The organism is Mongoliitalea sp. (assembly GCF_054166905.1).
This window is the reverse complement of record NZ_JBSZCK010000012.1, coordinates 1-54,606: the sequence shown is the minus strand read 5'-3', so window position 1 is coordinate 54,606 and position 54,606 is coordinate 1. Positions and strand designations below refer to the sequence as shown.

Annotated in this window: 52 protein-coding genes and 1 pseudogene; 27 read left to right on the top strand and 26 right to left on the bottom strand. The window is 39.4% G+C overall.

Annotated features, from left to right (window positions below):
• Positions 1 to 232, top strand: a 232-nt coding sequence (locus tag ACXIUD_RS03575; RefSeq protein ID WP_457992918.1) for a DinB family protein, incomplete at its 5' end; no start/stop codon positions are given.
• A 151-nt stretch (positions 233 to 383) separates the two neighbouring features.
• On the opposite strand, the gene ACXIUD_RS03570 is transcribed toward ACXIUD_RS03575, so the two are convergent.
• On the bottom strand, positions 384 to 1,331 hold the full coding sequence (locus ACXIUD_RS03570; protein WP_458051245.1) for a CobW family GTP-binding protein: 948 nt from the start codon (positions 1,329 to 1,331) through the stop codon (positions 384 to 386).
• A 93-nt stretch (positions 1,332 to 1,424) separates the two neighbouring features.
• Between ACXIUD_RS03570 and ACXIUD_RS03565 the strand changes: the two genes are divergently transcribed.
• A complete protein-coding gene (locus ACXIUD_RS03565; protein WP_458051244.1) occupies positions 1,425 to 2,687 on the top strand; it encodes a hypothetical protein in 1,263 nt (420 codons plus the stop codon).
• Positions 2,688 to 2,763: 76 nt separating this feature from the next.
• Here the strand turns inward: ACXIUD_RS03565 and ACXIUD_RS03560 are convergent, their stop codons facing one another.
• From ACXIUD_RS03560 to ACXIUD_RS03550, 3 genes are all read right to left on the bottom strand, one after another.
• Positions 2,764 to 3,369: a hypothetical protein gene (locus ACXIUD_RS03560; RefSeq protein WP_458051243.1), complete on the bottom strand. Its 606-nt coding sequence runs from the start codon at positions 3,367 to 3,369 to the stop codon at positions 2,764 to 2,766.
• A 5-nt stretch (positions 3,370 to 3,374) separates the two neighbouring features.
• Positions 3,375 to 5,777 carry a TonB-dependent receptor gene (locus ACXIUD_RS03555; protein ID WP_458051242.1) on the bottom strand — a complete coding sequence of 801 codons (2,403 nt, stop codon included), beginning with the start codon at positions 5,775 to 5,777 and terminating at the stop codon, positions 3,375 to 3,377.
• Between the two features lie 184 nt (positions 5,778 to 5,961).
• A complete protein-coding gene (locus ACXIUD_RS03550) occupies positions 5,962 to 6,300 on the bottom strand; it encodes a hypothetical protein (protein ID WP_458051241.1) in 339 nt (112 codons plus the stop codon).
• A gap of 219 nt (positions 6,301 to 6,519) precedes the next feature.
• On the opposite strand from ACXIUD_RS03550, the gene ACXIUD_RS03545 reads away from it, so the two are divergent.
• The 3 genes from ACXIUD_RS03545 to ACXIUD_RS03535 all read left to right on the top strand — a co-directional run bounded on the left by ACXIUD_RS03545 (position 6,520) and on the right by ACXIUD_RS03535 (position 10,291).
• Complete coding sequence (locus ACXIUD_RS03545; RefSeq protein ID WP_458051240.1) at positions 6,520 to 6,888, top strand: hypothetical protein; 369 nt, start codon at positions 6,520 to 6,522, stop codon at positions 6,886 to 6,888.
• Positions 6,889 to 6,962: 74 nt separating this feature from the next.
• Positions 6,963 to 9,446, top strand: a complete 2,484-nt coding sequence (locus tag ACXIUD_RS03540) for a cation-translocating P-type ATPase (RefSeq protein ID WP_458051239.1) — start codon at positions 6,963 to 6,965, stop codon at positions 9,444 to 9,446.
• A gap of 128 nt (positions 9,447 to 9,574) precedes the next feature.
• The gene (locus tag ACXIUD_RS03535) at positions 9,575 to 10,291 is read left to right on the top strand and encodes a carbonic anhydrase (RefSeq protein ID WP_458051238.1); all 717 of its coding nucleotides are present in this window, start codon (positions 9,575 to 9,577) and stop codon (positions 10,289 to 10,291) included.
• Between the two features lie 82 nt (positions 10,292 to 10,373).
• On the opposite strand, the gene ACXIUD_RS03530 is transcribed toward ACXIUD_RS03535, so the two are convergent.
• Positions 10,374 to 12,050, bottom strand: coding sequence for an amidase (locus tag ACXIUD_RS03530; protein WP_458051237.1), 1,677 nt, complete (start codon positions 12,048 to 12,050; stop codon positions 10,374 to 10,376).
• On the opposite strand from ACXIUD_RS03530, the gene ACXIUD_RS03525 reads away from it, so the two are divergent.
• Together ACXIUD_RS03525 and ACXIUD_RS03520 are read left to right on the top strand one after the other, a co-directional pair.
• Positions 12,042 to 12,563, top strand: coding sequence for a hypothetical protein (locus tag ACXIUD_RS03525; RefSeq protein WP_458051236.1), 522 nt, complete (start codon positions 12,042 to 12,044; stop codon positions 12,561 to 12,563). The genes ACXIUD_RS03530 and ACXIUD_RS03525 overlap by 9 nt on opposite strands.
• 131 nt (positions 12,564 to 12,694) lie before the next feature.
• Positions 12,695 to 13,185, top strand: a pseudogene (locus ACXIUD_RS03520) (DUF1016 N-terminal domain-containing protein).
• A gap of 348 nt (positions 13,186 to 13,533) precedes the next feature.
• On the opposite strand, the gene ACXIUD_RS03515 reads toward ACXIUD_RS03520, so the two are convergent.
• The 3 genes from ACXIUD_RS03515 to ACXIUD_RS03505 form a co-directional block, all read right to left on the bottom strand.
• Positions 13,534 to 13,851: a hypothetical protein gene (locus ACXIUD_RS03515; RefSeq protein WP_458051235.1), complete on the bottom strand. Its 318-nt coding sequence runs from the start codon at positions 13,849 to 13,851 to the stop codon at positions 13,534 to 13,536.
• A gap of 11 nt (positions 13,852 to 13,862) precedes the next feature.
• Complete coding sequence (gene fumC / locus ACXIUD_RS03510) at positions 13,863 to 15,263, bottom strand: class II fumarate hydratase (protein WP_458051234.1); 1,401 nt, start codon at positions 15,261 to 15,263, stop codon at positions 13,863 to 13,865.
• Positions 15,264 to 15,365: 102 nt separating this feature from the next.
• Positions 15,366 to 15,857, bottom strand: coding sequence for a hypothetical protein (locus tag ACXIUD_RS03505; protein WP_458051233.1), 492 nt, complete (start codon positions 15,855 to 15,857; stop codon positions 15,366 to 15,368).
• Between the two features lie 201 nt (positions 15,858 to 16,058).
• Between ACXIUD_RS03505 and ACXIUD_RS03500 the strand changes: the two genes are divergently transcribed.
• Positions 16,059 to 17,219, top strand: coding sequence for a 6-bladed beta-propeller (locus ACXIUD_RS03500; protein WP_458051232.1), 1,161 nt, complete (start codon positions 16,059 to 16,061; stop codon positions 17,217 to 17,219).
• 198 nt (positions 17,220 to 17,417) lie between these two features.
• On the opposite strand, the gene ACXIUD_RS03495 is transcribed toward ACXIUD_RS03500, so the two are convergent.
• Positions 17,418 to 17,798 (bottom strand): RidA family protein, encoded by a 381-nt coding sequence (locus ACXIUD_RS03495; protein WP_458051231.1) that lies wholly within the window; start codon positions 17,796 to 17,798, stop codon positions 17,418 to 17,420.
• Between the two features lie 144 nt (positions 17,799 to 17,942).
• On the opposite strand from ACXIUD_RS03495, the gene kynU reads away from it, so the two are divergent.
• Together kynU and ACXIUD_RS03485 are read left to right on the top strand one after the other, a co-directional pair.
• Positions 17,943 to 19,229, top strand: coding sequence for a kynureninase (gene kynU / locus ACXIUD_RS03490; RefSeq protein WP_458051230.1), 1,287 nt, complete (start codon positions 17,943 to 17,945; stop codon positions 19,227 to 19,229).
• Positions 19,230 to 19,253: 24 nt separating this feature from the next.
• Complete coding sequence (locus tag ACXIUD_RS03485; protein ID WP_458051229.1) at positions 19,254 to 20,612, top strand: FAD-dependent oxidoreductase; 1,359 nt, start codon at positions 19,254 to 19,256, stop codon at positions 20,610 to 20,612.
• A gap of 366 nt (positions 20,613 to 20,978) precedes the next feature.
• Here the strand turns inward: ACXIUD_RS03485 and ACXIUD_RS03480 are convergent, their stop codons facing one another.
• The 3 genes from ACXIUD_RS03480 to ACXIUD_RS03470 all read right to left on the bottom strand — a co-directional run bounded on the left by ACXIUD_RS03480 (position 20,979) and on the right by ACXIUD_RS03470 (position 23,451).
• A complete protein-coding gene (locus ACXIUD_RS03480) occupies positions 20,979 to 21,599 on the bottom strand; it encodes a thioredoxin family protein (RefSeq protein ID WP_458051228.1) in 621 nt (206 codons plus the stop codon).
• 6 nt (positions 21,600 to 21,605) lie between these two features.
• Positions 21,606 to 22,097: a redoxin domain-containing protein gene (locus ACXIUD_RS03475; RefSeq protein ID WP_458051227.1), complete on the bottom strand. Its 492-nt coding sequence runs from the start codon at positions 22,095 to 22,097 to the stop codon at positions 21,606 to 21,608.
• A gap of 442 nt (positions 22,098 to 22,539) precedes the next feature.
• Positions 22,540 to 23,451 carry a M28 family peptidase gene (locus ACXIUD_RS03470; RefSeq protein WP_458051226.1) on the bottom strand — a complete coding sequence of 304 codons (912 nt, stop codon included), beginning with the start codon at positions 23,449 to 23,451 and terminating at the stop codon, positions 22,540 to 22,542.
• Between the two features lie 72 nt (positions 23,452 to 23,523).
• Between ACXIUD_RS03470 and ACXIUD_RS03465 the strand changes: the two genes are divergently transcribed.
• Entirely contained in the window at positions 23,524 to 24,513 is a 990-nt protein-coding gene (locus tag ACXIUD_RS03465; protein ID WP_458051225.1) for an NTPase, read from the top strand.
• Between the two features lie 67 nt (positions 24,514 to 24,580).
• Here the strand turns inward: ACXIUD_RS03465 and ACXIUD_RS03460 are convergent, their stop codons facing one another.
• The 4 genes from ACXIUD_RS03460 to ACXIUD_RS03445 form a co-directional block, all read right to left on the bottom strand.
• Positions 24,581 to 24,838 (bottom strand): DUF6952 family protein, encoded by a 258-nt coding sequence (locus ACXIUD_RS03460; RefSeq protein ID WP_458051224.1) that lies wholly within the window; start codon positions 24,836 to 24,838, stop codon positions 24,581 to 24,583.
• On the bottom strand, positions 24,819 to 25,133 hold the full coding sequence (locus ACXIUD_RS03455; RefSeq protein ID WP_458051223.1) for a thioredoxin family protein: 315 nt from the start codon (positions 25,131 to 25,133) through the stop codon (positions 24,819 to 24,821). Before ACXIUD_RS03455 ends, ACXIUD_RS03460 begins: the two co-directional genes overlap by 20 nt.
• A gap of 88 nt (positions 25,134 to 25,221) precedes the next feature.
• Entirely contained in the window at positions 25,222 to 25,791 is a 570-nt protein-coding gene (gene yjjX, locus ACXIUD_RS03450; RefSeq protein WP_458051222.1) for an inosine/xanthosine triphosphatase, read from the bottom strand.
• 69 nt (positions 25,792 to 25,860) lie between these two features.
• The gene (locus tag ACXIUD_RS03445; RefSeq protein ID WP_458051221.1) at positions 25,861 to 26,568 is read right to left on the bottom strand and encodes a YebC/PmpR family DNA-binding transcriptional regulator; all 708 of its coding nucleotides are present in this window, start codon (positions 26,566 to 26,568) and stop codon (positions 25,861 to 25,863) included.
• 89 nt (positions 26,569 to 26,657) lie between these two features.
• Between ACXIUD_RS03445 and ACXIUD_RS03440 the strand changes: the two genes are divergently transcribed.
• Positions 26,658 to 27,998 carry an NAD(P)/FAD-dependent oxidoreductase gene (locus ACXIUD_RS03440; protein ID WP_458051220.1) on the top strand — a complete coding sequence of 447 codons (1,341 nt, stop codon included), beginning with the start codon at positions 26,658 to 26,660 and terminating at the stop codon, positions 27,996 to 27,998.
• Here ACXIUD_RS03440 and ACXIUD_RS03435 read toward each other — a convergent pair.
• Positions 27,986 to 28,426 (bottom strand): gamma-glutamylcyclotransferase, encoded by a 441-nt coding sequence (locus ACXIUD_RS03435; RefSeq protein ID WP_458051219.1) that lies wholly within the window; start codon positions 28,424 to 28,426, stop codon positions 27,986 to 27,988. The two genes, ACXIUD_RS03440 and ACXIUD_RS03435, sit on opposite strands and share 13 nt — an antisense overlap.
• Before the next feature lie 338 nt (positions 28,427 to 28,764).
• Between ACXIUD_RS03435 and ACXIUD_RS03430 the strand changes: the two genes are divergently transcribed.
• Positions 28,765 to 29,280 carry a Spy/CpxP family protein refolding chaperone gene (locus ACXIUD_RS03430; RefSeq protein WP_458051218.1) on the top strand — a complete coding sequence of 172 codons (516 nt, stop codon included), beginning with the start codon at positions 28,765 to 28,767 and terminating at the stop codon, positions 29,278 to 29,280.
• 89 nt (positions 29,281 to 29,369) lie between these two features.
• Here the strand turns inward: ACXIUD_RS03430 and ACXIUD_RS03425 are convergent, their stop codons facing one another.
• The 5 genes from ACXIUD_RS03425 to mutY all read right to left on the bottom strand — a co-directional run bounded on the left by ACXIUD_RS03425 (position 29,370) and on the right by mutY (position 38,723).
• Positions 29,370 to 30,845, bottom strand: a complete 1,476-nt coding sequence (locus tag ACXIUD_RS03425) for a glutamate synthase subunit beta (protein WP_458051217.1) — start codon at positions 30,843 to 30,845, stop codon at positions 29,370 to 29,372.
• Position 30,846: 1 nt separating this feature from the next.
• Positions 30,847 to 35,334, bottom strand: coding sequence for a glutamate synthase large subunit (gene gltB, locus ACXIUD_RS03420; RefSeq protein ID WP_458051216.1), 4,488 nt, complete (start codon positions 35,332 to 35,334; stop codon positions 30,847 to 30,849).
• A 394-nt stretch (positions 35,335 to 35,728) separates the two neighbouring features.
• A complete protein-coding gene (gldE, locus tag ACXIUD_RS03415; protein WP_458051215.1) occupies positions 35,729 to 37,078 on the bottom strand; it encodes a gliding motility-associated protein GldE in 1,350 nt (449 codons plus the stop codon).
• A 64-nt stretch (positions 37,079 to 37,142) separates the two neighbouring features.
• The gene (locus tag ACXIUD_RS03410) at positions 37,143 to 37,598 is read right to left on the bottom strand and encodes a single-stranded DNA-binding protein (RefSeq protein WP_458051214.1); all 456 of its coding nucleotides are present in this window, start codon (positions 37,596 to 37,598) and stop codon (positions 37,143 to 37,145) included.
• A 51-nt stretch (positions 37,599 to 37,649) separates the two neighbouring features.
• On the bottom strand, positions 37,650 to 38,723 hold the full coding sequence (mutY, locus tag ACXIUD_RS03405; protein ID WP_458051213.1) for an A/G-specific adenine glycosylase: 1,074 nt from the start codon (positions 38,721 to 38,723) through the stop codon (positions 37,650 to 37,652).
• Positions 38,724 to 38,832: 109 nt separating this feature from the next.
• On the opposite strand from mutY, the gene ACXIUD_RS03400 reads away from it, so the two are divergent.
• From ACXIUD_RS03400 to ACXIUD_RS03380, 5 genes are all read left to right on the top strand, one after another.
• Positions 38,833 to 39,192 carry an HU family DNA-binding protein gene (locus ACXIUD_RS03400; protein ID WP_262893061.1) on the top strand — a complete coding sequence of 120 codons (360 nt, stop codon included), beginning with the start codon at positions 38,833 to 38,835 and terminating at the stop codon, positions 39,190 to 39,192.
• Positions 39,193 to 39,213: 21 nt separating this feature from the next.
• On the top strand, positions 39,214 to 40,032 hold the full coding sequence (locus tag ACXIUD_RS03395) for a tetratricopeptide repeat protein (protein WP_458051212.1): 819 nt from the start codon (positions 39,214 to 39,216) through the stop codon (positions 40,030 to 40,032).
• Positions 40,033 to 40,210: 178 nt separating this feature from the next.
• The gene (locus ACXIUD_RS03390; RefSeq protein ID WP_458051211.1) at positions 40,211 to 41,782 is read left to right on the top strand and encodes an Rne/Rng family ribonuclease; all 1,572 of its coding nucleotides are present in this window, start codon (positions 40,211 to 40,213) and stop codon (positions 41,780 to 41,782) included.
• Between the two features lie 112 nt (positions 41,783 to 41,894).
• On the top strand, positions 41,895 to 43,028 hold the full coding sequence (locus tag ACXIUD_RS03385) for a DUF4221 family protein (RefSeq protein WP_458051210.1): 1,134 nt from the start codon (positions 41,895 to 41,897) through the stop codon (positions 43,026 to 43,028).
• 294 nt (positions 43,029 to 43,322) lie between these two features.
• A complete protein-coding gene (locus ACXIUD_RS03380; RefSeq protein ID WP_458051209.1) occupies positions 43,323 to 44,489 on the top strand; it encodes a hypothetical protein in 1,167 nt (388 codons plus the stop codon).
• Positions 44,490 to 44,521: 32 nt separating this feature from the next.
• Here the strand turns inward: ACXIUD_RS03380 and ACXIUD_RS03375 are convergent, their stop codons facing one another.
• Entirely contained in the window at positions 44,522 to 44,983 is a 462-nt protein-coding gene (locus ACXIUD_RS03375) for a DUF1456 family protein (protein ID WP_458051208.1), read from the bottom strand.
• 242 nt (positions 44,984 to 45,225) lie between these two features.
• On the opposite strand from ACXIUD_RS03375, the gene ACXIUD_RS03370 reads away from it, so the two are divergent.
• The 5 genes from ACXIUD_RS03370 to galK all read left to right on the top strand — a co-directional run bounded on the left by ACXIUD_RS03370 (position 45,226) and on the right by galK (position 48,496).
• Positions 45,226 to 45,474: a type II toxin-antitoxin system Phd/YefM family antitoxin gene (locus ACXIUD_RS03370; RefSeq protein WP_458051207.1), complete on the top strand. Its 249-nt coding sequence runs from the start codon at positions 45,226 to 45,228 to the stop codon at positions 45,472 to 45,474.
• Positions 45,475 to 45,547: 73 nt separating this feature from the next.
• Entirely contained in the window at positions 45,548 to 45,739 is a 192-nt protein-coding gene (locus tag ACXIUD_RS03365) for a Txe/YoeB family addiction module toxin (RefSeq protein WP_458051206.1), read from the top strand.
• 14 nt (positions 45,740 to 45,753) lie between these two features.
• The gene (locus tag ACXIUD_RS03360; protein ID WP_458051205.1) at positions 45,754 to 46,176 is read left to right on the top strand and encodes a secondary thiamine-phosphate synthase enzyme YjbQ; all 423 of its coding nucleotides are present in this window, start codon (positions 45,754 to 45,756) and stop codon (positions 46,174 to 46,176) included.
• Between the two features lie 58 nt (positions 46,177 to 46,234).
• Entirely contained in the window at positions 46,235 to 47,056 is an 822-nt protein-coding gene (locus tag ACXIUD_RS03355) for a sterol desaturase family protein (RefSeq protein ID WP_458051204.1), read from the top strand.
• 288 nt (positions 47,057 to 47,344) lie between these two features.
• Positions 47,345 to 48,496, top strand: a complete 1,152-nt coding sequence (galK, locus tag ACXIUD_RS03350; protein ID WP_458051203.1) for a galactokinase — start codon at positions 47,345 to 47,347, stop codon at positions 48,494 to 48,496.
• Positions 48,497 to 48,519: 23 nt separating this feature from the next.
• Here the strand turns inward: galK and ACXIUD_RS03345 are convergent, their stop codons facing one another.
• Together ACXIUD_RS03345 and ACXIUD_RS03340 are read right to left on the bottom strand one after the other, a co-directional pair.
• Positions 48,520 to 49,977, bottom strand: coding sequence for a protein adenylyltransferase SelO (locus tag ACXIUD_RS03345; protein WP_458051202.1), 1,458 nt, complete (start codon positions 49,975 to 49,977; stop codon positions 48,520 to 48,522).
• Positions 49,978 to 50,190: 213 nt separating this feature from the next.
• A complete protein-coding gene (locus tag ACXIUD_RS03340) occupies positions 50,191 to 50,613 on the bottom strand; it encodes a nucleoside-diphosphate kinase (RefSeq protein ID WP_458051201.1) in 423 nt (140 codons plus the stop codon).
• Positions 50,614 to 50,803: 190 nt separating this feature from the next.
• On the opposite strand from ACXIUD_RS03340, the gene ACXIUD_RS03335 reads away from it, so the two are divergent.
• The 4 genes from ACXIUD_RS03335 to ACXIUD_RS03320 are packed head-to-tail and all read left to right on the top strand — an operon-like array spanning position 50,804 to position 53,922.
• The gene (locus tag ACXIUD_RS03335) at positions 50,804 to 51,844 is read left to right on the top strand and encodes a DHH family phosphoesterase (protein WP_458051200.1); all 1,041 of its coding nucleotides are present in this window, start codon (positions 50,804 to 50,806) and stop codon (positions 51,842 to 51,844) included.
• Positions 51,831 to 52,766: an FKBP-type peptidyl-prolyl cis-trans isomerase gene (locus ACXIUD_RS03330; RefSeq protein WP_458051199.1), complete on the top strand. Its 936-nt coding sequence runs from the start codon at positions 51,831 to 51,833 to the stop codon at positions 52,764 to 52,766. The genes ACXIUD_RS03335 and ACXIUD_RS03330 overlap by 14 nt, the downstream gene beginning before the upstream one ends.
• A 59-nt stretch (positions 52,767 to 52,825) precedes the next feature.
• On the top strand, positions 52,826 to 53,377 hold the full coding sequence (locus ACXIUD_RS03325; RefSeq protein WP_458051198.1) for an FKBP-type peptidyl-prolyl cis-trans isomerase: 552 nt from the start codon (positions 52,826 to 52,828) through the stop codon (positions 53,375 to 53,377).
• Positions 53,377 to 53,922: an FKBP-type peptidyl-prolyl cis-trans isomerase gene (locus tag ACXIUD_RS03320; RefSeq protein ID WP_458051197.1), complete on the top strand. Its 546-nt coding sequence runs from the start codon at positions 53,377 to 53,379 to the stop codon at positions 53,920 to 53,922. Before ACXIUD_RS03325 ends, ACXIUD_RS03320 begins: the two co-directional genes overlap by 1 nt.
• 21 nt (positions 53,923 to 53,943) lie before the next feature.
• On the opposite strand, the gene ACXIUD_RS03315 is transcribed toward ACXIUD_RS03320, so the two are convergent.
• A complete protein-coding gene (locus tag ACXIUD_RS03315) occupies positions 53,944 to 54,447 on the bottom strand; it encodes a methyltransferase (RefSeq protein WP_458051196.1) in 504 nt (167 codons plus the stop codon).
• Positions 54,448 to 54,606 lie beyond the last annotated feature (159 nt).

The following is a 54,606-nucleotide window of genomic DNA, read 5'->3' as shown; positions in this document are numbered from 1 at the left end:
GAACAAAGAGGAAACCAAAGTGCAAGTGGACCGCATGTATGCCTTTATGACCCAAACATTAGAAGCAATGAGTTCCGAAGACTTAGAAAAAGATATCGAGTTCGGAAAGGAAACCATCCCTATTTGGAGACTTTTCAATATCGTGGAGAATCACAACAATCATCACAGAGGATACTCATTGGTATATCTCCGGATGAATGGGATTGTTCCGAAAGGGTATTTTGGCTGGTAAGCCATTGGCCCCAAATACCAAGGCAAGTGAATTTATTATAGGAGCAAGTGTTGGATGCCATCAGTTTGCTAAAGCTTAATTTTGATTACACTATGGCTGTAAAAGGCCATGGTATGATTTTCATTTTAAACTCAATCTAGCTTTTTTAAGCTCAAGTTATTCCCTGAGCTTGTTGTACAATAGTTTTAGCAAGAATTCTCTCTAGCCCTTTTCGTTCAATCCCTTGCCCTATAAAGACCAGTACGTTTGGGCTTTCTTTTTGAGGGTCAGATTTGGAAAAACTCACCGTATTGCCAGTGGACTGCACAAGGATAGGATGATCTTCTCCGGCTACCCTTACAAATCCTTTGACTCTATATACCTGATGATAGGAAAGGTAAAGCGTCATGGATAAGGTTGCATATAATTTTTCTCGATCAAATACCTCCTTTGTTTCGATAGCAATACTTTTCATTTTGTGAGGCCCTTCTGATATAGCAGGAGCTATTCCATGGGTTGGAGTAAAGTCGGCATAATTGTTTACAAAAAAATCTAGAGAGTTTAGAGACTCATTTGTACAGATGGACGCTAAAGTGTTTATTTTTTGCAACAGGGTTATCATATGCTCCTCGTAGGCTCGTTGGATTAAATCTACTTTTGTAAGTACAACAGTAGATGAGGCTACTACCTGCCTAAATGGTTCAGAGACTTCTTCCAATCTGTCTTCGAAATTTTCAGCATCCACAGCGCAGATGATCTGTCTTAATTCAAAAAACTTTTTCACATCATCCCGCTGAAACACTGAAGCAAGCATGCCTGCATCAGCAATTCCAGAAGCTTCTATAAAGAGGTTGTCGGGTTGAATCTCCAAATGAACCAGTTGGGCTAAAACCTCTATCAATTCGCTATCTAAAGAACAGCAAATACACCCATTATTAAGTTCGAAAAGTTCATTGTAATTTTTAGTAACTAATGTGCTGTCGATCGAGTTTTTGCCAAACTCATTTTCAATCACATAATTTATATGTGTTGATTTACGGCTCAACAAATGATTTAGAAGCGTTGTTTTTCCAGCCCCTAAAAAACCAGTCAACAAATAAGTTTTAATTTTTTTCTGCATGATGATGGCAAGTTAACCAACTAAACTAATTAATGCAACATTGTTGCAATAACTAAAATTAGTTTTACCTTTGCGCAAAAATCTTTAAAGTCTATGAAAAAATTTAGTTTATTTTACCTAGGATTGCTTTTTGTTTTCCTGTTATCCTGCCAAGAAAAAGAAGAGCCAATCGTAGAAGCGCCTTCTTATGAAGAATTGGAAAGTGAATGGATCAGATTGGGAGTTTGGAATCAAGAGTTTAATTTTTCCTTGATGCATCCACTTACTGGGAATATTAAAGGTGCTTCTTTGGCCAGTTTCCATCAAACGAGTGCAAATTATTTATCTAGCTCAGGTAGATATATTGTATCTATTGAGAGAAATGATGGGATCGTACGGTTTTTTGACACAGGAATAGAAAATCACCGTGATCATGGCCATGAATATGCCATCCGATGGTTAAATGCAACAGCATTGGCGCCTCTTCCTACGCATTTTTCTGCGACGCAGGGCAATATTGTAATTTTTAATGATGGAGATGGAAGTATTACATATGCTCGAGAGGCAAGTATGGAAACACCTACCTTTAGTCCAGCCATTATTTCCAACATTGGTAATGGTGTGCATCATGGAGCTGCTACATGGTTAAGAGGTAATAAGTTTGCAGTTACCTTTAAAGATGAAGGTACACCAGGGGCTTTGCCACAGCGAGTGAAATTGCTCAATCTGACAGGTGAGGTGACAGCTGAGAATGCCGATGTTTTTGTCACGGGAATACATGGGGATGCTTCCAACGGAGATTTTGCGGTTTTTGGAGGAACGCAAGGAGTTATTGTAGCAGGGGCTGATAATAAAATAAAGTTGATTACTAATCCAAGCCCTCTACAGCCTACTTCTGGAAATTGGATGGGAACTATCAAAGGAAATGATGAAATCAAAAAATTCTACGGGTATGCAAGAAATCAAGGAGTTTTTGAAATTGACCCTCTAGCAGAATCGGTTAAACCAATCTTTTTATCCAATGAAATTAGTAGCTATTTCTTAAGTGCTGATGGTGGCCACTTGATTATTCAAACTTCTGACAATGCAGTAAGGGTGTTTGATACCAATACAGGAAGTCAATTGGCAAATAGAACAGTCACTGTTGCTGATGAAATCGCGGCAAATGCCAGAAAAGCAAGTGACGAACTAATGCACTATAGGATGATGAGTGAAAATAATCCAGTAATCACTGCATCTGAAAATTTCTTGTATGTTTTGGAGCCTAATCGAACTAAGATTCACGTAAGGGATCTTAAAACCTTAGCTACAGTGGCCGTCATGGATGCACCAGCTAATACGTCCAACATCATGAGAATTGGGTTTCAGGTGAAGTAAAAATTTAGTGTAGGTTTTTATATTGTCTTTTAAATAAAAAGAGCCACCCTGCAAATGTCAGAGTGGCTCTTTTTTTTTATTCCACAATCGTCAAAGGAAAAGTGATATCAAAATCTACATCACCATCCTGTGCAGTAGATGTTGCAGTTTTCACTCCTGGCTGATGGGCTAGCCATATTCTGAAAGTAGCATTTGCTCTAGGTTCGCCAGTAGTCCAACTAGTTCTGAGGCCAAGCGGTAAGCCATTCCTATCAAAGTCTAAGTAATTGATGGCTCCATCTCTGTTTTGGATGTTGCCGCTACCTGTTGGGCTGGAGAATGCATTGGTGGTAAACTCAAAGAACATCTGATGCTCATCATCTTCTTCTTTGATTTCAATCTGTACATCTTCTACTGGAGATACCAATCGATTCAACAACTCGAAAGTCAAGGTATATGTGGTATTGGCTTTTAAGGTGATTGGCTGTATAGTGAAGGAGGAATTAATCCCAAGCCCACCAGTTGGGTCCTCAGCAAGCGCTCTTACAACGGTACCATCTTCTGCAGTAAAGATGAGTTCAACATCCGTAAAGATTTCCACTTCATTTTCTTCTTCCGGAGCTTCAGCTTCTGTACAAGCTGCAAATACGAAGATGGATAGGATCAAGATCCATAGTTGGCGAAGTTTGTTTGTGTTGTTCATGTTAATTAGAATTTATAGTGAATAGATAATTGTATATTTCTTCCTAAATCATCTGCGAAGAATCGCATAGCATTCAGATAATCCCTGTATCGGGTATTCAACGCGTTGTGCACTTGTAGACTCAAGCCAAGATTTCCTTTTTCTGCCTTTGCAAAGCCATTCAAAAGGAAGTATCCAGGAGGTGGAGCCAAGAAATCAAATATCTCTGAATTGAGATCGATGGTTACATTTCCTTCGATGATATCCCGAATGGAAACCTCTCTCGGAGCTTGAAATTGCCTGAACGTGTACATGGGTTGCAAGGCTACCTGAACTCGGTCAAATGGTCCAAGATTGCGTTTGTCAAAAGCCAGCTCATAATTGATATTTATGGGAGGCTGATTAATCAAGGGCTCGTTTCTTTCTACATTTTGTGACCATATGTAGCTACCACCAATTTTACTCGACCAATTTGATGTATGCTGCCATTCATAGGTTAAGTCAACGCCTGTGAAGAAGGCATTTGCTTGATCAAAAATGTAGGTTGGCATAGGGCCTCTTAATGTACCGACAACTCCTATTGGTCTCCAGAAAATAAAATTTGCAATATAGTTGGCATAAATGGATGTACTAAACCGTCCCTTTTCGCCTCTTATTTCCAATTCATTGACCCACTTATAGCTTTGTTCTGCTTCCACACCACTCTCTGCCATGGGTACTACTCGGTCATTTTGTAAGTTTCCCTCCGCGTCTTCATAGTATCGGAGCAACCCAAAGAGTTGTCTTGCCTCATGCTGTCCAAAGCTATATAGTTCGGCCATATTGGGTGGCCTCCACCCTGTGCCAATATTGCTTCGGAATGTAGTGGATGGATTAATCTGACTCACATAGCCAAGAGCTGCTGTAAAATTGGAAAATGAGAAATTATCTGCAAATGGTGCCTGGGTTCGCTCTCTCCCTGCTACAGAATTGCGCTCATAATCATAACGCAGCCCAAGTTCCCATTCAGAATTACCTCTTTGTAAAGTTTCAACTACAAATAGGCTGGCCCTGAAACCTTCATAATTTGGGATAAAAGGAGTGATACCTGTTCCGGGATTATTAGAATTGGATTGCAGTAATAGTTGACCTCCTACAATTCCCTGAATCCGGTCACTAAGTTTATGATTATAATCAGCTTGGATATCTTGTGTAGTGAGATTTAAGTCAATTATTGGTAAATCCGCATTTCTTCGCACATCAAATTCCTGCCTGCCATTGGATTGAAAGGCGTAGCGGAAACTGACATGATTATCCTCATCGATATTCCAATCCAATTTAAGTGAAGCCAAATGATGGCTTACAAACTGATTTGGTTCATTGATATCATAAGAAAAATCTCGTATGATAACTGGCCTTTCTGCTTCAAAATTTCGGATCAAAGCAGCCCCACTACTACCAATGGAAGCTCGAAGAATCCCTAAATTCTGCCGCATATAACTGTAATTGGCTTTAGCGATCAGGTTTTCACGTATTTTGAATTTTGCTCCCCCAAACGCACTGTATTCTCTTGCGCCTGTATTGGTAAGCATGTAGTCAGGAGCATGTCTATCTCCTACGATATTGACATTACCGCCCACATGCCAGCTAAAGTTTTCATAGCCTTCGGAAAGGTTAACTCCGGTATTAAACCCTCTCCCGTTCGTTTGAAATCCAGCTACTGCTGAGCCATTCAATCGACTATTGAAAGGCATACTGTGAGACTCTGTGACTACTGCTCCTCCTAAGGCATCAGGCCCGAAGCGGACTGCTGCGGCTCCTTTGATTACAGAAATGGATTCAGCACTCTGAATATCGATTTCAGGGGCATGGTCGGATCCCCAATTTTGAAATCCATGTTTGAATCCATTGTTGAGGATTAAAATGCGGTTTCCATAAAGCCCATGGATAATAGGAAGTTGGATATTAGAGCCGAATGAGGCAAAGGTGACTCCTTGAATATTTCCCAAGAGTGCACCTAGTGAAGCTGTTTGGTTTCTGCTGATAGTCTCGCGGTCTATGTTTGCTATGCTCAGACTTTTGGTGCCCTCAGATCGGATGCGTTCACTGCGAACTTCCACAGCTCCCAAACTCTTTTCATCCAACTCAAGTTGGATGCTTGCTTGTCTTCCTGGGCTAATAGTGACCCGCTGTGTTTTATAACCTAGGTAGGCGATTTCTATTTCCTGCTGAGTATTTGTGGATATGCTCAACAAGAATCTTCCATCCTGGTCAGTGGCAGTTCGGGCATTGGGTTCAGCCAAGGCACTTACAATTGCCCCAATGAGGGGCTTTTTACTTTCGGCATCGTAGATGATTCCTTCAATGGTAGGATTGGCCGATTGGGCAAATACAATTTCTTGACAAAGGAATAATCCCAATGCCGTCAAGATTGAGACGTATTTGGACATATGAATAGATTGGTTGGTTGCAAAGTCAACACATGAGTAGCAGTGCTGACCTTTAAGCTAGGTTAGCACGCGTGGATTGGCATTTTCCCACTTGAAAAATCAATTAGATAAGAACCACAAAGTGAGAATAAGCAGATTGCTTAATCATCACATCATGGAATTTGATTAATACAATGGGATTGGATTAAGAAAAATTAAGGGGCGGACCTCTGAGGAACGAGGGACTTTTATCGAAGCTGTCAAATAAAAATTGCTGAGATAAACCCTGATATTCTGTAAAAAAGACAGGAAGATTCTCAGGGATTGCAATGTCTGCTGTAAAGGTATGGTAATGGGCATTGGAAATAATATCCCAAAAAATGTACTCTTCTTCTGTATGGTCATGGTCTTTGTCCCCTTTCTGAAAAGGGTGGGCATGCACAATAAGATGACCGTTTTCAGTCAGGTGAACGTGCTTATTGTTGAAATTATTCCAAAATACCAAGCCCCATAGCCCTAACATGGCTAGCCAAAGAGACTTCATACGTTGGATTTTTAAGACCATATACAAAAGTATAGATTTTTTACTAAACGCAATAGCGTTGCGTTAATGAATATTTTTTTTCAAATCTAGTATACTGTATTTGGAGGAAGCAGGTTTTGAATTTTCTCTTAAATTTTAAAGCCTTCACCACAGGCCAGGTTTGTTGCTTTTTCTAGGAAGAATGTTTAATTTTCAAAAGAAACCAAAAATACCTAACCAATGAAAAAAATTACTTCCTTACTAGCGATGCTGTTTCTTGTTTTTAGCGTAGCATTTGCAACTTCCAATCATCCTTCTGATAATTTTGTGGGTGAATGGGACTTATTGATTGAAGGTACACCTCAAGGAGATGTAAGAGTAGTCATGACCATAGAAAAAGTGGAGGGAAAGTTGAAGGGCAAATTCAAAATGGCCGGAACGGATCAGGAAACAACGCTTTCCTCCATCAGTGAAGGAAGTGACAGCATCAGTTTTTCCTTTTTTGCAGAAGGTTATGATCTGTATATGAGTTTGAATGCCAATGGAGCAGATGCGCTCAAAGGCTATTTGGTAGATCAATTTCCTGTAACTGGCAAACGCTTGAAGTAATTGAAGCATGTTAACTTTTAAAAAACCCAATTCTTGATTTCCAAAGGATTGGGTTTTTTAGTTTAATTAAAAATATGAACTACCAAGGCCTCAGGGAACAGCAAGCAGTAGCTAATAGAAAAACATTTGGACGAAATGAACTTGAAGAAAAGTCACTTCATCCGATTTGGAAGATTCTATTAGAGATAGTTAAGGAGCCACTTTTTATCATCTTACTAGCCGCCTCTGCCATTTACTTTTTGCTTGGAGAATTCACAGAAGGCATGATCATGGTAGTGGCCATTGGGCTGATTTCTGGAATTTCCATTTTTCAGGAAAATAAAAGCAGAAAAGCAGTCAATGCACTCAAGAGACTATCTAGTCCAAAGGCTAAAGTGTACAGGGATGGCAATTTGATAACTATTCCTTCTGAAGAAATAGTTATCAATGATTTGATTTTAGTAGAGGACGGAGACCTTATTCCTGCGGACGCTACAATCATTGAAGCACATGATTTTGCGGTCAATGAAAGTGTCCTGACGGGCGAATCTTTATCAATAACAAAAGAATCAAGCTTACAGCCTTTGTTGATTTATCAGGGTACCTTGGTTGACTCAGGCAATTGTGTCGCAGAGGTGATTGCCATTGGGAAAAGTACAGCTTTAGGAAAAATCGGTTTGAGCATGGAGTCGATCGATCAAACCAAAACCCCATTACAACTTCAAATAAAGAATTTTGTCAAATCTATGGTCAGTATTGGAGGAGTCGCTTTTTTATTGGTTTGGGGGATAAATTATTTCACTTCCTACGATATCCTGCAGTCTCTCTTAGCAGGTCTTACCCTTGCCATGTCTATTCTTCCCGAGGAGATTCCAGTGGCTTTTAGCACTTTTATGGCATTGGGGGCATATCGTCTGTATAAAAACCAAGTTATTGCCCGAAGCCCTTATACGGTGGAAACATTGGGAGCGGCTTCGGTCATTTGTACGGACAAAACGGGAACCTTGACTGAAAACAGAATGGAGTTGAGAGCTATTTTCGATTTGAAGGAAAACAGGTCTCAGGATTTTACCCAGGAAGCTCCCTCATTTAGTTCCACCCTTGAATATGCCATGTGGTCCTCCGAAATCCTTCCCTTTGATGCCATGGAAAAAGCTATCCATGATTCCTATGTCAAACTTGCTCCTGTTGACGAACGACCAAATGCAAGCATGGTTCATGAATATTCTCTGGGAGGCAAACCTCCCATCATGACGCATATTTTTCAGAAAAATTCGGGTGAAAAAATTATAGCAGTCAAAGGAAGTGTGGAGGGAGTTTTGAAACAATGCAGGCTCGAAGAAGACGCCTTGAAAAGAATTTGGGAGCAAGTTGATCACTATACCAATCAAGGGTTTAGAGTACTTGCAGTAGGAAAAGCAGATTCTTCCATAGAAGTTTACCCGAAGACCCAACAGGAATTTGCCTTTGAATTGTTGGGTTTATTGGCATTTTACGACCCTCCAAAAAAGGAAATTAGCAAAACTATACAGAGTTTTTATAAGGCTGGTATTGATGTGAAGATGATTACAGGAGATCATGCCCAAACTGCTGCGGCTATTGCTGCCCAAGTCGGACTGAAGTCAACTGGAAAAATTCTGACAGGAGATGAATTGCTTGAGCTTGATTCAATGCAGCTGAAACAAGTAGTGAAGCAAACCAGTATTTTTGCTCGGATGTTTCCGGATGCTAAGCTCAAAGTGGTGGAGGCATTGAAGGAAAATGGAGCGATAGTAGCCATGACGGGCGATGGAGTCAATGATGGACCCGCCTTGAAAGCTGCCCATATTGGGATTGCGATGGGTATGCGAGGGAGTGAGGTTGCCAAAAGCGCTGCAGCGCTTGTGTTGATGGATGATGATTTGGGACACATGACCGAAGCAGTTGCTTTGGGGAGAAAAATCTACGAAAACCTCAAAAAAGCGATTCGATACATCATCTCCATCCACATTCCAATCATCTTAATTGTGTTGTTGCCCTTAGTTTTTGGCTGGGAGTATACCTTGATCTTTACTCCTGTGCATGTGATTTTCTTAGAGTTGATTATGGGGCCTACTTGCTCCATTGTATTTGAAAATGAGCCGATAGAACCCAATTCCATGAGCAGTCCCCCAAGGAAAATGAGTGATACTTTTTTCTCTTTGCCAGAACTTTCCATGAGTGTATTCCAAGGACTGATGATTACAGTTGCCACGCTAGGCTTGGGATACTATTTAATGAAAGAGGGACAAAGTATAGAATTAGTACGAACGGTTATTTTTACGACACTGGTGTTCAGTAATGTATTTTTGACTTTGGTCAATCGGTCTTTTTATTATTCTGTTTTTCAGACTATTCAATATCCCAACAAATTAATGCCCTTGGTTTTGGGGATTTCTTTGCTGTTATTGATGTTGATGCTTACAGTTCCAGCTTTCAGCGATTTGTTCAGCTTCGAATCAGTAAGTATAATGATGCTTGCCCTATCCTTCATTATATCCCTCGTTTCAGTTTTTTGGATAGAATTCTGGAAAATTTGGAAACGAAAAAAAACTCTCTAATCCAGTCAAACAAGTAGCTCATTTTTTTGACCTACACTTGGTTTTTAGATTGTATGAATCATCTCATTAGGTGATATTCCTCACCAATTATTGTCGAGGAAGTGTGGAAATTTGCAAGAAAAAAGCACATGAAACGCTTTCATTTACTATCCAATTACCTATTGTGGCTACTGCCGTTTGGTGCACTTCTCGTCTTAACCTTTGGATGTAAGCAAGCTCCTGTTGAGCAACATTTGGAAAATATACCCAAGGAAAATCTTTTGGAGGTGTTGTTGGAAGGGAATGTGCGTTTTGCGGAGGATCATCCTTTACACCCAGATCAAACATTGACGAGACTTCGGGAGCTCAATAAAGGGCAACATCCAGTTGCGGCGATCGTGAGTTGTTCGGATTCTCGTGTTCCACCTGAGCTGGTTTTTGACCAAGGTTTGGGAGATCTATTCGTCATCCGAAATGCCGGCAATATCGTGGGAGATTATGAAATCGGTAGTTTGGAGTATGCGATAGAGCACTTGGAAGTTCCGCTTGTAATTATTTTGGGGCATACCAATTGTGGAGCGATCGGTGCTTTTGTAGACCATGACCATGATCATTCCCATCAATACTCGATTTATATCCAGAAAATCATTGATTTTATTGAAGCTGAGGAGGAGGAAAAAGCCTTGCCCCGAGATATTCCTAACTTTTACGAGAAAGCAATTGAGGCCAATATTTTGCATGGGGTCCATGCCTTGAAAAAAGCCTTGCCTTCCGTAGACTCCCTGATTGCCGAGAAAAAACTTCGGGTAGTAGGAGCCATCTATGATATGGAGACAGGAAAAGTCAGGGTATTAGAAGACAACTGACACGAACTTGCCAATAAAAAAAACGCTACCAAACTTTTTTATAGGAGAGAGATGGTAGTGTTTTTTGTTCATAGCCCTTGAATTAGCGATCGAATAGTGGAGGTCTCTTTTGCTGCCAATCAGTTGCTTCCTGATAAGCCCTGCCAATCATAATTAGTTTTTCCTCGTCAAATAAATTAGCTAAGAAGGTAATGGATGTAGGACTTCCATTGTCATCAAAGCCATTGGGCAAGCAAAGTGCAGGGTGTCCTGTTAAATTGGTGACTTGTAGCTGATTTCCCCCATAGCTCGGCGTCACAATCACATCATAATCCTTGAAAATCTCGTGCACTTCTTCGATCAAAATAGAGCGGAAACGGTTCGCTTGAATATATTCTACGGCGGGGATGAACCGTGATGAACGGAATAGGTTTGGCCAGGCATTTCTTCGCTGATTCACCAATAAATCATCTTGATTGCTCAAGGTCATCTCATCAAAAGCCGCCGCACCTTCCACATACAAAGAAATCAACATGCTTGGCACATTGACAGAAGTCTTGAGTTCTACAGGGTGTAATTCTACGCCCATTGCCTTCAATTCGTCTAACACTCTTCTGTCTCTCAAGTTACTTGGTCTTTCTCCCTCAAAGTAGCTGGCAAAGTAGCCCACTTTTAAGTCTTTCAAATTTTTGGAAGCATTGTAATTAAGCGCAGCAGGGATGGTACTTTTATCTTTTGCATCAAAGCCTTGGATAACTGAGAGCACGATTCCATTATCCAACGCCGAGCGAGACATTGGGCCGATTTTATCCATACTCCAACTCAGCGCCATGGCACCATGACGACTAACACGGCCGAAGGTTGGGCGAAGTCCCGTTACACCATTACGAGTGGATGGAGACACGATGCTACCCAAAGTTTCTGTTCCGATGGCAAATGGGACCAAACCTGCGGACACTGCCGACCCTGAGCCTGCAGAGGACCCGCTTGCACCCTGATTCAGGTTCCATGGGTTTTTAGTCACCCCACCGTACCAAATATCACCCATTGCCAGTGCCCCCAATGTAAATTTGCCTACTAAAACAGCGCCAGCAGCATTCAGTTTTTCTACTAATGTAGCTGTTTCATCAATTTCCTGATCTTTGTAAGGCATGGCTCCCCAAGTGGTTTTGGTACCTTTGACAGCTAATAAATCTTTGATACCAAATGGAATACCATGAAGAGGACCTCTGTAAGTTCCTTGTGCCAGCTCCGCATCCATGGCTTTTGCTGTGGAAAGGGCTTCATCTTCCATCAGAGTTATGATACACTGAAGGGTATCACCGTAAGTTTTGATTCGGTCAATATAGATGCGTGTCAATCGCTCTGAGGTGATTTGCTTATTTTTAATCAATACCGAAAGCTCAGCGACGCTTAAATATGCAATATCATGGTCTGCTTGTGGGAGTTGTACTGTACTTGGGAGTCCCCAATTGTAGGCATCTTGTTGTTGACTGGGAACAAATCCATGTGGGAGAGGATTGAATCCTATACTAGGACTCACACTATTTGGAAGTGATTGCTTACGCATCGCTTCAAAACTCGCTCGGTGGCCTTGTAAATTTTGGATCATGCTGTCTCGCTCGGCAGGGGAAAATTCCAAACCTGCCAAGGCTTCAGCACCCATGATGCTCTCGTGATTGATTTCGCCTGTTTGCCTGCCGATAATAAAACCTACGAACAGGAATCCTGCTGCCAGGAGAAAAATTCCTACCCGAGAACGATTATTTGAATGCTTCATGTAGTTTTGTGTTTGGGTGAAAACCTAATAGACAACCGAAAAGTTATCCCTGAAAGATACCAAAAAGTAATCATGCAAGAAAACACGCTTACACCAACATTTCCCATGCCTATGCGAGGGCTGCTTTTACTTACAGGAATGTATAGCTTTGCCTGGTCCGCCTTCTTTCGGTATTTTGGAGAAGATTTGTTGAGATGGCTATCTATGGAAGCAATGGCTCCGGAAGGAGTGAGTGCACGAATTTTTGGTACAGTGGGGATGTTGGTAGGATTTGTGATTTTTCTTTCTGCTTTTTACCCGATTAGTTGGAGGTATTTGATCATTGCAGGAATCATTGGTAAATTGATCATGGTTTCCTGGTTTATTCTCGCTTTTATTCCCGCATTGGATTGGAATAAGCGGACTATTTTTCATGTGGTATTTTCAGAATTGCTTTGGTTGATTCCTTTGACGGTGATTTTACTGCGGTCTTTGAAAGTGTCTAAGTATATAGCTAGTTTGCCAGAGGAGTGATTTTGAGGTAGTCTTAATATTAAATTATAGCAAGTTGAAAAGGGGAATCTTGTTGGGGTCTAAGAATTATTTTTAAGAACGGAGATAGATTAGGCTATTTAAATAAAATCAAAAAATTGAATGAAATAGGTATGCAATACATTCAAGAAATAAAGGAAATTTTAGCCCAAGCTAGACAAAAAACCTACCAAGCAATTAACAGTGCAATGGTAGAAGCCTACTGGAAAATTGGCCAAAAAATAATACTAGAAGAACAAAAAGGAAAAGAAAGAGCAGATTATGATAAGGAAATCATTCATAATGTTTCTCTTGAACTTACTAAAGAATTTGGCAAAGGATATAGCAAAAGAACTCTTTGGGAAATACGACAGTTCTACTTTTACTTTCAAGACTTTGAAATTGTGCGAACGGCGTTCGCACAATTTCAAAGTCTCATTACCAAAGAGTTCTAAGAGTTTCCAACCCTGATGCTAGACTGTATTATCTTACAGAGGCCGCTCATCAAGGATGGAGTATTCGTACGTTGGATAGAAACATTTCTACCATGTATTATCAACGATTATTATCCTCGCAAGCAAAGGAAGTAGTAGAAAATGAAATGTTGCAAAATACTCAGTATTAGCAGATAATCAACACCTATTTGCCAGCAAGTATGTGGATTATTTGCCTACAGAAGAAGAGTTGGTTGAACAAATAGAACAACAAAAATTGATGTTAAAACTAAAATACCATATCTCATAGAATATCTATTATGGTTACTAAGAATTTGGAAAGATGTTACCTTCATTAAGTTTTGAACATTTGGCTACTTTTAACTTATTAAGCAAAGACACGATTTTTTCAAGCTTGAAGGGAACCTTCTTTTGTCAAGTTTTATAAAAGTACAAATTAAACTCTGGGCATCTTACATGTAAAAAAAATGGCCACTTTTCAGCGGCCACTTTTTTTTGACTATTCTCTAAGGAATCAATTACAAGATGATAATCAACAAAAGAATAACAATAATCGCTCCAGTGGAAATGTAGATTCCTCCACCTCTCATGGACTTTGCCTCTTTTTCAAGACCTTTTAATTCTGATTTAATCGCTTTTTTCTCGGCTTTTTCCATTTCTGAAAAATCCATATCCTGAATTTCAGCAACTCTGTTTTCAATTTGCTCTAGGCGAAGCGTTTCTTCAGCAGTTAGTTCCTTCGGTTCTTTTGCTTTAAATGGAGAAGCTTCTACAGGTTGGCTGCCAAAAAACATCATGGTTCCAGCAGCTGCTAAGGTCAATACGTATTTTTTCATCTGGATAAAATTTATTTTAAACTACCAATCATATCTTCGGGTCTTACCCATTCGTCAAACTGCTCATTTGTAAGCAATCCCAATGCCAAAGCTGCCTCTCGTAAGGAAGTACCTTCTTTATGAGCTTTTTTAGCAATTGCAGCTGCATTTTCATATCCAATATGTGGGTTTAAAGCTGTAACCAACATCAGTGAATTCTCTAAATGCCTCTTAATAAATGCGGTGTTTGGTTCAATGCCAATGGCACAGTTATCGTTGAAAGATACACAAGCGTCTCCAATTAATCTAGCAGATTGCAAGAAATTAGCAATCATCATGGGCTTGAATACATTCAATTCAAAATGACCATTAGATCCACCTACAGAAATCGCCACATCATTACCCATTACTTGTGCTGCTACCATGGTCATAGCCTCTACTTGTGTTGGGTTTACTTTACCTGGCATGATGGAAGATCCTGGCTCATTTTCTGGAATCAAGATTTCGCCAATGCCGGAACGAGGCCCTGAAGATAGCATACGAATATCGTTAGCAATCTTCATCAAGCTTACCGCCAATTGCTTCAATGCACCGTGTGTTTCTACAATCGCATCATGTGCAGCCAATGCCTCAAACTTGTTGGGAGCGGTAATCATCGGCTGACCGGAGAATTCAGCGATTTTCTTGGCTACCAATTCAGCGTATCCTTTCGGTGTATTTAAGCCTGTACCGACGGCTGTTCCACCCAATGCTAATTCAGAAAGGTGAGCTAATGTGTTTTTCAAAGCTTTTAAGCCATGATTTAACTGGGCCACATAACCAGAAAATTCCTGTCCCAACGTCAATGGAGTAGCATCCATGAAGTGGGTTCGCCCGATTTTCACCACGTTCATGAAAGCTTCAGATTTAGCCTGTAGCGTATCTCTCAACTTTTCCACGCCTGGAATGGTAGTTTCTACCACCATTTTGTATGCAGCGATGTGCATAGCGGTAGGAAAGGTATCATTGGATGATTGAGACTTGTTAACATCGTCATTAGGATGAATCAATTTTTTGGCATCTTCCAAAGAACCGCCTAACAATACATGTGCTCTGTAAGCAATTACTTCATTGCTGTTCATGTTGGATTGTGTACCAGAACCTGTCTGCCAGATCACCAATGGGAATTGATCGTCATGTTGGCCTTCCAAAATTTCATCGCATACTTTTGCAATGATATCCGCCTTATCCTGCGCTAAAACACCTAATTCAGCATTGGCTAAAGCCGCAGACTTTTTCAGAATAGCAAATGCACGGATGATTTCAATCGGCATGCGGTTGCGCTCCCCACCGATTTTAAAATTATTGATCGAGCGTTGTGTCTGCGCTCCCCAGTACTTGTCAGCAGGCACCTCTACAGGGCCCATGGTATCTTTTTCGATTCGTATGCTCATGATATGTATAGATGTGTTTTTCAGATTGCTAAATTAATTCTCAATTGCTAGATTCCATACGAAATTCTGTTCAAAGGGATGCTTTTCTGCTAAGTGCCATAGTTATTTGCTGTCACTACTTGAATCATTCAGCAATTCGTAGAATAAGTTTTGGGAAATCTTGACTTTTCGTTTAAAGTGTGCCCAAGCAAACCAATAATTGAAGGCTCCAATCAAAAATATGGCAGTTGCCAATTCGGGCTTTGGAATCAATGAACTGAAAAGTCCACTTAAGACCAAGCAGATAACAGACCAAAAAGCCAAAAAAAATACAGATCCCGGAAACAGCTTATAGTCCAAAAAAAGAATAATCCCTGTTTTGGTACTTTCGATTCTCCCTTTGATTAATGGAAGAAAACTATCTGCCTTTTTGATGATCAATGAAATGGAAAACCCATTTTCTTGAATTACCCCATTGAATTTGTAATCGTCTTCTTTGTGCGTCTCGATATCCAGGTAATTGACATTTTTAGTCACTTTTTCCAGTCTATACAGGATTTCCTCTTTGCTCAAAGAAGAAACCAAAGTTTCAGAAAAATTAGGAAACAGTTGCATAGACACTAAACGAATACTGAGATGCAAAGTTAAAAAAAGCCCAATTTTTCTGTAAAGACATTTCAATGTTTACTTTGAACAAAAGAACTACTGGACTTTCTAAATATGGTTTAAGAAAAATGTCAGCCAGGCCCTAAAAACTTTACATATATATATATATATATTCGGGGATCAACTAATTTAAAACGAAATAATAATTATATGAGAATGGGGGCCTTAATCTTATTATTGACGATACTCTTATATGCCTGCTCGTCCAACAAAACAGAGGATATTGTTCGTACAACTATTTATCCCGTAGAAATAAAAGAGGAGGCGAAGTTTTCAGACATTTTTGAAAATATAAGTTATACAAGCCTAAAAATCCCATACCACCTTAATATAACCAAAATTGATAAAGCGATTTTTACAGGCAATCATTATATAATTGGTGATTATCTCGACGGGTTGAAAATATTTATCTTCAACCAAGAAGGTGAACTTACAGGACTAATCAATCATTATGGAGAAGGGCCTGGAGAGTACACAGCAATTTTAAACTTTATTTTTAATTCAGGAAATAATCAGATAGAATTGCTCACACCTGAGAGAATACTAAAATTTGATATTGCTGGAAATTTTTTGGAGGAATTCAAACTCCCAATAAAAATGGAGAACTTTGTTATTACAGGTAATAATGAATATTTGGCGTTCATTCCCCCATACATGTTTAATGAGTCACTGCCTAATGGTGGAAAAGACTTTGATATATTCTCATTAGATCTCAAGAATAAAAATAGTGATCCTATTGTTCCAGATGTATTTTCACATAAAGCTTTTCATTTCCATGAAAAAGGTAACTTATTTGTAAACGGTAACGATTCGTATTTTTCAACTACCTCAATTGATACCATTTACAAAATTATTAATGCAAAATTGGAGGAAAAGATAATTCTTGATTTTGGTAAGTTTAGATTGAATCCCAAGGAATTTCATGGATTAAGTTCGCAGCAAAAAGCCTTTAAACGCAATGAAGAAGCGTTTATAAACAAGACTTTTTGGCACTATCCACATCTTAGTACTGATGGCAATACGTTAATTACGACATATTTAAACAGGAATGGATATAAATTGACTTTGGTAGAGTTACATAAAGGAACGGCATGGACTTCACCTTATTGGACCAATGATATTGATGGAGGATTGGAATGGTTCAATGCCCCATTTATTTTTGAAAATTCTATATTTTCTTTTATGTCCAATGAAGTAGTTTTGGACCATTACAACAAAAAAAATTGGAATGGTTCCATGACTCCATTCACAGATTTGGCGAAAAAGTTAAGTGATGAACTGGTCGTTATAAAACATGAATTGAAAAATTAATTTTCAATTATAGCAACTTACACAAACACAGCTCATCTCTTAGTTGTATAGGCCAATGTGATGGCTAGTTGGAATTTGACTTTCCTCCAAATTGGGGCATTCCTATGTAGTTAAGCTAATTCTTAATAAAATGCCATACTACTACTAGAAAAGGTCTTATTTCATGAAATTTAATGAATTGTATGCTATCAAAATCCCTTATTTCACCGCAATGCAGGAAATTTCCACATTGACATCTTTTGGCAAGCGGCTGACTTCTACCGTTTCTCTTGCCGGGGGATAGCTTTTGAAATATTGTCCGTATGCTTCATTAATGGTAGCAAACTGACCCATGTCTTTGATAAAAATGGTGCATTTGACCACATGTTCAAATCCATAACCTGCCGCGCGAAGGACCGCTTCCAAATTTTTCATAACCGCATGTGTTTCTTCGGTAATGTTTTCATTGATCAATTCACCGGTTTCCGCGTCTAATGGGATTTGACCGGAGACATATAAGGTATTTCCTGCTTTTACTGCTTGGCTGTAAGGCCCAATCGTTGCGGGCGCTTCGGATGAATAGATGATTTCCTTGGACATAGTTCTGATTTTTTTGCAAATTACATAATCACGGAATTCTCCCTTGAGATATTCACGATTTTTTCCATTGAAATAGTGTAAGTTTGGGAGTTTTATCAAACTTAAAACCCACCTTTCCTGTTCAAAAGTAGTCAATACTGAATTATGAGCACCACCGCATATCAATTTACAGAAGCATTTGCCCGCAGCATGGATGCACAGGATCCCTTGAGAAATCATCGTTCCAACTTTCATTTCCCTCAAGTGGAGGGGAAGGAGGCCATCTATTTCTGCGGTAATTCCCTTGGATTGCAACCCAAGACCACTGAATCCTATATACAGCAGGAGCTTCACAATTGGGCAGATAAAGCAGTAGATGGACATTTTCATGGGGAAGATGCATGGTATCATATCCGCAAAAAATCCAAGCCAGCTCTTGCCCATATTCTAGGTGCCCATGAACACGAGGTAGTGGCGATGAATAACCTGAGCACAAATCTTCATTTGTTAATGGTATCCTTTTACCGACCAACAGCTCAAAAATTTATAATCATTACAGAGGCAGGAGCATTTCCTTCCGATATGTACATGTTAGAGACGCAAGTGAGATTTCATGGCTATGATCCAGATGATGCGATCATTGAAGTTGGACCAAGGGAAGGAGAGCATACCATACGAACGGAGGATATCATAGATGCTATCCACTCACATCAAGATGAATTAGCATTAGTCATGATGGCGGGGCTTCAGTACTACACTGGCCAGGTTTTTGATATGAAGACCATTAGCCAAGCCTGTCAGCAAGTGGGGGTTCCAGTTGGATTTGACTTGGCACATGCTGCCGGGAATGTTCCGTTACACTTGCATGACTGGGGGGTTGACTTTGCTACTTGGTGTTCGTACAAATATCTAAATTCTGGTCCTGGCAATGTCTCTGGCGTATTTGTTCACGAGCGACATGCAGAAAATCCCAAGCTACCTCGTTTTGCAGGCTGGTGGGGACATGATGAAGGGGAGCGATTTAAGATGGAGAAAGGATTTAAGCCTATGTTTGGCGCAGATGGTTGGCAATTGGCAAACTCCAATGTCTTAGCCTTGGCAGCGCATCAGGCAAGTTTGGATATATTCCATGAAGTTGGAATGTCTCAATTGAGGAAAAAAAGTGAGCAATTGACAGGGTACTTGGAATTCCTGATCCAAGAAATCAGCGGTGAGACGGGAGTTCTTGAAATTATCACTCCTTCATCAGTCCAAGAGCGAGGCTGTCAGTTGTCATTATTGATTCACAAAGGTGGAAAAGCTGTCTTTGATGAGTTTTATAAACATGGTGTAGTAGGGGATTGGAGAAATCCAAATGTGATCCGATTGGCACCTACACCCCTGTACAACAGTTTCTTGGACGTGTACAGATTCGCCAAAATTCTTGAACAATCCCTTCAAAAATTCGCTTAAGTAAGGGGTTACAATCTCAAACCTATGAAAAAGAATCAAATCAGTATCTTAGGCTCTGGTCTTATTGGGTCATTGCTGAGCATATATTTAAAAAGGCGGGGCTTAGATGTCTCGATCTATGAAAAAAGAGCCGATAATAGAAAAGGTCCCTATCGTGAAGAAGGGAGGTCTATCAATATGGCGCTTTCTGATAGAGGCTGGAGGGCGCTTGAAAAAGCAGGGCTTACAGAAAAGGTTAAGCCATTGACAATTCCCATGTATGGAAGAATGATTCATGACGAACATGGGAAAACCAACTTCCTGCCTTACGGAAAAGAAAATCAAGCAATCTACTCTATCTCCAGAGGTAAGTTTAATCAACTCTTGGTTGATGAAGCAGAAGCGGCTGGAGTAAAAGTTAATTTTGAATCAAGAATTGAGGATGTAGACCTTAAAAATTTCCAAATTGAGCTGACATCTTTACAGTCTGGAGAAAAAGAAACCATAGCATCCGAAGTGATTATTGGTTCCGATGGGGCTTACTCCAGCTTAAGGAATGCCATGCTGAAGCAGATGCGTTTTGACTATCGTCAGAAATATATCAGTCATGGATATAAAGAATTGAGTATTCCGCCAACAGCTGCAGGTGAGTTTGCGATGGAACCCAATGCGCTCCATATTTGGCCAAGGGGAAATTTCATGTTGATCGCCCTTCCAAATCCGGATAAATCTTTCACTTGTACTTTATTCCTGCCTTTTGAAGGGGACAGGGTATGTTTTGAAAATATCAATGATGAGCGAGATGTAGTGGGTGTCTTCAAAACCTATTTTGATGATGCTTTTGAGTTGATGCCTAATCTTTCCAAAGAGTTTTTTGCAAATCCTACATCATCTTTGATCAATATTGAATGCTTCCCTTGGATGCTCAAAAGTTCACTCTTAATAGGTGATGCCTGTCATGCCATGGTACCATTCTATGGTCAGGGCATGAATTGTGGGTTTGAAGATTGCTTTATTTTGGATGAGATCATTGAAAAATATGGCACCAATGCATGGGAGCTTGTTTTTGCAAAATTCCAAAAAGTAAGAAAGCCAAACACAGATGCTATTTGTCAATTGGCGATGGAAAACTTTGAAGAGATGAAAAATGATGTAGCAGATCCAAAGTTTATTTTGAGGAAGAAAATAGAGGCTAAGTTACATCAATTATATCCCAAGGATTGGATTCCTTTGTATACGATGGTAACATTCTCCCATATGCCTTATGCAGAAGCATACTACCAAGGAAAATTACAGCAAAAAATCATGGACAGAGTAATGGCTGATCCACTGATTACTCAAAATTGGGATAATTTAGATTACGAAGATATTATCAATCAAATGGATAAAGCAAGGGCGGTTTAAAACCGCCTTTTTTTTGTGTGATATTAGAAGCGAGCCCTTCGACAAGCTCAGGGACCGAGACGACAAGCGAGAGACGAGAGACGAGAGACGAGAAACGAGAATCAACTAATCACTAATCACTTGTTTCTTTTTCCACTACTCACTACTCAATTCCCTTTCAATGCCGGGGCTTAAAAGCCACGGCATTTGATCTGGTGTATTCCTTAGAAATTTGTATAGATTTTGTTTCAAGAATTCAATGGATGCCGAGGGTTAAAATCCATGGCACCAATTCATTCTTAATTCCTCATTTCTAATTTCTCACTGTTCACTGCCCACTGTTCATTTTTCACTGCTCACTGTTCACTGCTCACTTTTCACTGCTAACTACTCCGCTTTCGTCCACTTGATCGTGCAACCAATTGCTTTGGTCGTTGTTACTGCAATGGATTGTCCAGCCATGATCGCTGACATAGCATCTTCAACATAACGCTCGGTTACGGCACTGGCATCCTGATAGTTATTGTCGATAGCTCCTATGTATTTTACAATGAAATCATTTCCTTCCTTGTTGAGTAGGTAAACATGAGGTGTTCTGCTTCCTCCGTAGGCTTTGATGACTTCTTGGGTTTTGTCATATACATACGGGAAAGGAAAATTCTTTTCTTTGGCTCTTTCCTGCATTTTCTCAAAGCTGTCGCCTGGGGATACTTTGTCATCATTAGGATTGATAGCGATTACCGGGTAGCCCATAGCTGCATACTTATTATGAAGGTCTATCATTCGGTCTTCGTAGGCCACCACATACGGGCAGGTATTACAGGAGAAAATTACAATTGCTCCTTTGATGTCTGACATGCCTGCTAAGGAAATCATATTTCCATCCACATTTTTCAGATTGAAGTCGCTGGCTTTATCACCAATTTGAAAGCCGGACTCTTGAGCCTGTACGCTGATGGTAACCAAAAGTGCCAATGCTAAGGAATAAAGAACACGTAGCTGTTTCATAGGATTTTACTTGAGTTTTTGTATGATAGATTTTAATTCGATTTCATCGACTTCACCTTCATGGAAGTACTTGCTTCCATCAGTCTTAATAAACAATGTAGCAGGAATAGCTCCTGACCAACTTGGGTCAACTTTGTCTATCCATTTGTTGTAATCTACATCATTTAATAGGTACACAGGAGCTTTTACGCCCCTACGCTCAATAAAGTTGGTTACTCGCTCGGGTTTTCTACCATCGTCCATGGAAATAAAAATCAATTCGATTTCGGGGTCATCCGCTTGCACCTTCTCAAAATAGGGCATCTCTTTCACACAAGGGGCACACCAAGTAGCCCAAAAATTAAACACCTTGATTTTTGAACTCGACTCACCCATCATTTTTTCGAAATCCTCAAAGCTAATAATTTCAAAAACTGTAGGTTCAATCTCTGTTCTCTTGTCAAGAGCAAAACTACCCAGCCAAATCCAAAGAAGGGAATATGCAAATAGAATTTTCATTGTTAAAATTGCACTATTTAAATTAACATTTGAATAATAAATCAGGCATTAAATGCATTTTTATGTAATCAACCGACGAAAAACGTCAGGCTATGTATGGAAGCCAAATTTTATTCTATTTTTCAAAATACTAAACCATTCTTCATTCCAAACGTAAAAAGCAAAATTTGGTTTGACCACTCATAAAAAAGGCCTTATACGCAACGTATTCAAAGGGTCAAAAAAGCAAGAAAAAATTATCCACATTTATCCACACTTATCCACAAGCCCCATTTTAAATCATTTAAATGCTTGAAAAACAGATTATTAAGCAATAAAGGTTAATAGTGTTTTTGTGGATATCTCCTTGGAAATGAGATTTTTAAAATTTCAAAATCTAAGGGGAAGGTGGATAAATGGAGACTGCAAAATTTAATTTGCTTTTGAGGATTCTTGGATAAGTCTAAAGATTTTCATCCAAGGAAATCAAGGTTCTTAAAATTAAATTAACAGCATTAATAAAGAACTCAGGCTGTATATTTTCAAAGGTATCGGTGACCTTGTGGTAATCCTGATGATCATCCACTCCAAAGTATATGAAGGGGACTCCTTTTCTATGAAAAGCGGCATGGTCAGAAGCAAAAGTCCAATCCTGAAGACCGTCGATTTCCTTATTGTCATGTCCCATTTTCAATTGTATAGTCTGATCCTTAGTAAAAGGTTCTATAAGTGGTTTTAACTGAGGGTACCTATTGGTACCTACGGCCCACAATACATTGTCATCACTCCTACTAACCATATCCATATTGATGCAAAGCGCAACCTGCTCTATTGGAAAAGGGAAGTCTGCGACTAAAGCCTTTGAACCATGATGTCCCATTTCTTCTGCATCTACCAGCGCAAAAAGCATGGAATGCGCTGGTCTATTATTGGAAAAATACTCGGCAAGAGCTAACACGGCTGCTGTACCAGAAGCATTATCATCTGCCCCTAAAAATACTTGGTCATTAATTTTACCCAAGTGATCATAATGAGCCATCACCACAATGATTTTTTCACTCGAGGAGCCTGGAATAAAGCCTACTAAGTTGGCCGCATCCTCATAGGCAGTAAGCATACCCCCTCTATTGCTTTCAAAATTGAAAAACTGAGTAAAATCCTCGAATTGAGATGTCAGTTGGAGTTCGCGGAATCGGTCTCGAATATATTCTCTAGCCATCAAGCTTCCTTGAGATAAAGGTTTTCTCCCTTCAAGTTTTTCAGATGCTAAGTACTGCAAATCCTGAAGAAGGCGTTCTGAATTAATTTTTTGGCCAAAACTTTGCTGATTGAAAGAAGTCAACAATAGAAAAAGAATTCCGATAAATCTTTTCATATAATTTATTTACTTTGTTCGTTGTGTATATTCGTAAAATTACTGACATCTATTAGTTCTGCCTACACTGCAATGAAATATCTTTTAGCAAGTATCCTTCTTTTTATATACCTCAGCCAAACGTATGCCCAAGGAGCTTTACCAGAAGAATTTTTTGCGGGTAAGACAGTTGTATTGATTTCTAATTCTCCTCAAGCAAGCCCGGTGGCTACCTGGCAGGATTTGGCAGAGAATATCCATCCGGCATTGAAAGAAGCAGGTGGAGATCCAGTTGGATATTATGAATTGGAGCGTTTGACCTTATCAGAGGAAACCCAAGCAGGATATGCAGCTGCTTTCACTAAACGTCAAATCAGCACAGTGGCAATTTTGACCCGAAAATCTAATGGTTCATTATTTTTACACATAGGTTCCTTTAGCAATAACAAACAGATTATTGGCTCATCTTCCTTGTGGGGGTTAGAAGCCCCAACCCTAGAAGGGCTAGTGGATCAATTGATCGCCATTGGTAGAACAACCCGAAGCAAAAACTTTCTTGTTTTGGATGTGCCGGAGTTTTTAGGAGGGGAACAGGCCATGGCCTCATCCACCGCAAGAAGATTCTTGCCAAGAAACCCGCTAAACTTAGACGTGTTTAAATTAGGTGTTCGTCTAGCAAGTGGAACTTCTGAAGCTGGTGTCTTGGCTAATTTCCGCTATGATTTATTGGGCAAAAGTGAAGCCAGTATTTTGGCAGAGCAAGCGGAAGAACGTAATAGTCTGGAGCAGATTTTTGGAGAATATTATCCTTATCAGGTAGCATACCTTACGACCGCCAAAACAGATCAGGAATTGATTGCCGACCGTGTACAATTCCAGTTGATAAAAGTAGAAGGGAGAGAAGCAGACTTACTTCAAAGTATGGGTTTGCCTATCGAAGACTCTGAAAAGAATAGTCGCATAGTGGTCAAATATTACATCCGATTAATTGTAAGGGATGAACTATATATTGGGCCTACCTGGGATGCTGATCCCAACTGGAGAGTAGCTCTGACCAATTTTTTGAGGAATCTTAAGCAGTAAAAAAACAAAGCCCCAAAAAGGGGCTTGATAGCATTCATTGCATTAGGGTGACAAACAACTTCAGCTTTTATTTATCGATGGAGCCAGTAACACGTTTCATAAATGCATTTAAGGCTTCTTTCTTGTCTTGTCCTGACTTAATCATTTGATTAACTTCTAAAGAACCGTAAAGGTTTGAAATAAGTTCACCAATGACTTCCAGCTCCTCATCCTTCAAAGCAGAACTATCTGCTAGATGTTCGAGTAATTCTAAGGTTTCATGTACCCAATCTTCGTCATTAGCTTCTACGAAAGCCAGCACATGTTTAATTAGAGGTAATCTCATGAACCAAGCTTTTTAGGATTTCTTCTTTATTCGTTTGATTTTGGCTTACCAAGGTGCCGTTTTTGAAAGCAGCAAAGGTTGGTAAGTTGGTTACTTGTGCAAATTTTCGGGATTCTGGGAATTTCTCAGCATCCACATAGATGAATTTAACATCCTCAAATTCGCCAGCAAGCCTTTTCATTTTTGGCTTCATTATACGGCAATTGCCACACCAAGTAGCTCCGTATTGTACAATAACTTTTTCATTATCAGCAAGAAATTGCTGTAGTGTATCGCTTTCTAATTCTTGTAGCATCTTCGTTTTGGTAATTTTTAGACTGCAAAATTAATGGATATAGAATGGAAAAACTAATTGATAAAATCTATCCATTATAGGTATCTTTTTAGTATATCTCGGGATTCAAGAATGGAATTAACGCTAAAATGACAGCAGGTGTATAGTAACTTTTTCTATCAATCCGCTCATGAGTCAAAATACCCACAGCCCCATTTCCAGTTTTGGAGTTTTCACGTTGAAAGAATTGATCATCTGCTTCTCCTAGTTCCATCCCTCCCTTCACAAGGGCCGTAATTGCCGGAGGGAGAAAGAATGTTGCTGTTTTTGCTTTTCCTATTTTACCTGATTTATCGATGATTACCACCCAAGCAAAAGCTTGCATTTCATCCTCTATTTCTTCGATTCCACCTTCGATACCTACCCAATAATCTGCTTCAGGGAAAACTGCTTTGGAATTCAATGCTCTGTTCATTGCTCCTTGATAGGTCTCATGATCTCCTACAGGCTGATTAGAAACTCCAGAACCAACATTAAGTCCCTCGATTAAGAACGCATCGTCAAAGGCTTGGTGAAAGGCTGAATCGGTGCAGCTGATTTTTACAGGATTTTTGCTGCCAACAATGATTAAAAACTGTCTTTTTTCTGATTGAATGTTTTTCCGTTTGGGAAATGCCATGAGTTGATTTATAAAAAAGGTATTCTAGCTTCGCTTCTATTGCTTTACCAAAATACCTTCGAGTGAAAATTACGCCATATTGGTGAAGACTTGGTTGACATCGTCATCATCTTCCAACTTTTCAATGAGTTTATTGATTTCTTCTTCTTGCTCTGGAGATAGTTCCACAGTGGTCGCAGGAAACCACTGGAAATCGGCATTGGTAATGTCAATGTTTCTATCTTCTAGGGCTTTCTGCATTCTGCCAAAGTCCTCAAATGCAGTGTATACGAAAATTTCTCCTTCGTTTTCAGCAATTTCATCCAATCCAAAGTCAATCAGATCCAATTCCATTTCTTCCAAGTCGAAATCTCCTTGGGCAAATCGGAAAACCGCCTTTTTGTCAAACATAAAACTCACTGAGCCCGAAGTACCAAGAGAACCGTTACACTTACTAAAATAACTTCTGATATTGGCAACTGTTCTGTTTGTATTGTCTGTAGAGGTTTCTATAATTACTGCAATCCCATGAGGACCATATCCTTCATATACGATTTCTTCGTAATCCTTTTCGTCTTTGTTAGACGCACGTTTGATAGCTGCCTCAATCCGGTCTTTCGGCATGGCGGCACCTTTGGCGTTTTGAATTACAGTTCTAAGCTTGGTATTGTTGGCAGGGTCCGGACCTCCGGCTTTTACTGCCATCACTATCTCCTTACCCAGGCGGGTAAATACCTTGGACATTTTGCTCCAACGCTTAAACTTTCGTTCTTTTCTGAATTCAAATGCTCTTCCCATCGTGTGTATTTGTTTAAAAGCTCGGTAAAATTAAGAAATCTTTTATATTTGTTTATACCATTTCATTTTTACACGCAAATCCAGTAGCTATGAGTATGCCTTTGACTCCCATACCGAACATTAGTGATCCAACTTTTAAACGAATTGTGATAGTCGGTGGAGGGTTTGCCGGTTTGAAGTTGGCGCAAAAACTTTCGAATACAGCCTACCAAGTGGTTTTGTTGGATAAAAACAACTACCACATGTTCCAGCCACTGTTATATCAAGTGGCTACCGCTGCCCTGCCGCCCGATGCAGTCTCTTTTCCATTGCGGAGGGCTTTTCATAAAACTCCCAATGTGGTTTTTAGAATGGGGGTGGTTCAAAAAATCCAAAAAGATGAAAATTTGCTCTTCACCAATTTGGGTACATTGACCTATGATTACCTGATTTTGGCTCAGGGTGCAAGTACCAATTACTTTGGCAATGACAATGTCCACAAGTTTTCTGCCCCTATGAAATCTACTTCAGAAGCCCTATACATCCGAAATAAAATCATTTCTAACTACGAGCGGGCAGTAAATATAGCAGATGCAGAGGAGCGCAAACCCATTATGAATGTAGTAATTGTGGGTGGCGGGGCTACGGGTGTGGAATTGGCCGGTTCGATCGCTGAATTGCGCAACAAAGTGCTTCCCAAAGATTATCCTCAGTTGAGTTTTAAGGACATGAGGGTGATTCTTGTAGAAGCAGGCCCTTGTCTTTTGGCCGGTTTGAAAGAAAAATCCCGAGATAAGGCCTTGGAGTATCTTCAGCAACTAGGTGTGGAAGTGATGTTGGAAACGATGGTGACGGATTATGATGGATTTACCGTACAGTTAAAAGACAAGCCTTCCATTGAGACAGTCACTTTATTGTGGGCAGCTGGTATCAAGGCCAATACGCTGGAAGGAATTACTTATGAGCAAAAAGCTCCAAATGGGCGCTTGTTGGTCAATGAATTCAACCAATTGAAAGGCGCAGAAAATGTCTTTGTAGTAGGTGATCAATGTGTCTTAATTGATGAAAAATATCCCAAGGGACATCCACAGGTGGCCCAAGTAGCCATCCAACAAGCTAGTAATTTGGCAAATAACCTTAAGAAGGAGCTTAAGGAGAAACCTTGGAAGCAATTTAAGTATAAGGATCTAGGCTCCATGGCAACAGTAGGAAAAAGCATGGCTGTGGTAGATTTACCTTTTGTGAGTTTCAGAGGCTTCTTTGCCTGGTTTGTTTGGCTTTTTGTACACCTGATGGCCATTTTGGGCGTTCGTAATAAATTGGAAATTTTGCTGACTTGGGCATGGAAGTACCTTTCTTTCGACCCAAGTCTTCGCTTGTTGATTAGACCTAGATATGTGAAAGAGTTTAAGCGAAAATGGATGACCGAAGAACCGGATTATGAGGTTTGAGATTTCTTTTTGATTTCCGCAAGGTAGGATTTAGCTATTCCTTGGGCTTCCCCTCCTCTAAGAATGGTCATTACATAATCCTGATTTGGGAGCAGACCCTCTTTTCGAATTTTAGACTGAAAAGTGTATGCAGTAATTACCTCAGTATTCAACAACACTTGCTTCTCTACAAAGTCATAACCGGGTTCAGAATTCAGGAAGTATGCTACGGAAGATTCAGAAATTTGAAACAACAATCCAATTACCTGTAAGCCACTTTTCTCGTGGATATTTGCCCGTGCACTTCCATCTGGATTGGGGAAACTGAATTCAAATTCGTGGTTAGCTAATATTCCAATTCCGATTAAAGTAGGTTCCTCTGGTAGTCTTCCTTGTAAAGTATCAATATCCAGATTACTGGCATAGCCGAAGTAGTAGATGTTATTCATGGAGCTTGTAGATTTAATGTCAAAGTTAAAAGATAGGTCATTTTGTACAAGCTACGATGAATCAAGTAGGAATGCAGGTAATAAAAAACTTGAATAGTTAGCTTACCTCTAAATGAAACCGTTGACATTCGACTGTTGACTTTCCAATACCAGCTTCAAATTCGCACAACCTCCATTCACTCATTTTCTATTAACCTTTCTTAACACTTTTAAAGGATTGACAGATTAAACCTCCTTCACTTTCCTCAGTCTAAAGGGTATAAATTGCACAACAAAAGGCTAATCCCGGGTAAAGCTTTCTTGCGCGCATGTTTCACACATACCAAACTATAGAAGCCATGAACAAGCTATTATTGATTGCCACGATGTTATTGATTTCTTTTGCAGGTTTTGCACAAAGAGGTTCAGGACCTAATCAAAACCCTGAAGAAAGAGCTAAGCGAATGACCGAGCGCATGTCCGAACAATTGGCGCTTACAGCCGAGCAGCAAGAGGCTGTATACGCTATCAACTTAGAAAACGCCACCAAAAGACAAGCAGAATTGGAAGCCCTCCGAGAGGAGCGACAGCAAATGCGCTCAAAAATGATGCAGCAGCAACGCACTCAGAGAGATGCCATCCAAGAGATCTTAACTCCTGAACAAAAAGAAAAGTGGGAAGAAATGCGTGCCCAAAATCAACAACGAAGGGGAGAAGGTCCGCAGATGCAAAACCGCCAAAGACAAGGTGATGGTCCTCGCATGCAAAATCGCAGAGGGTGGAGTGAAGAAGGTATACGTACAGAAGGAAAGCGTTCCCAAGAACGCAAAAGAAAAGGGCCTCCCACAAACGAATTAAACCCTGTAATGAATTAGTTTTAACGATAGATTGCCGCTTGCAAACAAAAAAGTGAGGCCAAAGGTCTCACTTTTTGATTTTGGGTCTGTTAACTAAACTAAAACTCTTACTCAGCAATGAAGCGCTCTTCTACTTCATAATAACCCTCATCTTTTTTAGGAAGTGTTGAGCTTCCCATGAGATACTCGTCCACTGCCACTGCTGCTTCTCTTCCTTCTGATATTGCCCATACGACTAAAGATTGTCCTCTTCGCATGTCACCCGCCAAAAATACCTTAGAATTCGTGCTTTGATAGTTTTTGGACTTTGGTAATGTATTTTCATATTGTTTGACACCGAAAGCTCCCAAAAGACCATTTTCTGCTGGACCTGTATAGCCAATAGCAATAAATGCCAAATCACAGGAAATTGTCCGCTCAGTCCCGGGAATTTCCACAAATCGCATTCGACCATTTTCTTCTTTCCACTCAAGATTGACCAACACCAACCCCGTAACTTCTCCTTTAGCATTGCCAATAAACTCTTTGGTCAAAATAGAAAATACCCGCTCAGCACCTTCTTCATGAGAGCTTGACGTCTTCAAGGTCATCGGCCATTCTGGCCAAGGGTTTAATACCGTACGTTGTTGGGGTGGCTTAGGAAGAAGTTCTAATTGAGTAATGCTTTTGGCACCATGTCTATTGGATGTACCGATACAATCTGATCCCGTATCACCACCACCAATGACGATTACATGCTTGTCTTTTGCGTTGATAGGGTTTTCTTCCAATTCACCTGCTATTACCTGGTTTTGTTTGCCCAAGAAATCCATGGCAAAATGTACCCCTTTCAAATCCGATCCTTTGATATTAAGGGACCTAGGTTGTTGTGCTCCAGTGGCGATAACTACTGCATCAAAATTTCGAAGTATATTTTCAGCCTTGATATTGAAGCCAACATCTGTACCTGTACTGAAAATCACCCCTTCTTCTTCCATCAATTTGATCCGTCTGTCTATTACCCATTTTTCTAACTTGAAATCAGGAATACCGTAACGCAGCAAGCCACCCGCTTTTTGATCTTTTTCAAATACAGTTACTTCGTGACCAGCTTGGTTGAGTTGATCAGCTGCCGCCAATCCAGCGGGTCCTGAACCAATCACAGCTACTGTTTTTCCCGTGCGGGTTTTGGGAGGATTAGGCTTGACCAGATCCATTTCATAAGCCTTTTCTACAATTGATTTTTCTATCAATTCGATGGCCACAGGATCTTTGTTGATTCCTAATACGCAAGAAGACTCGCAAGGTGCCGGACATATCCTACCTGTGAACTCTGGGAAATTATTTGTGCTTTTCAAAATAAAATAGGCTTCTTCCCATTCATTCCTATACACGGCATCGTTAAACTCTGGAATTACATTTCCGAGAGGACAACCCTGATGACAAAAGGGTACCCCGCAGTCCATGCACCTTGCGGCCTGTTTTGTTAGCTTATCTTGATCAAAATCCTGATATATTTCTTTGTAGTCGTTGATTCGTTCTTGCGGGGGACGCGATTGGGGCAATTCCCGCTGAAACTTCATAAATCCGTCTTTAGCTCCCATCTTATACCAATGTTGAAGTTTTTTCTAATGCTTTTTTTCTTAATACCTCTTTATAATCCCTTGGGATTACCTTGATGAACTTTTCCTTGTATTCGGTCCAATGATCCAAAAATTCAGTTGCTAAGAGACTACCAGTCAGTTGCTGATGTACCTGCAATTTGGATTTAATGGTAACGAAGTCATCTTCATTTAAAGGATCCAAGTCCACCATCTCTGTGTTGATGAGGTATTCGTATTCTTTGAGGATATATGCTATACCCCCGCTCATACCGGCAGCAAAGTTTCTCCCGATTTCGCCTATGTTTATCACAAGTCCACCAGTCATGTACTCGCAGCCATGATCTCCAATCCCTTCTATTACTGCTTGAACCCCTGAGTTTCTTACACAAAAGCGCTCTCCACCTTTACCATTGATATACGCTTCACCTGAGGTGGCCCCGTAGAATGCCACATTACCAATAATGATATTTTCATGAGGCACAAAAGCGGCGTTCCGACTTGGATATACAATCAATTTCCCTCCTGATAATCCTTTGCCGAAGTAGTCATTGGATTCACCTTCCAATTCGAAAGTAACACCTTTGGTTAAGAAGCCACCAAAAGTTTGGCCTGCCGATCCGGTAAACCGAAAATGGATGGTATCTTCGGGTAAGCCCGGGCTTCCGTAGATTTTGGAAATCTCATTAGAGAGCATGGCTCCAACTGTTCGGTCCGTATTTTTGATTTTAAAGCTTCCTTGAACAGGATTGGCTTGCTCCAAAGCTGGAATAGCTGCTTCCAAGAGTTTTCTATCCAAGATTTTTTTCAATTCAAACTCTTGATCAATCTGCTTGTGGATACCTACATGATCAGGAACCTCTACTTTGTGGAAGATTGGGGACAAATCTAATTTATCCCATTTCCAATGGTCCATGTGCCCTGTTTTCAATACATCCGATTGTCCGACCATTTCGTCTACAGTTCGGAAGCCAAGTGAAGCCATGATTTCCCGCAGGTCCTGCACCAAGAATTTGAAATAGTTGACTACATGGTCAGGATCACCTGTGAACAGTTTTCTCAACTCAGGGTCTTGTGTTGCAATACCCACGGGACAGGTGTTTAGATGGCACTTACGCATCATGATACATCCTTCCACCACGAGAGCTCCGGTGGAGATTCCCCATTCTTCTGCTCCCAGTAAGGTTGCAATGGCAATATCTCTGCCTGTTCGCAGCTGTCCATCCGTCTGTAAGACCACACGGCTTCTCAGGTTGTTTTTTACTAAGGTTTGGTGGGCTTCAGAAAGACCAAGTTCCCAAGGTAAGCCGGCATGTCGGATAGAACTCAATGGAGATGCTCCTGTACCACCATCGGCGCCTGAGATCAAAATCACATCAGCCTGAGCCTTGGCAACACCGGCAGCAACCGTCCCAACACCTGCTTGAGATACTAATTTTACATTGATGCGTGCCCTGCGATTGGCATTTTTTAGATCATAAATCAATTGAGCCAAATCCTCGATAGAATAAATGTCGTGATGGGGTGGAGGAGATATCAATCCCACACCTGGTGTAGAATGTCTTACTCTTCCGATCCAGTCATCTACTTTATGGCCTGGTAACTGACCACCTTCTCCAGGCTTGGCACCTTGAGCCATTTTTATTTGCAATTCTTCTGCATTGGTCAAGTAGTTGGAAGTTACTCCAAATCTACCAGAAGCAACTTGCTTGATAGCGGAGCGTTCCCAATCTCCATTTTCTTTTCTTTTGAATCGAATCTCATCTTCACCACCTTCACCGCTGTTGGATTTAGCACCGATTCTGTTCATGGCTATGGCCAAAGTCGCATGTGCTTCATGCGAGATAGAACCAAAAGACATGGCACCAGTGGCAAAGCGCTTCAGAATTTCTTCGGCAGGTTCTACTTCTTCTATTGGGATTGAAATCCGTTTTTTGAATTCAAACAGTCCTCGAAGGGTAAGCGCATCTTTTGTTTGTTCATTGATTTTTTGAGCAAATTTTTTGTACAGTTCATAATCTCCCAAGCGGGTAGACTTTTGTAGCAAATGGATGGTTTCTGGATTGAATAAGTGTTTTTCACCTCTTCGTTTCCATTGATAGACACCACCCGTTTCTAGTATGGTGCTTGGTGTCTCATAGGCAGCTTGATGGCGGATCAATACTTCCTCAGCAAGCTCATCAAAAGAAATACCGGAGATTCTACTGATCGTACCTTTGAAGCATCTGTCAATCACTTCTGGCCCTAAGCCAATGGCTTCAAATATTTGCGCTCCCTGATACGATTGCAAGGTACTGATACCCATTTTGGATAATACCTTCAATAAACCTTTACCCAGAGCATCTTGGTAGTTCTTGAAAAGCTGTTTTTGATCAAGCGTTTTGGAAAGCAATCCACGCTCATTCAAATCAGCTAGGGTTTCCAATGCCAAATAAGGATTGATGGCAGAAGCCCCATACCCAATTGCAGTGGCAAAATGATGGGTTTCCCGAATATCTCCTGACTCCAACACCAGCCCTGCTCGTGTTCGAAGTTTTTTCTTCACCAAGTGATGATGCACCGCACCAATAGCCAATAAAGAAGGAATCGGGGCTTTTTGCTCGGTTGAATTTCTATCGGAAATGATGATGATATTCTTACCAGCATAGATTGCGCCTTCTGCTTCTTTGCATAGATTATTCAACGCTGCCAATAAGCTTCCAGGCTCATGATTGGCTTCAAAATGAGAAGCTAAGGTCACTGACCTGTATCCATGTTCCTCCAAATGTTTGAGTTTCTCCAAGTCCTCATTGAGTAATACTGGTTGGGAAATATGGATCTGTCGTGTATGACGGGGACTCTCTGCTAAAATATTATGACTTTCTCCAATTCTGGTAAATAAAGACATGACCAATCGCTCCCGTATAGGGTCAATTGGAGGATTACTAACTTGAGCAAACAGTTGCTTAAAGTAATTGGAGATATGTTGGCTTTGCTTGGACAAGACCGCTAAGGGTGTATCCGCTCCCATAGAGCCAATTGCTTCATAAGCAGTATCACCCATAGGAGATAAGACTACCTTGATTTCCTCTGAGGTATATCCAAAGATTGTTTGACGCTTCTTGATGTTTTCTGTGGAATAAGGATGGTCCAATTTTTTTGGATCAGGCATCAGCCGCAGCTTTAAGCGCTCTTCATTGACCCATTTTTCATAGGGTTTATTGTCGCAAATGCTCTTTTTGATTTCATCATCAAACAAAATTTTGCCATTGACCAAATCAGCCATCAACATTTTACCAGGACTGATTCTGCCTTTTTCAACAATGCTCGCTTCTCGGATAGGTAGAGCACCTGCTTCAGAAGATAAGATCAGACGGTCATCTTTGGTGATAAAATACCTCAATGGACGCAATCCGTTTCTGTCCAAGGTGGCTCCCAGCGATTTTCCATCTGTAAATAGCAATGCTGCAGGACCATCCCAAGGCTCCACTAATGCAGCATGAAATTTATAAAATGCTTTTCGCTCTTTATCCATTAATTGATTGTCCTGCCAAGCTTCTGGCACGAGCATCATCATGACATGCGGCAGCGGTCGACCACTCAAAGTCAACAACTCTACCATGGCATCTAAATTGGCAGAGTCAGAATTATGCTTGTTGGTAATCGGCATCAACTTGGAAAGCTCCTCATCTGTAAAATGCACCGAGCGCATGAGCGTTTCCTTGGATTTCATTTTGTTGAGATTCCCTCTGATGGTATTGATTTCTCCATTGTGCGATAGGTAGCGAAATGGTTGAGCCAATCTCCAATTGGGGAACGTATTTGTAGAAAAACGGGAGTGTACCACCGCCAATGCCGAGCTGATGTTCTTATTTTGGAGATCTTTATAAAAAGGCAATACCTGATCGGTTCGTAATTGGCCCTTATATATAAGTGTCTCCGAACTGAAACTCGCAAAATAAAAGGAAGAGTTGACACCGGGTATGCTGGAGTTAATCGTTTTGGTAGCATAATTTCTCAAAACAAACAGTTTGCGTTCTAAATCTATATCTTGCAAACCGCTTTTATGAGCTACAAATACCATTTCAATGTTTGGCATCACATCGAGCGCTCCAGAACCAGGAACAGTCTCATCTACAGGAACCTCTCGATAACCTAGTAGCTTGAAATCTAACTCTTCAAGAATGGCATTGAGTTGTGCCTTTGATTTTTTGTAGAGTTGTTTATTTTTTGGGAAAAAAGTCATCCCTACTCCATAACTTCCTTTCTCGGGCAACTCGATACTGCCTCTTTTACAAATTTCCTTAAGAAAGTTATGTGGTATTTGAATGAGAATGCCCGCACCATCACCGGTTTTGGGATCACTTCCCCGACCGCCTCGGTGTTCCATGTTGCTGAGCATAAATAATGCATCGCTGATTGTCTCATGTGATGCTTCCCCCTTCACGTTGACGACCGCCCCTATGCCACAGGCGTCATGCTCAAATGCTTCATCGTATAATCCTTTATTCATCACAGAATTTTTAATAGGTTTGTTTAATTTAGTTGCAAAAAATACAAAAAAAATTACTTTTTTTAAAATCTAATCAACCAAATAAGCTCTTTGGTACGGCTTATTCATTAAAAATGACTTTCCATTGATAAATACAAAAAATCAAAATGGTATTCAATTTGACCTTATCTTAAGACAATTTTTGTTATTGAATCAATTATTGGTTTGATTTTAGTCTATAAATTCAAAAATTTGTGGATGAATTGTAAAAAATGGTTTTCTTAAATTTTTTTAGAAGGTATTAAAATTTTTTAATTCTGACTTCCAAAAAAGTATAACGATCGGAAGGTTTAAAAGCTTAACTAGCGAAATTATATTTGGCAAATAAGTATTTTACCAAAATTGAGGTGTTTCGCTAGTCTTCGTAATTTCCCAGTTTATCTGGATATTTGTCAAGTAAGGATACCTTTACTTTCTTGATTCTTTTAGTATCTACAGCCAAGATGGTAAACTCAAAAGATTCAAATTGAATTTTTGATCCATTTTTTGGAAGATTAGCATTTAATTCCAGTAATAAGCCACCTAGAGATTCGCTTTCACCTTTGACCTCGTCAAATAAACCCTGGTCGAGGTCTAACTTTTTGCAGAAATCATTCAAGGATACTTTGCCTTCAAAAATAAACGTATTGCTATCAATTTCTTTGAAATAAAAATCTTCTGGATCGTCAAACTCATCGTTGATTTCCCCTATGATCTCTTCTATCAAGTCTTCCAAGGTCACTAACCCCGAAGTACCTCCATACTCATCCACGACAATTGCCATATGAACTCGTTTTTTTTGAAAATCTTTAAGAAGTGTATCTACTTTTTTATTTTCTGGAATAAAGAAGCTTTTTCTCAATAACTTTTGCCATTCGAAAAATTCATCTTTCTCAATGTAGGGAAGTAAGTCTTTAATGTATAGGATGCCTTCCACATTATCGATTGTTTCTCGATAGACAGGAATTCTTGAATAACCTGATTTATTGATTTTATCCATCAATTCATGAAAATCGGTATCGATCTCTACAGCTGTGATTTCCATTCGGGAATGCATTACCTGCTTGACAGTCAAAGTCCCAAAGTTTACTATGCCTTTCAAGATGTCTTTTTCACTTTCGGTGCTTTCTTCACTTGTAATTTCCAAAGCTTGGTTTAGTTCATCTACGGAAAGAGCATATCCTTTTTTCTCTATCCTGCGTTCAATGATATGGCTGAATTTCATTAGCAGGAAAGACAAAGGGCTCAAAAACTTCGAAGCTATGCTCAAGGCGGGTGCCATTAACAGAGAAAACTCCTTCTTGGCCTTTGTGGCATAAACTTTAGGAACAATTTCACCGAAGAAAACAATACAGAAAGTTACACCTATCGTTTGTCCTAAGAGTATTGCAATTCCTTTGGCATCAGTCCCAAATAAATCCCACACAAAAAAAGTTGTCAAAGTTACAAGCGCAATATTTATTAGGTTATTGAGAATCAATATGGTACTCAAGAGTTTTTTGGGAGCCTCAATAAGTTTTTTTGCTATCGGGTATCTTGGATGCTGCTCTTTTTGTAGCTCATCCATATCATCAGCGTCTAAAGAAAAAAAGGCGACTTCAGAGCCTGATACTAAGCCAGAAGAAATTAATAGCAGGACAAAAATCAAGGCATTTATCAAAAGGTAGCTAGTTGAAACATGTGCAGTTTCAACTAGCGACAAAAGACTCGGGTATGGGTCGTCCATCTACATTCAAAATTGATATTTGCAAAATTAAGCAAATAATAAACAATATTTCAAGCCTTTAAGCTTAGAATGGTAAATCATCATCTTCCTGAAGCGGTTCAGGTGTGGACGATACTGGTTGCATAGGCCTATTTTGAGGTTGACTTTGCTGATAACCACCCGATTGGGCTGGAGCTCCTCCTCCTTCTTGCCTGGAGTCGAGCATAGTCATGTTCAAAACCCGAATACGGACTTTTTTTCGATTATTTCCCTGTTCATCCTGCCAAGTATCGGTTTTGATTTTACCCTCTACATAGATTTTACTTCCCTTTTTTAAATAGGACTCCGCAATCTTAGCCAAGCCGTCCCAAAGCTCCAAATCATGCCACTCCGTGTTGTCGATCCTATTTCCGCTACGGTCTTTGTAGCTCTCTGTGGTAGCCAGACTTACATTAGCAACCACTTTGTCGCCTTCCAAATGCTTCACTTCTGGGTCTGAACCCAAATTGCCAACCAAAATAACTTTGTTTACTCCTGCCATCGTTTCAATTGTTTAAATGTTTAACAAAAATGAATCCCTAAAATATACGGATTATTCTTCACCGTTCAAATACCTTAAAATCAATCGTGACTTTCCTAAGTTGTCAAAAGTCTCGTTTGATACCAACTGCCAATATTGTGCATGTGCCCATTGTTTCAACTGTTCCTCATGCTTTTTTTCAAATTCGAACTTCACAAAGTTGGCAAAAATTCTTTGATGTGACAGGATATGTTTAAATACTTGTGAAGAATCATGGACAATTTGTGTCGGAATAATTTCAAGGCCATTCAAAATCTCTTCATGGACAGTTTGTAGCTCCTCTTTTTTGTCTGTTTCAATTAATGGAAATTCAAATAGACCCTCCCAAATATCTTTAGGTCCTCTTTGGCGGATAATTACTTGGTCCCCACAAGCGATTTGAAAGTATTGAAAATACCGCTCCCTTACTTTCACTTTATTAATTTTAACCGGCAGGTCTTGTACTAGATTATTAGTGTGTGCTACACAAGATTGCCTGAGTGTACAGGTGTCGCAACTTGGCTTGTTAGGAGTACAGTGCAATGCTCCAAACTCCATAATTGCTTGATTGTAGCTTCCGGCCATATTTGGGGGGAGTACTTCATTGGCTAATGCTTCAAATTCTTTCTTGCCTGTATGGCTAGCAATATCAGTAGCTATTCCAAAATACCTTGCAAGGACTCTAAATACATTCCCATCTACCACCGCAACGGCTTCATCAAAAGCAAAAGATGCGATGGCAGCCGCAGTGTAAGTCCCTACTCCTTTTAGTTTAAGCAATTCTTTATAAGTGGCTGGAAACCTTCCTCCGTATTCGTTCACCACTTGCTGAGCACAAAAATGGAGGTTTCTAGCACGCGAATAATAGCCTAATCCTTGCCATAAACGCATGATATCTTCGCTCGGAGCTGCTGCCAAGTTCTCAACTGTCGGGTAATTGCTTAAAAATTTTTCAAAATATGGCAGCCCTTGAGCTACTCTAGTTTGCTGTAAAATGATCTCAGATAACCAAATGATGTATGGGTTTTTTGTGTTTCTCCATGGTAAATCCCGCTTATTGGCCTCAAACCAGTGGAGAATATTGTGTGCAAATGCGTTTGTGCTCAAGGTGATATGAATGTTTGATGTGAAGATAATGTTAAACAATTCAATCTAATTTTGGTCTTTTTGTTTTTATATTGAATTGCTTCCTTTAAATTTGCAGTCCCAAAAATAGTTGGTTAATAGCTGGTTAAGCTTATTCGATAATAATTTAAATTCAACAACAGTGACTAAAGCAGAAGTAATCACCAAGATTTCGGAAAAGACTGGAATCCAGAAAGACGATGTGACTCAGACAGTTGAGGCGTTCTTCAAAGTAGTAAAAGATTCCATGGCAGAAGGAGAAAATATTTACGTGAGAGGTTTCGGAAGCTTCATCAATAAGAAGAGAGCAAAGAAAATTGCACGTAATATTTCTAAGAACACTGCGATTGTAATCGATGAGCACTATGTGCCAGCATTCAAGCCTTCTAAAGTGTTTATTGAGAAGATCAAAAACAGCAAAAAAATTAAAGAACTAGCTCCACAAGACTAATTTGGAGTAAAAGTCCTGCTTATGAAAAAGTCACAGATCATTGCCATCGTTATAGGAGTCGTTGCTATAGGTTTGTTATTTTCACTACCTAGAGTTATTGTCAAAAATGATGATGGTGAATCGGCTATTTCAGAAGCAGGCAGTTCTACCCCTTCCGGTATGGAAGATTTGCACAATGCACCAATTGCCCCGGAGGCACAGGAAGCATTGCAACGCATTTCTGAAAAACTCAGTAAGGAAAATGATTTGGAGCGCTTCGCAGCGCTTGCAGATACGCTTGCATCTTTATATTCCCAAGCAGGTAAGTTTGATTCTGCCGCATACTTCCTAGATAAAGCTGCGGATAGAATACAGTCCATAGAGCGCTTCGAAAAAGCAGGTATTGCTTATTATGAAGCCTACACATTTGCATTGAATGAAGAAAAGGTTGCTTATCTTGCGGATAGAACCCGTTTCTTTTTGAATAAAGTCTTGGATGAAAATCCAGCACGTTCAGATTTGAAAACAAGAGTGGCGATGACTTATGTTTCTTCATCCAATCCTATGCAAGGGATTACTATGTTGCGGGAAATATTGGATGCAGATCCTACTAATGAAGATGCCCTTTTCAATATGGGGATCTTATCAATGCAATCCGGTCAACATAGAAGAGCTGCAGAGCGATTTGAAGAGTTGGTCAAGCATCACCCTGCTAATATTCAAGGTCAGTTTTACTTAGCTGTAAGCTATTTTGAGTCTAAGCAAAATAACAAAGCAAAAAAGCAGTTTCAGGAAGTTAGAAACATGAGTTCAGATCCTATGATTTTGGCAAGTGTGGATAGCTACTTGGAAAGACTATAAAATTATTGTTCCACGTTAAATCTTTAAAACTATGCCTTGCGGTAAGAAAAGAAAAAGACATAAAATCGCTACGCACAAGCGTAAGAAAAGACTTAGAAAAAACAGACATAAGAAGAAGTAATCACTTCTTCTTGTTTGGTTTCTAACTACTTGTACTAAAAAATAAAACAAGACCAATTTGAGCACAGAATTACTAATCGATTCTGCTCAAAACGGAAGTCGGATCGCTCTATTAAAAGACAAAAACTTGGTTGAACTCCACTCTGAGGGTGGAGAAAACCAGTTTAAAGTTGGAGACATCTACCTAGGTACAGTCCGTAAAATCGTCAATGGCCTCAATGCAGCCTTTATCGATGTAGGGTATGAAAAAGATGCATTTTTGCATTATCAAGACCTAGGACCACAGATCAATAGCCTGAACAAGTTCACTAAATTGATCAAAAACAATGGGTATACTAACTTCAACTTCAAAAACTTTGACCTAGAGCCTGATATCGAAAAGCTTGGAAAAATTTCCAATGTCCTTTCTAAAAATAATCAGATACTGGTGCAGGTGGTAAAAGAACCCATCTCCACCAAAGGTCCAAGACTTTCCTGTGAGCTCTCCTTGGCAGGGCGCTATATAGTACTCGTTCCTTTCTCTGATACAGTCAATGTATCTAAGAAAATACGAAGTGCAGAGGAACGCAAGCGTTTAGTTCGCTTGATTACTTCTATAAAGCCAGCCAATTTTGGCGTAATTATTCGAACAGTTGCTGAAGGTCAATCAGTTACTGAGTTGGACAAAGATTTAAGAAATCTTGTAACAACTTGGGAAGATGGTATCAAAAAGCTTCACAAAGCGAAAAGTTGCGACAAGATAATCGGAGAAATGAGTATGGCCTCCTCGATCATTCGAGACCTGCTCAACGAATCATTCGATGCAATCACCGTCGAAGACGAATTGATCTACGATCAAATCAGATCTTACATCAGGAGTATAGCCCCTGAAAAAGAAAAAATTGTTAAGCTTTACAACGGAAAAGCGAAGCTCTTTGAAAGTTTTGGAATAGAAAAGCAAATCAAAAGCTTGTTTGGACAGACCATCAGCCTTCCTCAGGGAGGTTATGTGATCATCGAACACACAGAAGCATTACATGTGATTGATGTCAACAGTGGTAACAAGTCCAATCAAGAAAGCGACCAAGAGACTACAGCATTAAAAACAAACTTGGTTGCTGCTAAAGAAATTGCCAGACAATTGCGCCTCCGCGATATGGGAGGTATCATCGTGGTGGATTTCATAGACATGAAAAAGGCTGACAACAAAAAAGCCATTTATGATGCTATGAGAGAAGAAATGCACGATGACAGGTCCAAACATACAGTCCTGCCGTTAACCAAATTCGGTTTAATGCAAATTACGAGGCAGCGCGTCAGACCTGAAGTCAATATTGTCACAAAAGAAGTCTGTCCATCTTGTAACGGAACAGGCAAAATCCAAGCATCTATCCTAGTAGCAGATCAGCTAGAAAAAGACTTGGAACATATTGCTACTATCCAAAATGTATCAAACATCCACATTGGACTTCATCCATACCTGTATGCATATTTTACAAATGGTGTGGTTTCCAAACGAGTAAAGTGGTTTTTCAAATACTTTAAGTGGGTTAAACTGATTAAAGATTCCTCACTTCCGGTGACGGAGTACAGATTCCTGGATGAATCAGGAGAAGAAATAGAACTACAAGTAAAAAGCGAGGTTGAATAACCTCGCTTTTTTTGGTTTTAATGAGTTTAGGTTCGAATTCAAATATGATTAACTAATTTTAAGTTTTCTAAATGCCTTGAACATATTACTTTTAGTTTAGAAAATTGCCTATATGAAATATACACTCGCCATCAACCTTTTGATTTTAGTCCTTTTTTTATCCTGTGAAACAAAGCAGCAAGCAGTTTCAGATTTCAGCTTGTCATTTCAATCAGATACAGTAATGATTGATTCAAAAGGGAGAAATTTTGATCTCACGAGGAATCTTGCCATCTCCGATTTAAGTCCTGAAAAGGCTAGCATCTATTTGATCAATAAATTTGATAATGCAATCGATGAAATAAGTTTGGATAGGCAAGAATATAGTAAAAGCATTCTTCTAGAAAAAGATGGACCTAATGGGATAAGTTATATCAGCAATATCTATGTGCTAAAAGATCATTTGTTTTTTATCAAAGCATTTGAGCAATCGGCAGTATTTGATTCCAACGGAAAAAAGATAAAAAAAACAGATTGGTCCAAAGTGGGCATTGAAAATGATGCCCTTATGCATAAAAATGAATTGGCGCTTGAGTTTAGTGACACCATGCGAGTATTTGGTTTACCGTATGGGAACGATCGAAGCCTTACGCTAGAGGTTCTTTCTACGAAAGAAAATACACGTAATCGATTCGATGTGGACCTAAGTAAATCCTATGAAAATAATATTTTAGAGTTAGATGGTTCAGGAACTTATTTCTTTTTAGAGCCTACAGTCTACTTGAAATCAGAAAATGGATTGGTAATTATCAGTCACGATTTTACTAGTGAGCTGTATATCTTTTCTGCTGCTGGTAAACTACTTAGGCATCTTGATTATAAGCCAGCTTTAACCCCCAAAGCTGTTAAGCAATTAGACAAAAAGTCTATTGCAACGGTTGACGAATTAAAAAATGCGTATCAAGGTTTTCTGGAACAAGTCAAGTTTAGTCCACCGGTTTGGGATGAAGTAAATAAGGTTTATTTACGACTTTCAGCTATCAAAATATTCACTGATATCCTTGAAGCGGGAGATTTTCTACCCAAAGTTCAGGAAACCAAGGTCTTCCTTACCATCTTTGATGGGGATTTCAATATAGTCAAAGAAGGGGAGATTCAAGAATTATCTTCAGAAAGTATGAAGTACTTTGCAAAAGACGGTAAGCTGTGGGTATTTTCCAATTTTCATGATGAATTGGGTTTTATTCGACTAAGCATTGATTATTAGGATCTAAGCCTAATCTGTAGACCCATTTAGAAAAGCTGCTAAATCAATATCAAAGATGGGTTTAAATCTGGGTCATCTTCCTTTTTCAGCTAATCACTTACTTAAGCCTTGCTTTCTTGTAAACCGCTATCTATAAAAAGTTATATCATCTGTAAAAATCAAGGATGAAGGTGGAACTTTGAATGATATGGTTGTTGAACATATGATCCGTATTTTCTCATTTTGTGGCAATTAAACGGCATCTTTGTTTTTCAACTAAAGCAACAGTATATTTAAGGAGCAAATTTAGCCTTCATGAAACATCTTTGTCGATTTGTTTTACTTCCGCTTCTCCTTATATCCTGTAGTCAATCAAGCAAAGACTCGAATTCATCTATTCAAGTTGATAAAAGTCAAGTTAGCCTAGAAAAAATAGACAGCATTCAAATTGCATTCTTAGGGAATCCGATTGTTCAAGACATCGACCCAACGACGGGAATAGTGTTGTTTACTGAGCAAGGGAATAATTCTCAAGATATCTATGTGGCAGATTTTGAGGGAACTATTATTCACTCCTATTCTAAATTAGGTAATCTGCCAGATACGTATGGCGTTTTATTTGCCCCTTTAAAAATCGTCGGTGAGCATGAGTTCTTAGCCTATGGTATCAATGGTTTATTGACCTATGATTTTTCAGGTAAGCTACTTACCCGAACAAAAATTCAGGACATACAACCGTATAATTTTGCAAAGATATCGATGGGTTTCAGTTTGGGAATTTTGAAGGAAGGGTATCTTTACTTTGATCAGGGCTCGAGAAATATTGATTATAGTGACCGGAAACTGTACGAAGAAGTAAATGCCATAATTTTGGTAGATAAAACTACGGGTAAACGAGAGGAGCTCATGAAAATCCCAGAATCAAGTCTGTATCGTAACGGAAAATATTTTTACAGAGATGCTTGGGCTCCTATTTTTGAACTTACTGAGGGTGAATTACTCGTGGTCCATGGCGCAGAGCCCAAGATTTATGTTTATGAGAAAACACGACCTTTTCAGCTAATCAGAGAAATTCCTCTAGACATTCCCAATTACAATTTCTACAAGGGAGAAGATGTCTATAATACCGATTCTTTCCTAAATTTCTTTTCTTTTGGAAGAATCGAGACACTTACTAGGGTAGATGATTACTTTATTTTGGGTTATTTTCCTGGCTATGATCAGCAAGACTTAGCTATCTCAAAAGAGAACAAATCTCCCGAAGAATGGAATGCGTTTCGCGAACGTATGCTGAAAAAATACCCTCATAGGGTTGCTATTTTTGATTCTGAGGGTAAATTGATAAATGATTTTGTACTCACGAATGTGGATCCAAGAAATATTATCCTTCGAGATGGAGAACTATGGTCCATGGGAAAGGTGGATCTGGAAGTGGAACGAGATTATTTTATAGTATATAAGCTCGGTTTAAAATTTGACTAGCCAAAATTATTAGCCCTAGAAACTAATCTTTTCTACTCAGGCCTGTATTTCACCTGAAGACCTCTTAAAAAGTTTCTCAACACCTGATCTTTACAAGGCCTATACTGTTCCTGGGTTGGTTTGCGAAATAGAGCGCTGAGCTCATGTTTGCCAAACTTAAAATCCACCGAAGCTAATGCATCCAAGATATCCTCATCCTTCATATTCAAAGCAATTTTAAGCTTCCGAAGGATGGCATTATTGCTGAGGGATTTTTCAGGTTTGGGATCTTCTCCGTCTTTCTTACCTCGTTTTTTGATGATAAATCCATTCAAAAAAGCAGCTAAATCAATATCATAGATAGCCTTGAAATCCGGATCATCTTCCTTTTTGAGCCAATCACTCACTTCAGCCCTGCTAGCCTCCAAACCGCCGAGTTTGAATAGTTTCATCATCTGATCATCTGACAAATCAAAGGTGTAGCGTAGGCTGCGGAGGATATCGTTGTTGGACATATCAATCGGTGTTTTTTGGATGGGGCTTCAAAGTTGAGAAAATACTTTCCTGAGCCCATTTTTTTGTAAAAATAAAGAATTTCCTTGGTTAGAGGGTTCTTTCTATCAGTAGCCTCTCAATAAAATTAGATGTGTGTGATTCCCATCTTGTTTTAAAAGCTAAAATAATTTGCCACCTACTTTTAAAGATGAACTTTTAATTTTAAATTTATGTACCAAAATGTGTACACAAATGTAAAATTATGATAGTAATTAGTTCAAGAGAATTCCGAGAAAACCAAAAAAAGTACTTTGATCTTGTCGATCAAAATGAAAGGGTTGTAATTAAAAGGAGAAATAAATCCTATGAATTGACTTCGGAAGTTAAAAATGATAGATTTTTTGAAAATCCAGAAATTCTAGATAGGATTGAAAAAAGTTTAAGGTCCTTGGAAGAAGGAAGGGGAATCAGGCTAAGTGAAGATGAGCAGCGTAAGCTTTTTGAAACATGAATTTTGAAATAATTTTTTCCCCAGAAGCACTTGAGGACATTGAAAAACTGAAAAAGACTGGAATAAAGTGCTTTTGAAAAAGCTACAACAATTAATTGAGGAATTAAAACTTCATCCGGAGACAGGAACAGGACAGCCAGAAAGACTAAAATATTTGAAAGTGAATTTATGGTCTAGGAGAATTAATAGATTTCATCGCTTAGTATATAGCATAGATGGAGAGAAAGTTTCTGTATATATTATTGGTGCTTATGGTCACTATTAAAAGATACATTTAAAGTGAAACTCTTCCAAAAAGAAATCCAACTCAAACCCTATCCACGGGGCTTTCATTTGATTACAGGTACTATTGAACAACAGTTTTCGGAAATCCGAGAGATTCAGACGGGCATGTTGCAGGTGTTTATCAAACATACTTCCGCTGGCTTGACCATCAATGAGAATGCAGATCCTATCGTGAGAAAGGATTTTGAAACCTTTGTCAATGATTTAGTGCCTGAAAATTATTCCAAGTTTATCCACACCTACGAGGGAGCGGATGATATGCCGGCTCATCTGAAGAGCAGTTTACTTGGCAATAGTGTACAAATTCCAATTACCATCGGGAGGTTAAACCTCGGAACTTGGCAAGGGATTTACTTATGTGAGTTTAGAGATTATGGTGGGCCAAGAAATTTGGTGTTGACTGCTTTTGGAAATTGATTTTTTTAAGTGAATTTGAAGTTTGTAAAACCTATTTTTGTATTATTGGAATATAGCTATGGATTTTAAGTTAGATTGGTTGCTAGGGGTAGATTATACAGAGCTTCCTAATTTCGCGTTGATTGTAGGAATACTCTTTTTGGGTGTTTTTTTGAGATACTTACTCTTAGCTTGGGGTTATCATGAGTTGGTGTATAAAAAATACGGGGATAAAATGCCCTATAGAAGACTTCATGAGCAAATAAAACTACCTCAAGTCAAGACAGAAATCTGGTATTCCTTTCTTGGAGCAATTATTTTTGCTTTTTCTGGTACTGCTTTACTCATTTTTTGGCAGCGAGATTGGAGTCTTTTATATACCCAATTAAGTGTATGGGATATTCTGTGGATGCCTCTCAGTTTTGCTATTGCTTTATTTATCCATGAAACCTATTACTACTGGTTGCATCGCTGGATGCATAAGCCAAGTGTATTAAAGCATTTCCACCATATTCATCACAATAGTTTGTATACCAGTTCCTTTACTTCTTTTTCTTTTCATCCCTATGAGGCCTTGTTGCAGGCAATTTTCCTACCGCTATTAGTGTTGGTATTGCCCATGCACTTTTTCGTGTTACTTGCACTTTTGCTGACCATGTCCATTACAGCTGTTATTAATCATGCCGGTGTTGAAGTGTATGGTTCTAAAACATTACAATCTTCTTGGGCTAAATGGATGGTTGGTGCTACGCATCACGATTTGCATCACTTGCGCTACAAATGTAACTATGGGCTGTATTTTACTTTTTGGGATGTCTGGATGAAGACAGAGGACCAAAGTTTTGCCAAGCGCTTTGAGAAACATACTGTCGTAGAACAGCTTGGTGAAAAAATAAAGTGAGTTCACAAGTAGACTAAAAATTATTTTTCGTACTTTCTTCATGTAATCAACGTTTCGTGATTTACGTCACGTATTTTACGTGATAAAATTCATGTTATAATTCTTAAGACTGTATGAGAGCTCCTAAAAATCTATTTTTACTAATCGGTTATCATAGCCCCAACTACTTCTGTGATAGGAAAAGTAAAAGTATCAATTGGACGATACGCTTTTGATGCGTTGGATTCAGTCATTGCAGCTATAAGATTTCTTGAAAAAAAATTACACTTATACCATCGTCAAACCTATATGAACCTTCAAACCCACATTACCCAATTATTTCAACATCACTTCGGAACGCCTCAGGTGCTTGCCCATGCTCCTGGGAGAATCAACCTTATCGGAGATCATACAGATTATAATCAGGGGTTTGTACTACCTGCAGCAATAGACCTTGGCATTACCATGGCTGTATCCAAAAATGGTAAACGTATATGTCATTTGATAGCGGTGGATTTAAACGATAGCATTCACATCTCCTTGGATGAACCCTTGATGCCTGTAGAAAAAAGTTGGGCCAACTACATCATCGGAATCATGTATGGCCTACAAGCAAAGGGAGTAGCCTTGGAAGGGTTTGATGCCGTCTTTGGAGGAAATATTCCAGTTGGATCGGGATTATCTTCTTCTGCTGCTTTGGAGTGTTCCACTACTTATGCACTTGCTCAATTGTTTGAATTTAACGTAAGCAAAGAGGAAGTTATTCGAATAGCGCGAGAAGCTGAACATAATTTTGCTGGAGTCAAGTGTGGGGTGATGGATCAATTTGCCTCAGTCATGGGAAGCGAAGGGCATGCCATCCAACTGGATTGCCGAAGCTTGGATTATCAGTACTTGCCTTTATCCTTAGGAAATGCTGGCTTAGTCTTAATCAATACCAAAGTCAGTCATAGCCTTGGTGATTCTCAATACAATCAGCGAAGATTGGAGTGTGAACAAGGGGTCTCCATCATCCAACAAGTTTACCCTGAGGTGAGCTCTTTGCGGGATGTCAGCCTAGCTATGTTGGAAGCAGTGAAATTGCCTTCTGTCATCTATCAACGTTGCCTCTATGTAGTGGAGGAAAATTTGCGTGTTGAAAAAGCTGCCGAATTCCTTCAAGCTGGACAATTAAGGGCCTTGGGAAAATTAATGTATCAATCGCATGAAGGACTCAGCAAGCTATATCAAGTCAGCTGTGAGGAATTGGATCACTTGGTTTCTCAAGCAAATCAACTAGAATCCGTCTGGGGTAGCCGGATAATGGGAGGAGGTTTTGGCGGTTGTACCATCAACCTGATAGCCCAGGAGCAGCTGGAGGCTACGCTTTCCAAGCTTCGTGATTCTTATGTAGCTACTTTTGGAATAGAACCAGAAATATACCCTGTCAAAACAGCCAATGGAGCAGGTGTTTTGAATTAGAGGATGCTTGCATCAATTGGAAATCAAGTTCCGCAGAATGTCTGATAATTTTCATCAAATGATTGAGGGACTTCTTGGTAGCTTTCTAGTGAAGTTCTGAACATGTATGGTTGTTGGATAACTTCTAATAATTGATGGAATGGTTTCATATCTCCTTTTTCTGCGGCATTTAGCGCCTCTTCAACTCGATGATTTCTTGGGATAAAGGCAGGGTTTACTTTGCGCATTAATGCTTGTGCATCTGCTTTAGATCTGTTTTCTTGCCCGATACGTTGTTCCCAGTCAGCAATCCATTCAATTACAATAGGAGACTGGTAAACTTCTGTAGAAGGGAGTTTGTCTTCTGTCAAATAGAAAAAAGTATTTGTGAAATCGGCTTTTTGTCCTTGCATCCATCCGAGCAGTCTGTCAATAAGCTGCTTGTCGTTTGCGTCTACCTGTGTAAGTCCTAGCTTCCTGCGCATCATATCCAGCCATTTGGCTTCGTAGATAGCAGGAAATTTTTTCAAACTTGACTCTGCTAATTTGACTGCTTCCTCTTTGTCGGATGAGATTGCTGGCAGCAAGGCAGAGATTAAGCAAGATAGATTCCAATGAGCAATGTAAGGTTGATTGCCATAGGCATACCGGCCTTGGGTATCGATGGAGCTAAAGACGGTTTTGGGATCATAGGCATTCATAAATGCACATGGTCCGTAATCGATCGTTTCTCCTGCAATACACATATTATCCGTATTCATCACCCCATGGATAAAACCTACCCGCATCCAATCTACAATCAAATCAGCCTGCAACTCCATTACTTCTTCAAAGAATGCGATGGCTTTATTTTCAGCATCATCCAAAGACGGGAAATGTCTGGCAATGGCATAATCCAAAAGATCTTGGAGGTGAGTTCCTCCTTGGAAATTTCTTGCATATTCAAATGTGCCTACCCGCAGGTGACTTTTGGCTACTCTTGTTAAGACCGCACCGGGTCTGGTCCGCTCTCTATATACAGGTTCTCCAGTCCAAACAACTGCCAAGGATCTGGAGGTGGGGATTTTTAGATAATGCAAGGCTTCTGACATCAGGTATTCTCTCAACATGGCTGCAAAGTGTGCACGTCCATCTCCTCCTCTGGAGTATGGAGTTCGACCTGAACCTTTGAGTTGGATGTCATAGCGCTCTCCGTTTGGTGTAAGTTGCTCACCAAGCAGGATTGCCCTTCCATCTCCTAGCATAGTAAAACTCCCAAACTGATGACCAGCGTAGGCCTGTGCAATAGGGGTAGACTCCGGGATTAACTGATTTCCCGCAAAGATCTCTCCTAAATCAGGAATCTTTTGCTCATCAAAAGTAACTCCGAGTTTTTGTGCCAATCCTTGATTCAGTAAAACCAACTGAGGATTAGCCACAGGCGTAGGAGCTATTTCACTGTAAAAAAAGGCTGGGAGTTTGGTATAAGTTGTATCGAAATTAAACTGTACTGCTTGAGACATGGAAGTTTCGTTTCAAACAATAACATCAAAAAGTGAGAAAAAATTTCACCCTGTGTTTTTAACTATGGAGGGATTAAGGGAATGAATGGTTTTATCATCTTAATACTCCTTCACTTCTTAATGGTTACTCTTCTTCAATGGTTTTTTTGTTTCCCCAATTACGAATAACTAAATAAAAAACTCATAAAAAAAGCAGCTCTAGGCTGCTCTTTTTTATCTTACTCTCTCCAGTTTGCTGAAGTAGAAATCTCCTTCGATTGCTGCGTTTTCGTCGGAGTCGGATCCGTGGACTGCGTTAGCTTCAATAGAAGTAGCAAAGATTTTACGGATAGTTCCTTCAGCGGCATTAGCGGGGTTTGTCGCACCGATCAAAGTTCTAAAGTCCTCTACTGCATTATCTTTTTCCAAGATAGCTGCGATAATAGGACCTGAAGACATATACTTACAAAGGTCATTGTAAAAAGGTCTTTCTTTGTGAACCTCATAAAATTTACCAGCTAGTTCAGGAGTTAGCTGTGTTGCTTTCATGGCTACAATTTTAAAACCTGCCTCTTCAATCATTTTCAATATTGCACCTGAGTTACCTGCGCCAAAAGCATCAGGCTTAATCATTGTGAATGTTCTGTTACCTGCCATTTTTCTGTAATTAATATGGATTTAAATTCGGGTGCAAAAATACCTTAATTCATGAGAAAGTCATATAAAAGCCATAAATATTCCGTTATCTATTTCTTTTTAAGCTCATTAGCTTAATTGGGAAAATTAAAAAATATTCCTCACCTTTGCAGACTGTGTGCGCTAAATGCTCACCAACAAACGCAATCGAATGCAAGAATTAGAGTCATTAAAAAACCTATTAGCCTCCCCTCAGCACGTAATTATTACTACACATCACAAGCCAGATGCTGATGCGTTGGGATCTAGTTTGGGTTTGGCTAATTACCTCAAGAAAAAAGGTCATGATGTTACGGTAGTGACACCTTCTGATTATCCTACGTTCCTACATTGGATGAAGGGTAATGAAGAAGTATTAAACTTTGAGGATGAAAAGCAAGCATTAAAAGCACTGGAGAAATTAAAAAAAGCAACATTGCTTATAGGTTTAGACTTCTCCTGCCCTAAGCGTATGCATGAGTTTATGCCTTTCTTTTTGGAAAGTACAGCTTTTAAAGTAAATATTGACCATCATCAAGACCCGAAAGACTTTGTTAATTTCCGTTACTGGAGTACACAGGCAGCGGCGACATGTGAGTTGATTTTTGAACTCATCTGCAAATTGGGAGATAAAGAGCTGATAGATAAAGATATCGCAGATTGCTTATATGCAGGTATCATGACAGATACAGGAGGCTTCAGACATCCAAACACTACCAAAAACGTCCATCTAATCACTGCCGATTTGATAGAGTTAGGTGCAGATAATACTCGCATATCGCGTCAGATTTATGACAATAATTCGATTGATCGATTAAAATTCATAGGCTTTGCTATCAGTCGTAGATTGGTTATCCTGCAAGATTTGAAAACAGCTTACTTTGCTATCAACAAAAAAGACTTGCGTAAATACAATTCTCAAACAGGAGATACCGAGGGATTAGTTAATTATGCATTATCTTTGGATGGAATAAAGATTGCGGCACTTTTTACTGAGCGTGAAGATGGAATAAAGATTTCCTTCAGGTCCGTAGAAGAAGTAGCTGTTAATAAATTTGCTGCGGAACACTTTGATGGAGGAGGTCACAAAAATGCCTCTGGAGGTAAGTCAGTGCTATCGCTCAAAGATACTACCGATAAATTCGAACAACTTATAAAAGAAAATCAACACACCCTTTTCAATCAATTAGAACTCATCCATGAAAAAAATTAAGAGTACCCTTTTATTGGCTGTTATTCTGACAGCAACCCTTGGTTTGGTATCTTGTAAAAAAACCAAAACCACATCCGACGGAATTGAATATACCTATATCAAAGAAGGTAAAGTTTCTCCAAAAAATGGGGAGTTCATTCTATACAACCTGATAGTAAAGACTGATAAAGATTCAGTGTTTATATCCACCTATGAGCAGGAAATGCCGGGCTACTTGCAGTTCAATGATTCTCTTCCTAGAGAAACAGGTATGGATGAGATCTTTTTAGGATTGAAAAAAGCAGATAGTATTTATATCGAAACTGTTGCTCAAAAAGTATTCAGAGACAATATTCCATTTTTCTTGACAGCGGAACAAAAAATCAAGATCCAAATCGGTGTAATTGATGTCTTGGATCAGGAAGGGGTGGAAGCATACTTCATGGCCTTGCAAGATGCCCAAATGAAAAAAATGGCAGAAAGTTCAGCTGTTCAGTTGCAAACAGATGTTAAATTGATCGAGGAGTATTTGGCAGAAAATAATATTCAGGCAACCAAGACAGAGTCAGGTTTATTTTACGTCATAGAGAAAGAAGGTACAGGTCCTGCCATCGAAGCTGGTGATTTAGCATTTGTTCATTATGCTGGTTACCTATTAGATGGCACATTATTCGATACAAGTTTGAAAGATGTAGCACAGGCTAACGGTGTCTTCAGCGAGCAGCGTGACGCAGTAGGCGGCTACGCACCATTTGATGTAATGGTAGGTCAAGGCAGAGTTATTCCAGGATGGGATGAAGGTTTGGCATTGCTGAAAAAAGGCGACAAAGCGAAGTTAATCATTCCTTCTCCATTAGCTTATGGAGAAAGAGCTGCTGGCGGTGCCATTGGACCAAACTCGATCTTGATTTTTGACGTAGAAATCACTGACGTTCAAAAGTAAATTGATAGATCAAGTAGGGCCAAAAGCTTCAATCTTGATTAGATCAAAAAACAAAAATTATGAAAAAGCAATTCTTAGGTATTCTATCAATTTTCTTCCTGTTTTCAGGATGCATTTCAGATTCTGAAAATTCATTGACCCGATTTGAACGGGAAGTGGAGAGAATTGAGGAATACCTAAGGAATAATGACATACCTTCAGTAAAAGAACTTTCTGATCCTTTAAGAGGTATTTATATGTTTTGGCAGGAAGTATCTGATTCTGGTATTATTCCCTTTGAAGGGGACTCAGCCTTCGTAGATTACACGGGGAAACTATTAGATAATTCAATTTTTGACACCTCTATTGAACAAGTTGCAAGAGATAATAATCTTTTCAATCCACAAAGAACGTATGAGCCTTTAGGGGTTTGGATGGGGTTCAGAAGAGTAATTCTTGGGTTTGAGTTTGGAATATCCCAAATGGAGCAAGGTGATAAAGCATTTATTATCTTCCCTTCCTTGTTTGGATATGGAGATGACCCAAGGGCAGGTGACTTGAGAAATCAGCCTTTGATTTTTGAAATAGATTTAATTGAAGTTAGGAAAAGCGGCATAGACGACGGGTTATAATGAGAAGTAGAGTTATATTTTATGGATTAGTCTTTATCTCTATGTTAGGGATAGCTTGTGAACCGGTAAGTCCTTTTGGGCCTGTATACGATGTTGAAGGGAATTTAGCCCGTGACAAGGAAATTATTGAGCAATATTTAGAAACTGCAGCTATTGATAGTTTATATAGGGTCCATGATCCAAATGGTGTGATCATCATAGTTCAAAAAGAAGGTGATGGTGCTTTTGCAGTTGATAGAAATCTCGTATTCATGAATTACACGGGGATGTTGCTTGATGGGACGGTCTTTGATACTAATCAAAAAGATGTTGCGATAGCGAACAATATTTTTGACGAAAACAGGCAATATAGAATTTTTGAGTTCACCGTTGGTCAGAGAGATGCCATTGAGGGATTTAGTATAGCTTTCCGAAGAATGAGAAGTGGAACGAAAGCTGTAATCATCATTCCTTCGCCATGGGCATATCAAGATAATGCTAATTTGGAAAGAATTCCTGCCAATTCTATTTTGAAGTTTGAGGTAGACTTCTTAGGGATGGATTAAAAATAAAAAAAGCCGGCTAAATCAGTTGGCTTTTTTTTTGCCTATCGGAATAAGTGCGGGGACTTTTGATTGATACTTTTTATATGCTTCGCCAAAGATTGCCAACAATTTTTTTTCTTCCAATCTAATACCTATCGGTAAATAGAATACTAGCATACCTGCATGAATCAAGGATGTTAAGGTAGGAGAGAAGAGGAAATATCCTATAAAAATAAGCATCAATCCTGCATAAATTGGATGCCTAATGTACCCATGAATGCCCGTTTGGATCAATTCTTCTTTAATTTCCAAATCATCGTGGGGCGTCAGTCCAGCAAACCTTTTCCCACTGAAATTTTTGAAAGATTTTACTATAATAATCGTTCCAAATGCAGCTAGCATATACCCGATGTAAGTTAATACTTCCGTCGGCTGCAATAATGGATAAGGCTCAATAGTCCCAGAATAGATGAAAATCCCAAAAAATAGAATGCTTGCAATTCCTGTGTAGAGTAGTCTATTCCATAAATATGCCTTTTTTACCAAAGCTTTTATTTTTCTTTTTTATGTATATCCGTAATTACACCAGTAGCCAAATAAATATATAATGACAGTTAGTGACAATTGCTATTTGTGATCATTCAATGTATCTAAATTAGGTCAAAATAAACGGTTTTGACCATGAATATTGTAAACTTCATCAAT

Coding starts and splice junctions, on each gene's coding strand:
- ACXIUD_RS03570 (WP_458051245.1), bottom strand. CDS start 1,331: ATGCAGAAAAAAATTAAAACTTATTTGTTGACTGGTTTTTTAGGGGCT.
- ACXIUD_RS03565 (WP_458051244.1), top strand. CDS start 1,425: ATGAAAAAATTTAGTTTATTTTACCTAGGATTGCTTTTTGTTTTCCTG.
- ACXIUD_RS03560 (WP_458051243.1), bottom strand. CDS start 3,369: ATGAACAACACAAACAAACTTCGCCAACTATGGATCTTGATCCTATCC.
- ACXIUD_RS03555 (WP_458051242.1), bottom strand. CDS start 5,777: ATGTCCAAATACGTCTCAATCTTGACGGCATTGGGATTATTCCTTTGT.
- ACXIUD_RS03550 (WP_458051241.1), bottom strand. CDS start 6,300: ATGAAGTCTCTTTGGCTAGCCATGTTAGGGCTATGGGGCTTGGTATTT.
- ACXIUD_RS03545 (WP_458051240.1), top strand. CDS start 6,520: ATGAAAAAAATTACTTCCTTACTAGCGATGCTGTTTCTTGTTTTTAGC.
- ACXIUD_RS03540 (WP_458051239.1), top strand. CDS start 6,963: ATGAACTACCAAGGCCTCAGGGAACAGCAAGCAGTAGCTAATAGAAAA.
- ACXIUD_RS03535 (WP_458051238.1), top strand. CDS start 9,575: ATGAAACGCTTTCATTTACTATCCAATTACCTATTGTGGCTACTGCCG.
- ACXIUD_RS03525 (WP_458051236.1), top strand. CDS start 12,042: ATGCTTCATGTAGTTTTGTGTTTGGGTGAAAACCTAATAGACAACCGA.
- ACXIUD_RS03530 (WP_458051237.1), bottom strand. CDS start 12,050: ATGAAGCATTCAAATAATCGTTCTCGGGTAGGAATTTTTCTCCTGGCA.
- ACXIUD_RS03515 (WP_458051235.1), bottom strand. CDS start 13,851: ATGAAAAAATACGTATTGACCTTAGCAGCTGCTGGAACCATGATGTTT.
- fumC (WP_458051234.1), bottom strand. CDS start 15,263: ATGAGCATACGAATCGAAAAAGATACCATGGGCCCTGTAGAGGTGCCT.
- ACXIUD_RS03505 (WP_458051233.1), bottom strand. CDS start 15,857: ATGCAACTGTTTCCTAATTTTTCTGAAACTTTGGTTTCTTCTTTGAGC.
- ACXIUD_RS03500 (WP_458051232.1), top strand. CDS start 16,059: ATGAGAATGGGGGCCTTAATCTTATTATTGACGATACTCTTATATGCC.
- ACXIUD_RS03495 (WP_458051231.1), bottom strand. CDS start 17,798: ATGTCCAAGGAAATCATCTATTCATCCGAAGCGCCCGCAACGATTGGG.
- kynU (WP_458051230.1), top strand. CDS start 17,943: ATGAGCACCACCGCATATCAATTTACAGAAGCATTTGCCCGCAGCATG.
- ACXIUD_RS03485 (WP_458051229.1), top strand. CDS start 19,254: ATGAAAAAGAATCAAATCAGTATCTTAGGCTCTGGTCTTATTGGGTCA.
- ACXIUD_RS03480 (WP_458051228.1), bottom strand. CDS start 21,599: ATGAAACAGCTACGTGTTCTTTATTCCTTAGCATTGGCACTTTTGGTT.
- ACXIUD_RS03475 (WP_458051227.1), bottom strand. CDS start 22,097: ATGAAAATTCTATTTGCATATTCCCTTCTTTGGATTTGGCTGGGTAGT.
- ACXIUD_RS03470 (WP_458051226.1), bottom strand. CDS start 23,451: ATGAAAAGATTTATCGGAATTCTTTTTCTATTGTTGACTTCTTTCAAT.
- ACXIUD_RS03465 (WP_458051225.1), top strand. CDS start 23,524: ATGAAATATCTTTTAGCAAGTATCCTTCTTTTTATATACCTCAGCCAA.
- ACXIUD_RS03460 (WP_458051224.1), bottom strand. CDS start 24,838: ATGAGATTACCTCTAATTAAACATGTGCTGGCTTTCGTAGAAGCTAAT.
- ACXIUD_RS03455 (WP_458051223.1), bottom strand. CDS start 25,133: ATGCTACAAGAATTAGAAAGCGATACACTACAGCAATTTCTTGCTGAT.
- yjjX (WP_458051222.1), bottom strand. CDS start 25,791: ATGGCATTTCCCAAACGGAAAAACATTCAATCAGAAAAAAGACAGTTT.
- ACXIUD_RS03445 (WP_458051221.1), bottom strand. CDS start 26,568: ATGGGAAGAGCATTTGAATTCAGAAAAGAACGAAAGTTTAAGCGTTGG.
- ACXIUD_RS03440 (WP_458051220.1), top strand. CDS start 26,658: ATGAGTATGCCTTTGACTCCCATACCGAACATTAGTGATCCAACTTTT.
- ACXIUD_RS03435 (WP_458051219.1), bottom strand. CDS start 28,426: ATGAATAACATCTACTACTTCGGCTATGCCAGTAATCTGGATATTGAT.
- ACXIUD_RS03430 (WP_458051218.1), top strand. CDS start 28,765: ATGAACAAGCTATTATTGATTGCCACGATGTTATTGATTTCTTTTGCA.
- ACXIUD_RS03425 (WP_458051217.1), bottom strand. CDS start 30,845: ATGGGAGCTAAAGACGGATTTATGAAGTTTCAGCGGGAATTGCCCCAA.
- gltB (WP_458051216.1), bottom strand. CDS start 35,334: ATGAATAAAGGATTATACGATGAAGCATTTGAGCATGACGCCTGTGGC.
- gldE (WP_458051215.1), bottom strand. CDS start 37,078: ATGGACGACCCATACCCGAGTCTTTTGTCGCTAGTTGAAACTGCACAT.
- ACXIUD_RS03410 (WP_458051214.1), bottom strand. CDS start 37,598: ATGGCAGGAGTAAACAAAGTTATTTTGGTTGGCAATTTGGGTTCAGAC.
- ACXIUD_RS03395 (WP_458051212.1), top strand. CDS start 39,214: ATGAAAAAGTCACAGATCATTGCCATCGTTATAGGAGTCGTTGCTATA.
- ACXIUD_RS03385 (WP_458051210.1), top strand. CDS start 41,895: ATGAAATATACACTCGCCATCAACCTTTTGATTTTAGTCCTTTTTTTA.
- ACXIUD_RS03380 (WP_458051209.1), top strand. CDS start 43,323: ATGAAACATCTTTGTCGATTTGTTTTACTTCCGCTTCTCCTTATATCC.
- ACXIUD_RS03375 (WP_458051208.1), bottom strand. CDS start 44,983: ATGTCCAACAACGATATCCTCCGCAGCCTACGCTACACCTTTGATTTG.
- ACXIUD_RS03370 (WP_458051207.1), top strand. CDS start 45,226: ATGATAGTAATTAGTTCAAGAGAATTCCGAGAAAACCAAAAAAAGTAC.
- ACXIUD_RS03355 (WP_458051204.1), top strand. CDS start 46,235: ATGGATTTTAAGTTAGATTGGTTGCTAGGGGTAGATTATACAGAGCTT.
- galK (WP_458051203.1), top strand. CDS start 47,345: ATGAACCTTCAAACCCACATTACCCAATTATTTCAACATCACTTCGGA.
- ACXIUD_RS03345 (WP_458051202.1), bottom strand. CDS start 49,977: ATGTCTCAAGCAGTACAGTTTAATTTCGATACAACTTATACCAAACTC.
- ACXIUD_RS03340 (WP_458051201.1), bottom strand. CDS start 50,613: ATGGCAGGTAACAGAACATTCACAATGATTAAGCCTGATGCTTTTGGC.
- ACXIUD_RS03335 (WP_458051200.1), top strand. CDS start 50,804: ATGCAAGAATTAGAGTCATTAAAAAACCTATTAGCCTCCCCTCAGCAC.
- ACXIUD_RS03330 (WP_458051199.1), top strand. CDS start 51,831: ATGAAAAAAATTAAGAGTACCCTTTTATTGGCTGTTATTCTGACAGCA.
- ACXIUD_RS03325 (WP_458051198.1), top strand. CDS start 52,826: ATGAAAAAGCAATTCTTAGGTATTCTATCAATTTTCTTCCTGTTTTCA.
- ACXIUD_RS03320 (WP_458051197.1), top strand. CDS start 53,377: ATGAGAAGTAGAGTTATATTTTATGGATTAGTCTTTATCTCTATGTTA.